Annotated in this window: 59 protein-coding genes and 2 pseudogenes (1 of these 61 only partly in view); 24 read left to right on the top strand and 37 right to left on the bottom strand. The window is 60.6% G+C overall.

Annotated features, from left to right (window positions below):
- Window positions 1–174, bottom strand: the 5' end (the start) of a protein-coding gene (locus NBG89_RS18290; protein ID WP_431321103.1) for an N-acetyltransferase family protein. 270 nt of this gene lie to the left of the window's left edge; only the first 174 of its 444 coding nucleotides appear in the window; the start codon lies at window positions 172–174; its stop codon lies off the left edge, out of view.
- A gap of 13 nt (window positions 175–187) precedes the next feature.
- Window positions 188–1,135: an aldo/keto reductase gene (locus NBG89_RS18295; protein ID WP_431321104.1), complete on the bottom strand. Its 948-nt coding sequence runs from the start codon at window positions 1,133–1,135 to the stop codon at window positions 188–190.
- Window positions 1,136–1,314: 179 nt separating this feature from the next.
- Between NBG89_RS18295 and NBG89_RS18300 the strand changes: the two genes are divergently transcribed.
- Window positions 1,315–2,301 carry a Gfo/Idh/MocA family protein gene (locus NBG89_RS18300; protein ID WP_431321105.1) on the top strand — a complete coding sequence of 329 codons (987 nt, stop codon included), beginning with the start codon at window positions 1,315–1,317 and terminating at the stop codon, window positions 2,299–2,301.
- Window positions 2,302–2,304: 3 nt separating this feature from the next.
- Here the strand turns inward: NBG89_RS18300 and NBG89_RS18305 are convergent, their stop codons facing one another.
- Both NBG89_RS18305 and NBG89_RS18310 read right to left on the bottom strand, forming a co-directional pair.
- Window positions 2,305–2,682: a GtrA family protein gene (locus tag NBG89_RS18305; RefSeq protein ID WP_431321106.1), complete on the bottom strand. Its 378-nt coding sequence runs from the start codon at window positions 2,680–2,682 to the stop codon at window positions 2,305–2,307.
- Complete coding sequence (locus NBG89_RS18310; RefSeq protein WP_431321107.1) at window positions 2,679–3,692, bottom strand: glycosyltransferase; 1,014 nt, start codon at window positions 3,690–3,692, stop codon at window positions 2,679–2,681. Before NBG89_RS18310 ends, NBG89_RS18305 begins: the two co-directional genes overlap by 4 nt.
- A 154-nt stretch (window positions 3,693–3,846) precedes the next feature.
- Here NBG89_RS18310 and NBG89_RS18315 point away from each other — a divergent pair, with 154 nt between their 5' ends.
- Window positions 3,847–5,688 carry a hypothetical protein gene (locus tag NBG89_RS18315; RefSeq protein WP_431321108.1) on the top strand — a complete coding sequence of 614 codons (1,842 nt, stop codon included), beginning with the start codon at window positions 3,847–3,849 and terminating at the stop codon, window positions 5,686–5,688.
- Window positions 5,689–5,690: 2 nt separating this feature from the next.
- Here NBG89_RS18315 and NBG89_RS18320 read toward each other — a convergent pair whose 3' ends face one another.
- Together NBG89_RS18320 and NBG89_RS18325 are read right to left on the bottom strand one after the other, a co-directional pair.
- Window positions 5,691–5,927 (bottom strand): hypothetical protein, encoded by a 237-nt coding sequence (locus NBG89_RS18320; protein ID WP_431321109.1) that lies wholly within the window; start codon window positions 5,925–5,927, stop codon window positions 5,691–5,693.
- A gap of 125 nt (window positions 5,928–6,052) precedes the next feature.
- Window positions 6,053–6,316 (bottom strand): spike base protein, RCAP_Rcc01079 family, encoded by a 264-nt coding sequence (locus tag NBG89_RS18325; protein ID WP_431321110.1) that lies wholly within the window; start codon window positions 6,314–6,316, stop codon window positions 6,053–6,055.
- A 215-nt stretch (window positions 6,317–6,531) separates the two neighbouring features.
- Between NBG89_RS18325 and xseA the strand changes: the two genes are divergently transcribed.
- Both xseA and NBG89_RS18335 read left to right on the top strand, forming a co-directional pair.
- Window positions 6,532–8,121 carry an exodeoxyribonuclease VII large subunit gene (xseA, locus tag NBG89_RS18330; RefSeq protein WP_431321111.1) on the top strand — a complete coding sequence of 530 codons (1,590 nt, stop codon included), beginning with the start codon at window positions 6,532–6,534 and terminating at the stop codon, window positions 8,119–8,121.
- 87 nt (window positions 8,122–8,208) lie between these two features.
- Window positions 8,209–9,318 carry an endonuclease/exonuclease/phosphatase family protein gene (locus NBG89_RS18335; RefSeq protein ID WP_431321112.1) on the top strand — a complete coding sequence of 370 codons (1,110 nt, stop codon included), beginning with the start codon at window positions 8,209–8,211 and terminating at the stop codon, window positions 9,316–9,318.
- 65 nt (window positions 9,319–9,383) lie between these two features.
- On the opposite strand, the gene NBG89_RS18340 is transcribed toward NBG89_RS18335, so the two are convergent.
- The gene (locus NBG89_RS18340) at window positions 9,384–9,866 is read right to left on the bottom strand and encodes a MarR family winged helix-turn-helix transcriptional regulator (protein ID WP_431321113.1); all 483 of its coding nucleotides are present in this window, start codon (window positions 9,864–9,866) and stop codon (window positions 9,384–9,386) included.
- Between the two features lie 100 nt (window positions 9,867–9,966).
- Here NBG89_RS18340 and NBG89_RS18345 point away from each other — a divergent pair.
- Window positions 9,967–10,852, top strand: a pseudogene (locus NBG89_RS18345) (EamA family transporter).
- Here NBG89_RS18345 and NBG89_RS18350 read toward each other — a convergent pair.
- Both NBG89_RS18350 and NBG89_RS18355 read right to left on the bottom strand, forming a co-directional pair.
- Window positions 10,800–12,053 (bottom strand): aminopeptidase, encoded by a 1,254-nt coding sequence (locus NBG89_RS18350; RefSeq protein ID WP_431321114.1) that lies wholly within the window; start codon window positions 12,051–12,053, stop codon window positions 10,800–10,802. The pseudogene NBG89_RS18345 and the gene NBG89_RS18350 overlap by 53 nt on opposite strands.
- A 119-nt stretch (window positions 12,054–12,172) precedes the next feature.
- Window positions 12,173–12,889 carry a glutathione S-transferase family protein gene (locus tag NBG89_RS18355; protein WP_431321115.1) on the bottom strand — a complete coding sequence of 239 codons (717 nt, stop codon included), beginning with the start codon at window positions 12,887–12,889 and terminating at the stop codon, window positions 12,173–12,175.
- 20 nt (window positions 12,890–12,909) lie between these two features.
- On the opposite strand from NBG89_RS18355, the gene NBG89_RS18360 reads away from it, so the two are divergent.
- Window positions 12,910–13,416: a MarR family winged helix-turn-helix transcriptional regulator gene (locus NBG89_RS18360; RefSeq protein WP_431321116.1), complete on the top strand. Its 507-nt coding sequence runs from the start codon at window positions 12,910–12,912 to the stop codon at window positions 13,414–13,416.
- 2 nt (window positions 13,417–13,418) lie between these two features.
- Here NBG89_RS18360 and ybaK read toward each other — a convergent pair whose 3' ends face one another.
- The 4 genes from ybaK to NBG89_RS18380 form a co-directional block, all read right to left on the bottom strand.
- On the bottom strand, window positions 13,419–13,892 hold the full coding sequence (gene ybaK / locus NBG89_RS18365; protein ID WP_431321117.1) for a Cys-tRNA(Pro) deacylase: 474 nt from the start codon (window positions 13,890–13,892) through the stop codon (window positions 13,419–13,421).
- 3 nt (window positions 13,893–13,895) lie between these two features.
- Entirely contained in the window at window positions 13,896–14,246 is a 351-nt protein-coding gene (locus NBG89_RS18370; RefSeq protein ID WP_431321118.1) for an ArsC family reductase, read from the bottom strand.
- Window positions 14,247–15,302: a M14 family zinc carboxypeptidase gene (locus NBG89_RS18375; protein ID WP_431321119.1), complete on the bottom strand. Its 1,056-nt coding sequence runs from the start codon at window positions 15,300–15,302 to the stop codon at window positions 14,247–14,249. It lies immediately after the preceding gene.
- 66 nt (window positions 15,303–15,368) lie between these two features.
- Window positions 15,369–15,983 carry a 2'-5' RNA ligase family protein gene (locus NBG89_RS18380; RefSeq protein ID WP_431321120.1) on the bottom strand — a complete coding sequence of 205 codons (615 nt, stop codon included), beginning with the start codon at window positions 15,981–15,983 and terminating at the stop codon, window positions 15,369–15,371.
- Window positions 15,984–16,182: 199 nt separating this feature from the next.
- Here NBG89_RS18380 and NBG89_RS18385 point away from each other — a divergent pair, with 199 nt between their 5' ends.
- Entirely contained in the window at window positions 16,183–16,743 is a 561-nt protein-coding gene (locus tag NBG89_RS18385; RefSeq protein WP_431321121.1) for a methylated-DNA--[protein]-cysteine S-methyltransferase, read from the top strand.
- A 38-nt stretch (window positions 16,744–16,781) separates the two neighbouring features.
- Here the strand turns inward: NBG89_RS18385 and NBG89_RS18390 are convergent, their stop codons facing one another.
- Entirely contained in the window at window positions 16,782–17,693 is a 912-nt protein-coding gene (locus tag NBG89_RS18390; RefSeq protein ID WP_431321122.1) for a LysR family transcriptional regulator, read from the bottom strand.
- Window positions 17,694–17,812: 119 nt separating this feature from the next.
- Here NBG89_RS18390 and NBG89_RS18395 point away from each other — a divergent pair, with 119 nt between their 5' ends.
- The 3 genes from NBG89_RS18395 to NBG89_RS18405 all read left to right on the top strand — a co-directional run bounded on the left by NBG89_RS18395 (window position 17,813) and on the right by NBG89_RS18405 (window position 19,602).
- Window positions 17,813–18,361, top strand: a complete 549-nt coding sequence (locus NBG89_RS18395; protein ID WP_431321123.1) for a hypothetical protein — start codon at window positions 17,813–17,815, stop codon at window positions 18,359–18,361.
- A gap of 36 nt (window positions 18,362–18,397) precedes the next feature.
- The gene (locus NBG89_RS18400) at window positions 18,398–18,976 is read left to right on the top strand and encodes a TetR/AcrR family transcriptional regulator (RefSeq protein ID WP_431321124.1); all 579 of its coding nucleotides are present in this window, start codon (window positions 18,398–18,400) and stop codon (window positions 18,974–18,976) included.
- 137 nt (window positions 18,977–19,113) lie between these two features.
- Window positions 19,114–19,602, top strand: coding sequence for a hypothetical protein (locus tag NBG89_RS18405; RefSeq protein WP_431321125.1), 489 nt, complete (start codon window positions 19,114–19,116; stop codon window positions 19,600–19,602).
- A 158-nt stretch (window positions 19,603–19,760) separates the two neighbouring features.
- Here the strand turns inward: NBG89_RS18405 and NBG89_RS18410 are convergent, their stop codons facing one another.
- Window positions 19,761–20,426, bottom strand: a complete 666-nt coding sequence (locus tag NBG89_RS18410) for a glutathione S-transferase family protein (RefSeq protein ID WP_431321126.1) — start codon at window positions 20,424–20,426, stop codon at window positions 19,761–19,763.
- A gap of 724 nt (window positions 20,427–21,150) precedes the next feature.
- Here NBG89_RS18410 and NBG89_RS18415 point away from each other — a divergent pair.
- Window positions 21,151–21,240, top strand: a complete 90-nt coding sequence (locus tag NBG89_RS18415; protein ID WP_431322735.1) for a hypothetical protein — start codon at window positions 21,151–21,153, stop codon at window positions 21,238–21,240.
- Window positions 21,241–21,363: 123 nt separating this feature from the next.
- Here the strand turns inward: NBG89_RS18415 and guaA are convergent, their stop codons facing one another.
- From guaA to NBG89_RS18430, 3 genes are all read right to left on the bottom strand, one after another.
- Window positions 21,364–22,926 (bottom strand): glutamine-hydrolyzing GMP synthase, encoded by a 1,563-nt coding sequence (guaA, locus tag NBG89_RS18420; protein ID WP_431321127.1) that lies wholly within the window; start codon window positions 22,924–22,926, stop codon window positions 21,364–21,366.
- Between the two features lie 93 nt (window positions 22,927–23,019).
- A complete protein-coding gene (locus NBG89_RS18425) occupies window positions 23,020–23,658 on the bottom strand; it encodes a 5'-methylthioadenosine/S-adenosylhomocysteine nucleosidase (RefSeq protein ID WP_431321128.1) in 639 nt (212 codons plus the stop codon).
- Entirely contained in the window at window positions 23,655–24,104 is a 450-nt protein-coding gene (locus NBG89_RS18430; protein WP_088691069.1) for a PaaI family thioesterase, read from the bottom strand. The genes NBG89_RS18425 and NBG89_RS18430 overlap by 4 nt, the downstream gene beginning before the upstream one ends.
- A gap of 246 nt (window positions 24,105–24,350) precedes the next feature.
- Between NBG89_RS18430 and NBG89_RS18435 the strand changes: the two genes are divergently transcribed.
- Window positions 24,351–25,412: a GH25 family lysozyme gene (locus NBG89_RS18435; protein WP_431321129.1), complete on the top strand. Its 1,062-nt coding sequence runs from the start codon at window positions 24,351–24,353 to the stop codon at window positions 25,410–25,412.
- A gap of 44 nt (window positions 25,413–25,456) precedes the next feature.
- A complete protein-coding gene (locus tag NBG89_RS18440; RefSeq protein ID WP_431321130.1) occupies window positions 25,457–26,032 on the top strand; it encodes a dienelactone hydrolase family protein in 576 nt (191 codons plus the stop codon).
- Between the two features lie 32 nt (window positions 26,033–26,064).
- Here the strand turns inward: NBG89_RS18440 and NBG89_RS18445 are convergent, their stop codons facing one another.
- From NBG89_RS18445 to NBG89_RS18475, 7 genes are all read right to left on the bottom strand, one after another.
- Entirely contained in the window at window positions 26,065–26,517 is a 453-nt protein-coding gene (locus NBG89_RS18445; protein WP_431321131.1) for a TspO/MBR family protein, read from the bottom strand.
- A gap of 61 nt (window positions 26,518–26,578) precedes the next feature.
- Entirely contained in the window at window positions 26,579–27,667 is a 1,089-nt protein-coding gene (locus NBG89_RS18450) for a DUF1513 domain-containing protein (RefSeq protein ID WP_431321132.1), read from the bottom strand.
- Between the two features lie 4 nt (window positions 27,668–27,671).
- On the bottom strand, window positions 27,672–28,766 hold the full coding sequence (locus NBG89_RS18455) for an imelysin family protein (RefSeq protein WP_431321133.1): 1,095 nt from the start codon (window positions 28,764–28,766) through the stop codon (window positions 27,672–27,674).
- The gene (locus NBG89_RS18460; RefSeq protein WP_431321134.1) at window positions 28,766–30,304 is read right to left on the bottom strand and encodes a di-heme oxidoredictase family protein; all 1,539 of its coding nucleotides are present in this window, start codon (window positions 30,302–30,304) and stop codon (window positions 28,766–28,768) included. The genes NBG89_RS18455 and NBG89_RS18460 overlap by 1 nt, the downstream gene beginning before the upstream one ends.
- Window positions 30,305–30,350: 46 nt before the next feature.
- Complete coding sequence (locus NBG89_RS18465) at window positions 30,351–31,631, bottom strand: imelysin family protein (RefSeq protein ID WP_431321135.1); 1,281 nt, start codon at window positions 31,629–31,631, stop codon at window positions 30,351–30,353.
- A gap of 128 nt (window positions 31,632–31,759) precedes the next feature.
- Window positions 31,760–33,049 (bottom strand): RsmB/NOP family class I SAM-dependent RNA methyltransferase, encoded by a 1,290-nt coding sequence (locus tag NBG89_RS18470; RefSeq protein WP_431321136.1) that lies wholly within the window; start codon window positions 33,047–33,049, stop codon window positions 31,760–31,762.
- 153 nt (window positions 33,050–33,202) lie between these two features.
- The gene (locus NBG89_RS18475) at window positions 33,203–33,565 is read right to left on the bottom strand and encodes a septal ring lytic transglycosylase RlpA family protein (RefSeq protein ID WP_431321137.1); all 363 of its coding nucleotides are present in this window, start codon (window positions 33,563–33,565) and stop codon (window positions 33,203–33,205) included.
- Between the two features lie 602 nt (window positions 33,566–34,167).
- On the opposite strand from NBG89_RS18475, the gene NBG89_RS18480 reads away from it, so the two are divergent.
- Complete coding sequence (locus NBG89_RS18480; protein ID WP_431321138.1) at window positions 34,168–35,382, top strand: MFS transporter; 1,215 nt, start codon at window positions 34,168–34,170, stop codon at window positions 35,380–35,382.
- A 7-nt stretch (window positions 35,383–35,389) separates the two neighbouring features.
- Here NBG89_RS18480 and NBG89_RS18485 read toward each other — a convergent pair whose 3' ends face one another.
- From NBG89_RS18485 to NBG89_RS18495, 3 genes are read right to left on the bottom strand one after another with little or no spacing between them, the layout of a single operon-like run.
- Window positions 35,390–36,262: an SDR family oxidoreductase gene (locus NBG89_RS18485; RefSeq protein WP_431321139.1), complete on the bottom strand. Its 873-nt coding sequence runs from the start codon at window positions 36,260–36,262 to the stop codon at window positions 35,390–35,392.
- Window positions 36,262–37,410 (bottom strand): tRNA epoxyqueuosine(34) reductase QueG, encoded by a 1,149-nt coding sequence (queG, locus tag NBG89_RS18490; RefSeq protein ID WP_431321140.1) that lies wholly within the window; start codon window positions 37,408–37,410, stop codon window positions 36,262–36,264. Before queG ends, NBG89_RS18485 begins: the two co-directional genes overlap by 1 nt.
- A gap of 12 nt (window positions 37,411–37,422) precedes the next feature.
- The gene (locus NBG89_RS18495) at window positions 37,423–38,115 is read right to left on the bottom strand and encodes a glutathione S-transferase family protein (RefSeq protein ID WP_088691082.1); all 693 of its coding nucleotides are present in this window, start codon (window positions 38,113–38,115) and stop codon (window positions 37,423–37,425) included.
- A 250-nt stretch (window positions 38,116–38,365) separates the two neighbouring features.
- Between NBG89_RS18495 and NBG89_RS18500 the strand changes: the two genes are divergently transcribed.
- The gene (locus tag NBG89_RS18500; RefSeq protein WP_088691083.1) at window positions 38,366–39,163 is read left to right on the top strand and encodes an undecaprenyl-diphosphate phosphatase; all 798 of its coding nucleotides are present in this window, start codon (window positions 38,366–38,368) and stop codon (window positions 39,161–39,163) included.
- Window positions 39,164–39,270: 107 nt separating this feature from the next.
- On the opposite strand, the gene NBG89_RS18505 is transcribed toward NBG89_RS18500, so the two are convergent.
- The 7 genes from NBG89_RS18505 to dnaN all read right to left on the bottom strand — a co-directional run bounded on the left by NBG89_RS18505 (window position 39,271) and on the right by dnaN (window position 44,237).
- Window positions 39,271–39,423 (bottom strand): hypothetical protein, encoded by a 153-nt coding sequence (locus tag NBG89_RS18505; RefSeq protein ID WP_016552420.1) that lies wholly within the window; start codon window positions 39,421–39,423, stop codon window positions 39,271–39,273.
- Between the two features lie 284 nt (window positions 39,424–39,707).
- On the bottom strand, window positions 39,708–40,688 hold the full coding sequence (locus tag NBG89_RS18510; protein ID WP_431321141.1) for a complex I NDUFA9 subunit family protein: 981 nt from the start codon (window positions 40,686–40,688) through the stop codon (window positions 39,708–39,710).
- A 112-nt stretch (window positions 40,689–40,800) separates the two neighbouring features.
- Window positions 40,801–41,088 carry a DUF1330 domain-containing protein gene (locus tag NBG89_RS18515; RefSeq protein WP_088691085.1) on the bottom strand — a complete coding sequence of 96 codons (288 nt, stop codon included), beginning with the start codon at window positions 41,086–41,088 and terminating at the stop codon, window positions 40,801–40,803.
- A 24-nt stretch (window positions 41,089–41,112) separates the two neighbouring features.
- Window positions 41,113–41,808 carry an orotidine-5'-phosphate decarboxylase gene (gene pyrF, locus NBG89_RS18520; RefSeq protein WP_431321142.1) on the bottom strand — a complete coding sequence of 232 codons (696 nt, stop codon included), beginning with the start codon at window positions 41,806–41,808 and terminating at the stop codon, window positions 41,113–41,115.
- Window position 41,809: 1 nt separating this feature from the next.
- On the bottom strand, window positions 41,810–42,397 hold the full coding sequence (locus tag NBG89_RS18525; protein ID WP_431321143.1) for a histidine phosphatase family protein: 588 nt from the start codon (window positions 42,395–42,397) through the stop codon (window positions 41,810–41,812).
- 5 nt (window positions 42,398–42,402) lie between these two features.
- A complete protein-coding gene (pmtA, locus tag NBG89_RS18530) occupies window positions 42,403–42,996 on the bottom strand; it encodes a phospholipid N-methyltransferase PmtA (RefSeq protein WP_431321144.1) in 594 nt (197 codons plus the stop codon).
- A 122-nt stretch (window positions 42,997–43,118) separates the two neighbouring features.
- The gene (dnaN, locus tag NBG89_RS18535) at window positions 43,119–44,237 is read right to left on the bottom strand and encodes a DNA polymerase III subunit beta (RefSeq protein ID WP_431321145.1); all 1,119 of its coding nucleotides are present in this window, start codon (window positions 44,235–44,237) and stop codon (window positions 43,119–43,121) included.
- 270 nt (window positions 44,238–44,507) lie between these two features.
- Here dnaN and rsmI point away from each other — a divergent pair, with 270 nt between their 5' ends.
- The 9 genes and pseudogenes from rsmI to NBG89_RS18580 form a co-directional block, all read left to right on the top strand.
- On the top strand, window positions 44,508–45,410 hold the full coding sequence (rsmI, locus tag NBG89_RS18540) for a 16S rRNA (cytidine(1402)-2'-O)-methyltransferase (protein WP_431322736.1): 903 nt from the start codon (window positions 44,508–44,510) through the stop codon (window positions 45,408–45,410).
- A complete protein-coding gene (locus tag NBG89_RS18545) occupies window positions 45,400–45,768 on the top strand; it encodes a YraN family protein (RefSeq protein WP_431321146.1) in 369 nt (122 codons plus the stop codon). Before rsmI ends, NBG89_RS18545 begins: the two co-directional genes overlap by 11 nt.
- A gap of 124 nt (window positions 45,769–45,892) precedes the next feature.
- Window positions 45,893–47,191 carry an extracellular solute-binding protein gene (locus NBG89_RS18550; RefSeq protein ID WP_431321147.1) on the top strand — a complete coding sequence of 433 codons (1,299 nt, stop codon included), beginning with the start codon at window positions 45,893–45,895 and terminating at the stop codon, window positions 47,189–47,191.
- A 74-nt stretch (window positions 47,192–47,265) separates the two neighbouring features.
- Window positions 47,266–48,147 (top strand): ABC transporter permease subunit, encoded by an 882-nt coding sequence (locus NBG89_RS18555; protein WP_431321148.1) that lies wholly within the window; start codon window positions 47,266–47,268, stop codon window positions 48,145–48,147.
- 10 nt (window positions 48,148–48,157) lie between these two features.
- On the top strand, window positions 48,158–49,000 hold the full coding sequence (gene ugpE, locus NBG89_RS18560) for a sn-glycerol-3-phosphate ABC transporter permease UgpE (protein WP_431321149.1): 843 nt from the start codon (window positions 48,158–48,160) through the stop codon (window positions 48,998–49,000).
- An 11-nt stretch (window positions 49,001–49,011) separates the two neighbouring features.
- Window positions 49,012–50,109 carry an ABC transporter ATP-binding protein gene (locus tag NBG89_RS18565; RefSeq protein ID WP_431321150.1) on the top strand — a complete coding sequence of 366 codons (1,098 nt, stop codon included), beginning with the start codon at window positions 49,012–49,014 and terminating at the stop codon, window positions 50,107–50,109.
- Between the two features lie 103 nt (window positions 50,110–50,212).
- On the top strand, window positions 50,213–50,722 hold the full coding sequence (locus tag NBG89_RS18570) for a cupin domain-containing protein (RefSeq protein WP_431321151.1): 510 nt from the start codon (window positions 50,213–50,215) through the stop codon (window positions 50,720–50,722).
- Window positions 50,723–50,818: 96 nt separating this feature from the next.
- Complete coding sequence (gene gshB / locus NBG89_RS18575; protein WP_431321152.1) at window positions 50,819–51,763, top strand: glutathione synthase; 945 nt, start codon at window positions 50,819–50,821, stop codon at window positions 51,761–51,763.
- Between the two features lie 176 nt (window positions 51,764–51,939).
- Window positions 51,940–52,346: pseudogene (locus tag NBG89_RS18580) on the top strand (YifB family Mg chelatase-like AAA ATPase); the annotation flags it as partial.
- A gap of 53 nt (window positions 52,347–52,399) precedes the next feature.
- On the opposite strand, the gene cysK reads toward NBG89_RS18580, so the two are convergent.
- Window positions 52,400–53,362 (bottom strand): cysteine synthase A, encoded by a 963-nt coding sequence (cysK, locus tag NBG89_RS18585; protein WP_088704065.1) that lies wholly within the window; start codon window positions 53,360–53,362, stop codon window positions 52,400–52,402.
- Between the two features lie 132 nt (window positions 53,363–53,494).
- Entirely contained in the window at window positions 53,495–54,112 is a 618-nt protein-coding gene (locus NBG89_RS18590) for a LysE family translocator (protein WP_431321153.1), read from the bottom strand.
- Between the last annotated feature and the right edge of the window lie 174 nt (window positions 54,113–54,286).

The following is a 54,286-nucleotide window of genomic DNA, read 5'->3' on the forward strand; positions in this document are numbered from 1 at the left end:
ATCCACCTCGGCGACGCGCATGAAAATCGCCGACGCCGGATCGAAGACCCGGCGCCACGTCGCATCGGTGATGTCAGCGTCGACCGTGACTTCGTAGAAGGCGAGATAGTCGGCCCAAAGCTCACGCCAGCGCGCTTCGTCCTCGGGCTTCGCGTCGCGGATTGTCACGGTCATTGCCTCTCCCCCGTCAGGCGCCGGCCTTGTCGAGTAGCGCCATCGCGTCGTCGGACAGCAAAAGCGTCGCGGACTTGGTCAGGCTCTCAAGTTGGGACAGGCTGGTAGCACTGGCGATTGGCGCCGTCACGCCCTTCTTTCTGAGCAGCCAGGCCAGCGCGATCTCTGCCGGCTTGGCGCCGGTTTCCGCAGCAACCTTGTCGAGTGCAGTGAGGATGCGCAACCCCTTGTCATCGAGATATTGTGCCACCCGGCCCTCGCGGGCGCGGCCCTCCGTATCGGCCTTCGTGCGGTACTTTCCGGAGAGAAAGCCGGCAGCAAGGCTGAAATAGGTGATCACGCCGATATCTTCCTTGAGGCAGAGATCGGCCAACGGTCCCTCGAAGCTTGCACGCTCATAGAGATTGTATTCCGGCTGGATCACATCGTAGCGCGGCACGCCGGCCTTTTCGGCGGCATCGAAGGAGGCCTGGAGTTGCGTGGCGTCGAGATTGGAGCAGCCGATCGCGCGAATCTTGCCCTGCTGCTTCAGCTTGGCAAAAGCGCCGAGCGTTTCCTCGTAGGGCGTGTTCTCGTCGGGCCAATGCGAGAGGTAGAGATCGATATAGTCGGTCTGCAGCCGGCGCAGCGAATCCTCGACCGCCTTCAGGATATAGGTCTCCTTCAGCGTCTTGCCCTGGCCCATGTCGGAGCCGACCTTGGTGATGACGACAGCCTTGTCGCGGGAGACCTTGCCGCGCTTCAGCCACTTGCCGATGATCTCTTCGGAATCGCCGCCCTTGTTGCCCGGCGCCCAAGCCGAATAGACGTCGGCCGTGTCGATCGTGTTGAAGCCTGCGTCAAAGAAGGCATCGAGAATGTCAAAGGAGGTCTTCTCGTCGGCGGTCCAGCCGAAGACGTTGCCGCCGAAGACGATCGGGGCGATCGAAAGGCCAGTTTTTCCAAGACGGCGCATGTCCATGGCGCTCTCCTAAAGTGCTGAATTGATTGAAATCGCTGACGCGGCAGAACGTCGCCGGGAGTTAACCTAGCGCGGCCGACACCCGATGGAAACCTGCTCCTTGAATTGTGATCGCGCCATTGCGCCGCCGTCGCCGCCTTACTAAGGTGCGCAAAAATCGAACCAGGAGGACCCAGGCTATGCTGCGTTTTGGTATTCTTTCGACCGCGAAGATCGGCCGCGAACTCGTTGTCCCCGCCATCCAGGACGCGGAAAACTGCGTCGTGACGGCGATTGCCAGCCGCGATCTGGCGAGAGCCCGGGAGATGGCGGATCGCTTTTCCGTTCCGCACGCCTTCGGTTCCTATGAGGAGATGCTGGCCTCCGACAAGATCGATGCCGTCTATATCCCGCTGCCGACCTCGCAGCACGTCGAGTGGACGATCAAAGCCGCCGATGCCGGCAAGCATGTGCTCTGCGAAAAGCCGATTGCGCTGAAGGCCGATGAGATCGACAGCCTGATTGCTGCCCGCGATCGCAACAAGGTTCTCGTCACCGAGGCCTACATGGTCACCTTTGCGCCGGTCTGGCGGAAGGTTCGCTCGCTGATAGCGGATGGCGCGATCGGCACGCTCCTGCATGTCCAGGGCGCATTCACCTATTTCAACCGCGACCCCGGCAACATGCGCAATATTCCGGAGCTTGGCGGCGGCGCGCTTCCCGATATCGGCGTCTATCCGACGATCAGCACACGCTTCTCCACCGGCAAGGAGCCGCTGCGCGTCCAGGCCGTCACTCGCCGCGACCCGGAGTTCGGCACCGACATCTATTCGAGCGTCAAGGCCGATTTTGGCGATTTCGAACTGACTTTCTATGTCGCCACACAGATGGCGAACCGCCAGGTCATGGTCTTCCACGGCACCGATGGCTTCATCGAAGTGAAGTCACCGTTCAACGCCGACCGCTGGGGCGCCGAGGAGATCGAGCTCACCAATCGCAACCACAATGAATCGACCGTCTTCCGCTTCCCCGACAGCCGCCAGTACAAGCGCGAAGCCGAAGCCTTTGCGCGCGCCGCCAAGGGTGAGAATGAAGAGGTTGTGACGCTGGAAAGCTCGAAGCTCAGCCAGAAATTCATCGACGCGATCTATCGCGCCAGCGAAAAGGACGGCTGGGAGCCTGTCTGAGGACTATTCGGCGCGGAAGACGAAGCGAGAATAGCCGAAGAAACTGAGAACGATCGATGCGGCGGTGGCGAGGACCATCGCCGCGATCGGCTGCACATCCGGCAGCGTCAGCAGCACCGCTGAATAGAGTCCGTAGTTGACGAGAGCCACCGTCACACCCACGGAGCCATAGCGAAACCCCTCCACGGCAAGCGAATGTTCAGAACGATCGAACGTGAAAGTTCTGTTGAAGATCCACGTGGTCGCCATTGCCAAAGCGATTGCGATCAGGCGCGCCAGGAATGGACCTAGCGGCGTGATGCGCAGCAAGAGCGCAAGTACGCCGGCATCTATAAGAAAGCCAAGGCCGCCTGCGATGCCAAAGCGGAGCAGTTTTTTCATCTGATGCCAGCCTTGGTCGGCAGCTGTCGGGGGGCGTCGAGAGCATCCACCAGCAGAAGCGTCTGCTCGCGCGGGCGAGGGGACGCCAGGCCCATATAGTGGATGCGAAGCTGCTCCGCGCGGGCGCGCGAAACAGAATCGAGGATCACGCCGGCGGTAAACATCATGAACGACACCATCATCAGTGCCATGGACAGGACCCATGTCGGCATCCGGCTGACAAGACCCGTTTCGAAATATTCGACGAGAACGGGCGTCATGAATCCGAGACTCGCTGACATAAAAATCGCGCTGATGATGCTGAAAAATACGAAGGGTCGCGTCTCCTTCATCAGCATCGCAAACATCCAGAGGATCTTCGCGCCGTCCTTGAAGGAGGAAAGCTTCGAGTGAGAACCCTCCGGTCGGCGGCCGTAATCCAGTTCCAGCTCGCTGACGGGCAGTTTCAGGCGCGACGCATGCACGGACATTTCCGTCTCGATCTCGAAGCCTGCAGAGACCGCGGGAAAGCTCTTGACGAAACGGCGCGAGAACACGCGGTAGCCCGAGAAGATGTCGGTGAAGTCAGTGCCGAAGATCGTTCGGTACAGCATGTTGAAGATCTTGTTGCCGAAGGCGTGACCCTGTCTGCCGGCATCCGCATGCACGCCGCGCCGCGTGCCCACGACCATGTCGGCGCGCTCGGTCAGCAGCGTGCGGATCAGTTCCTCGGCATCGTCAGGCGAGTATGTCCCGTCGCCATCCGCCATGATATAGATGTCGGCATCGATGTCGGCGAACATGCGCCGGACAACGTGACCTTTGCCCTGCCGCCGTTCGCGCACGACATGGGCGCCGGCAAGCATCGCGTGGAGCGCGGTGCCATCCGTGGAATTGTTGTCGTAAACATAAATAGGAGCGCCCGGGAGCGCGGACTTGAAGCCCCGAACAACGGCGCCGATCGTCGCGGCCTCGTTGTAGCAGGGCAAGAGCACGGCAATATTCAGATTGTCGATACGCGATCCAGTCATGATCACACCCGTGGCGAGAAATCCACACGAGAATAGATGGCGGCCGTTAACAAGTAGCTATGAAATCCGCGAAAACCGGCTGTCAGCAGGGCTTTTACGGTTTCTTGAGGGGAGAGGGGTAGGATCTCTGCACTCAAACGGTGAGATCCGCTTCATGACGAATGTTGCCCAGATGGTTGATGCTCCCGCATCGGTATCGTCGGCTGCCAAACTGCGCACCATGATGACCGGGCTATGGCCATCGGTGCTGCTCTACAGCACCCTTCTTGTTGCTGCGATCCTCGCATTGAAACTGCCCGGCGCAACGGACTATGTCGGCGCCGACAACGATGACGGAATGCGGCTGGTCGAAGTGCGCGACTTCCTGAACGGGCAGGGCTGGTTCGACCTGATGCAGTATCGCATGGGGCTCGGCGCGGGCACGCTGATGCACTGGTCCCGGCTCATCGATCTTCCAATCGCGACGCTGATCAGGTTCTTCGGTTTGTTTCTGTCGCCGGAGCGCGCAGAAGTGCTTGCACTCGCCGTCTGGCCGCTTTCGCTGACCATCCCCAGCCTGTGGGCCATGGGCCTTGCAGGCCGCCGCATCGGCGGCACGTTCGGAATGCACATCGCGTTGGGCCTGACCGCATTTCTCTTGGTTCCGAGCAACCGCTTTCTGCCGGGCGCAATCGACCACCACAACGCACAGTTCGCGTTGGTCGCCATCATGACCGCGATGTTGCTCGACGAAAACTATCGGCCGCTGAACTATGCCATAGCCGGTTTGGCGGCCGCGACTGCAATTGCAATCGGGGCTGAAACGACGCCTTTCGTAGCAGCGGTATGCGTTGTTGTCTCGGTTTCGTGGGCCTGGGAAGGCGAGCCGTTTGCGCGTGCAGCCAAGGCTTTCGGGCTCGCATTGGCTCTGTCGATCAGCCTGCTTTTCTTCGGCACCGTTCCGCCGCGTCTCTATTCGGCAGTCACCTGCGATAATCTGTCGCTCGGCTATTACAGCCTCGCTGCGATCGGTGGCGGGCTGTTGCTCTTTGCCGCCACTTTTGCAAGCAAGGCAAATCGGTTGTTACGATTCACTGCTCTGGGCGGGATCGGCGCGGTCGTGCTTGCCTCCGCCATCACGATCGCTCCCCAATGCCTCCGCAATCCGCTGGCTGATCTCGATCCGCTTCTTGTCAAGCTCTGGCTGGACCGCGTCCAAGAGGCACAGTCGATCCTTGCACTCAATAGGCAGGAGCCCTTTACGCTAGGCTTCTACTATTCGACCGGTGTCTTCGCACTCACCGTCTGTGTCTTCCGCCTCGTTTGCGGGGATCGGGTGCGGGTCCATCTGGTCTTGCTTTTTCTCCTCGGCGTGAGTTTGGCAATCGCCGCCGTTCAGGTACGCGGCACGATGTTTTCCAATCTTCTCGCAATCCTGCCGCTGACATTGCTGATCATCGACCTGCGCCGGATGTCGGCCGGCGATAGCGAAAATGTTGCAGCCGCCTTCTGCTATCTTTCCACGGTTCTCATGAGCGTGGCGGCGGTTTGGGGGCTCGTCGGAGGGCTTATCGGCATGCAGGTGGAGAATGGCGAAAGCGTCCTCCAGCCAGCATCCACAAAACCGTCCTGCACATCGAAGTCGTCTCTGGCGCCGTTGACTGAAGGGCCCGCGGGCCTTGTGGCTGCGCCGTCCGACGTAGGCGTCGCGATTCTCCGCTTTACGGATAATCGGATACTGGCCGCGCCCTACCATCGAAACCAGGGGGGCATGCTGACGGAACTGCATATCGGCTTGGCGGAGCCACGGGAAGCGGAGGCGTTCCTGAAAGGCGCGGGCGTCACCGTCCTCGCCTTTTGCGCCGACAATCCGCAGACAAAGGAGCTTGCCAAGCTGAAGCCGGATGGCCTCTACGCGCAACTGGAGAAAGGCGTCGTCCCGGCTTATCTGAAACCCATGCCGACGCCTGATGGCGCACCAATTCGGTTCTTCCGTTATGTGCCTGTTGGCTCGTAGATTTAGACGAAGCGCCGACGATCGCGCATGCGGTCGAGAGTGTAGAGACCGAGAAGGCAGATCAGAAGGCCGCTGTCGTAGCAGCCAATAGCCGCTGCGAGATCAAGAATGGATGTGGTCGAGACCCAGGCTGCGCAGGCATAGACCGCGCACACAAGGAAGCCGACCAACACCATCGAAAATATCGAGCGCATTGGTGCGGTAACGAAACCTAGTGTGGTGGCCGTCAGAGCGATCATCAGCATCTCCTCGTTCGCGCACTATAGCTCGGTCTGTCTTTTCGAACAATTAATCGAGCCGCTTGTTACCGCTTTCCCCAGTGTTTGCAATCGACACAGTCGCAATGTGCGGCACAACGGACGACCTAAGTCAGCCCGAGAATGCTTTCTGCTGTGGTACCGGTCGCATGGACCCGAGAAATTCGCAGCGGCAGCATCGAACCGTCGGACACCGAGGCAAAGGTAAGGGTCTGCCCGGATGCCATGGTGACGACCAGCTCTCCTCCAATGCCGACATAAAGTGCCCTCGTGATTTCGACGAGGTCGAGATTGTCATTGGGGAGGACGGCGAAGCCGGCGCTCGCAGGGCCGGTGAGCGAGGGCGCATGGGAGGCGAAGCGATCAGACATGGTAACTCCTCTTGTCGTTTGCCCGATCATCGCATTGCAGGGATTACCGGGGAAAACTGAGAGGTAGTCGATCGTCGACTTTCCTGATCGTCATGCCTAAGTCTTTATCGTGTATGAGAAAATGGCTGCGCCATCCCTTCTCTTTGCCGGAGCGCAAGAAAAATCGTCCCCTTTTGGAGGCTGCTCTTTGTCGCCTCATCGGCTAAAACAGTACTATGAGCAATGTCTTCGAGAATGATTCGCCGAGCAATCTTACCGAGTACTCGGTCTCGGAACTTTCCGGCTCGATCAAACGCACCGTCGAGACTGCCTTCGACCAGGTGCGCGTGCGCGGCGAAATTTCCGGATACAGGGGCCCCCACTCTTCGGGTCATGCCTATTTTTCTTTGAAGGATGATCGCGCGCGTATTGATGCCGTCGTCTGGAAGGGCACGTTCTCGAGGCTGAAATTCCGTCCCGAGGAAGGGATGGAGGTGATCGCCACTGGCAAGGTGACCACGTTCCCAGGCTCATCGAAGTATCAGATCGTCATCGAAACGCTCGAGCCGGCCGGCGCTGGCGCGCTGATGGCGCTGATCGAAGAGCGCAAGCGCAGGCTTGGCGCCGAAGGCCTGTTCGACCCGTCCCGCAAGCGGCGGCTGCCGTTCATGCCGAGGGTGATCGGTGTGGTGACCTCGCCGACCGGCGCTGTCATTCGCGATATTCTCCACCGCATTTCCGATCGTTTCCCGGTTCACGTCATTGTCTGGCCGGTAAAAGTGCAGGGCGACGGCTCCGGTGAGGAAGTCGCGAATGCGATCCGTGGCTTCAACAGCTTCGATGTGCGTGGGGACATGCCGCGCCCGGATGTCCTGATCGTCGCGCGTGGTGGCGGCAGCCTCGAGGATCTCTGGAGCTTCAACGACGAAATCGTTGTGCGCGCCGCGGCCGAGAGCCAGATTCCGTTGATCTCGGCAGTCGGTCACGAAACCGACTGGACCCTGATCGACTACGCTGCCGATGTCCGTGCGCCGACGCCGACCGGTGCGGCCGAGATGGCGGTTCCCGTGAAGGCCGAACTGGAGGCCCAGACGGCGGCGCTTGCCGCGCGTCTGCAGGGCTGCATGAGCCGCCGCATGGATCATCATCGCCAGTCCGTACGGGCCTTGATCCGCGCCCTGCCGTCGCTGGATCAGTTGCTGGCTCTGCCGCGCCGCCGCTTCGACGAGGCGGCCGCCGGTCTTGGTCGCGGCCTTGAACTCAACACGATCAACAAGCGCCGTAGCTTCGAGCGCACCGCCGCGCACTTGCGTCCCGATGTCCTGTCGAACCGCATCACCGAGCGTCGCCAGTTTCTGAACGAACGGATGACCCGCGCCGAGCGGACGATCGAGCGCCTTATCGATCGATCGAGAGCACGGGTTGGCCGCGCCGACGCTACCTTTGCGGCACTCCCGGCACGCCTGAAAACGCAGACCGCTCGCCTGCGCGACCACCTCGCCAATCTGTCGCGTCACGCCGATACGGCGGTAAGGCACCAATTGACGCGCGCGCGCGGCGAACTCACGGCTCAGGATCGCGTGCTACAGTCTCTGTCTTACAAGAATGTGTTGAAGCGTGGCTACGCGGTCATTCGCGACGACGAAAACAAGCCGGTATCACAAGCGGCGATGTTGTCGTCGGGCATGGGCATTTCCATCGAGTTTGCGGATGGTCATGTGGGCGCGGTGACGACCGAAGGCGGGGCTGCGCCGTCCACGCCCAGGAAGCGAGCCATCAAGCCGCAAGATGAGCAAGCCCCGCCGAAACAAGGAAGCCTATTTTAGGTAGGCACCGGCGGCTTCATTCCAGCAGCGGCATCATTGAAATGCAACATATACGTGTCAATCTGTTCCTAAACGGGAGGGAGAGACATGAGGCTTGCATCGTTCAATGTCGAAAATCTGTTCGACCGCGCAAAGGCGATGAACCTGGAAACCTGGGCCGACGGCCGGGCTGTTCTCGACCGCTTTGCCGAGTTGGAGAAGTTGCTGGGTCAGGTCGCCTACAGCGAGGTCGACAAGGCGCGCATGGCGACGCTGATTGTCGAGCTCGGCATGGAGAAGAGCGATACTGGCCCCTTTGTCATCCTTCGCCGCAACAGGGGCAATCTTCTGAAGCGGCCAACGGCCGGCGGCGTGGTTATCACCGCCAATGGCCGCATTGATTGGGTGGGATCATTGGAATTGCGTGACGAGCCGATCAACGAGATCGCCATGCAAAACACCGCGCGTGTCATGGGCGATCTGGAGGCCGATATTCTTGGCATCGTCGAAGTGGAGAGCCGGCCGGTCCTGACGGCCTTCAACACGCAGGTACTGCCGGCCGTTGGTGGCAACCCCTTCACGCAGGTCATGGTGATCGACGGCAATGACGAGCGCGGTATCGATGTCGGGCTGATGACGCGAAAAGGCTTCGCGCTCGACATTATGCGCAGCCACGTCGACGATAGGGGCGCGGCAGGCAATCCGATCTTCTCGCGCGATTGCCCCGAATACTACGTGACAACGCCCGAGGGAACGACGCTGCTTGTCATGGTCAACCATTTCAAGAGCAAGGGTTTCGGCAGCGCCCAGTCGTCCGATGCTCGCCGGCATGCGCAAGCGCAACGGGCGCGAGAGATCTATGAGAAGCGTATTGCCGAAGGATTGGAGCACATCGCCCTGATCGGCGACCTGAACGACACGCCGGACAGCGCTCCTCTTGCGCCGCTGAAGGACAGCACGCTCCGGGATGCCTTTGCGCATCCGACGTTCGACGATGGCGGCTTTCCCGGTACTTTCGGGCTTGGCAACGCCGGAAACAAGATCGACTACCTTTTCCTGTCGCCGAAGCTTTTCGAGAAGGTTGAGCGCGGCGGCGTTTTCCGCAAAGGCGCCTGGCCTGGAAGTCGACCAAAACGCTGGGAGACCTATCCGGAACTGACCGAGCCGAAACACGCCGCATCGGATCATGCGGCCATCTGGGTCGACCTGAACATCTGAGGCCAAAGACCGGAAGGCGTTGTCTTCCGCGCCCCCGACGCCGGTGATGGGCGCGATAGGCCCGGCTACTCGAATGTCGCCAGGAACTTGCGCAGCAGGGTGTCGAGCTGCGCCTTCTCCTCCGCGCTGAAGCTCTGCGTCAACCGTTGCTGATTGGCGACGTGGGCTCCGACGGCATTTTCCACGGCGGCAAGTCCCGCTTCGGTCAGGGCGATGAGGACGCTTCGCCGATCGTCGGGATTGAGAACGCGCTCGACCAACCCGGCTTTCTCCAACTGATCGATCCGGTTGGTCATGGTGCCGGAACTGACCATCGTCATTGAGAGCAGATCGCCGGGTGAGAGCCGATACGGCGCGCCGGAACGCCTGAGGGTTGCCAGCACATCGAAGGACGAGGAGGAAAGCCCCTGCTGCTGCAGCACCTGGTCCACCTCGCGGGAGAGGTGGGTGGTCAGCCGTTTCAGCCGGCCCATGATGCCCATCGCCTCGGTATCGAGGTCGGGGCGTTCTCTGCTCCATTGCGCAAGTATCTTGTCGACGCGATCCATCGGCTAGTCCGTTCTTTTGAGGAGACTGTTATCACCGCATATCTTGACGTCAAGATAAATGGCGCTAGGATATATTTATCTTGATATAGAGATTCTTGAAATGAAGAAAACTGGAACGCCTCTTTCAGATGTGCTGATCACGGCGTTGGCGCCGACGATCTGGGGCAGCACCTATTTCGTCACGACATCCTTTCTTCCGCACGGATATCCGCTGACGGTCGCCTTCCTGCGCGCTTTGCCGGCCGGGCTTCTGCTGCTTGCGATCGTCCGGCAGCTGCCGCGGGGGATGTGGTGGCTCCGCGCCTTCGTGCTCGGCGGCCTCAATTTTTCGTTCTTCTGGGCAATGCTGTTCGTGTCGGCCTATCGTCTGCCGGGTGGTGTTGCCGCGACCGTCGGGGCCATTCAGCCGCTCATCGTCATCCTGCTGTCGCGCATCTTCCTCGGCAGGCCGATCCACGCTCTTGCCGTCGGAGCCGGTGTGGTCGGGATGACAGGTGTGGCACGCCGATCGGGTCGAGCGCCGCATTGGGCGTGAGCACGAGAAGTGCTCGATGGCATTCGGCACGGTGCTGACGCGACGTTGGGTTCCGCCGGTGTCGAATCTGGCCTTTACCGCATGGCAGCTCACGGCCGGCGGCATCCTGCTCGCACCCGTCGCCTTCTTCTTCGAACCCGCGCTGCCGATGCCGACTACAGCCAATGTCCTGGGCATGGCCTATCTTGGCCTGATCGGCGCGGCCTTCACCTATCTGCTGTGGTTCCGAGGGCTCGCGCGCATCGAGCCCTCCGCTGCGGCCTCATTGGGCTTCCTGAGTCCGGTCACGGCCACCCTTCTCGGTTGGCTGGCTCTTGGACAAAGCCTGACGCCCGCGCAGCTCTTTGGCTTTGCGATGGTGCTCGCGAGCGTCTGGCTCAGTCAGCGTACGATGTCGGTCAGGCCCACTCGCCCTGACGCATCAGCGGAACGCGCGAGCCGCCCGGCCTGATCCCGTCGATATCGACCTGACCCGAGCCGATCATCCAGTCGATGTGGATCAGGCTCGAGTTGCCGCCCTGCGCCTTGATCTGCTCCTGCGTCAGGCTCGCGCCATTCACGAAGCACTTCGAATAGCACTGGCCGAGCGCGATGTGGCAGGAAGCGTTCTCGTCGAACAGCGTATTGTAGAAGAGAATACCGCTGGCCGAGATCGGCGAGGAATGCGGCACGAGCGCCACTTCGCCGAGCCGCCGCGCCCCGTCGTCGGTATCCAGCACCTTGTTCAGAACTTCTTCGCCACGCGAGGCCTTCGCCTCGACGATCCGGCCACCTTCGAAGCGAACCCGGATGTTGTCGATCAGCGTGCCCTGATGGGACAGCGGTTTGGTGCTCGAAACGTGGCCCTCGACCCTGAGCGCGTGCGGCGTCGTGAAGACCTCCTCGGTTGGAATGTTGGGATTGCAGGTGACGCCGTTCTTGGCGGTCGAAGAGCCGCCATGCCACTCGTGTCCATCGGCGAGCCCGACCGTCAGATCGGTGCCGGGTCCGCTGAAGTGTAGGGATGAGAAGCGCTCGCCATTCAGCCAGCTCGAGCGTTTGGCAAGGTTGGCATTGTGCTCGGCCCAGGCGGCGATCGGGTCTTCGACATCGACGCGTGATGCCGCAAAGATCGCCTTGGCGAGCTTGGCAACCGCGATGGCTTCCGGATCATCAGGAAAAACGAGCGCCGCCCATGAGGGGTTGGGGTAGGAGACGATGTTCCAGTTGATGTCGAAATTCGAGATCTTCTCCAGTGCCGGCTTGTAGGCGGTAGAGTTCGCCCGGTTGGCACGACCGACCTTTGCCGGATCCTGCTCCGAAAGCAGCATCGGATTGTCGCCTGAGACGGCAAGGCGGGCGGTGCCCTTGGCGTAAGCCTTGGCCATGCCGTCATAGAGCCAGTCGGAGGCCCTATCGAAGCTCTGATCGTTGCCATATCTGTAGCGCGCGAGCGTCGACTCCTCGTCGGAATAGAATGCCGTCACTAGTCCGGCACCCGCCATATAGGCATGCTTGGTAATCAGGCGCACGAGGGGCAGGGCGACGACCGGGGCCGTGATCACGAGGTCCTGGCCCGTTTGCAACTGCAGCCCGACCTTGACGGCCACCTCCGCCAGCTTTTCAAGCTTTACGGGATCGACTGAGGTCTGGCTTTGCGGCATGAAATTCATGATCGGTCACTCCTCGAACGAAACGGATTGGCCGGTAGACTTAGACCCCTTTGCGGCGAAATTGAAGCTCGCTTGTCGACCGATGGCAGCTCTTTGCCGCCATCGGCCCATACCCGGGATTAGGCAGCCGAGGCGGACGGTTGCTGCAACAGAACCGCGTCGTGACGTTTCAGGAAGGCCATCAGTCGGTCGGCATAGTCAGCTCCGACCGCGGCCTTTACGCTCGGCCTTTCGGACAACGCTTTCCGCCAGGCCCGGACGCGGGGAAGGCCGGCGAAGATGCCGCTGTCACCGAAGGTGTCGAAGACGTCGAAGTAGCGAAAGACCGGCGCAAACACGGCATCGACCAGGCTGAAGTCCGCCCCCGCGAAGTAGGGACCACCCTTCAATTCCGCTTCGATGGTCGCGAACTTTGATGCGAGCACTTGCCGTTTCGCCTCCAGTTGCGCGCGATCCTGTGTCGTCTCGTAGACCCAGAGATCGGAAAGGATCGAAGAGCCGAACTCCATCCAGCCGCGGTGGCGGGCGCGCGTCAGCGGGTCGGCCGGATGAAGGCGGCGGCCGTCCTGCGTCTCCTCCAGGTACTCGCAGATTACGCTGCTTTCGAAGAGCACGTCCTGACTGCCGTCGCTGCGACGGATGCAAAGCAGAGGCACCTTGCCGAGCGGCGATATCTCCAGGAACCAGCGTGGTTTGTCCGCGAGATCGATATTCACGCGCTCGAACGGCACTCCTTTTTCCGCAAGCGCGATCGCGGCGCGCTGCACGTAGGGGCAAAGGTGGTGGCTGACGAGCAGCAGAGCCGAACCCGATGCTTGAGGTGGCAAATGATCCATCGTGGCAATCTCCATTGTAGATGCAAGTGCATGTAATAGCTGTTGCGTCAGGATTCAAGGTAGATGTAAATGCATGTATGAGCGAAAAGACGAATAGAGCGACGCCATCCGATGCGGCGATCGATGCCTGGATCGGGCTGATGCGCGCGCAGCAGCGACTGCTCGGTCAGATCGAAGCGGATCTCAAGTCGGCCGGGCTCCCGCCGCTTGGTTGGTACGACGTGCTTTGGGAACTGGTGCGGTCGCCGCAGGGCAGGTTGCGGCCGTTCGAGATCGAAGAACGCACGCTGCTAGCCCAATACAATCTTTCGCGACTGATCGACCGCCTTGAGAAGGCGGGGCTGGTGCAGCGCCAGACCTTCGATCAGGACGGGCGCGGACGGTGGGTGGTCGTTACCGAGGAGGGGCGGGCGTTGCAGAAGCGCATGTGGACGGTCTATGCCAAGGCCATCGAGAACAACTTCGGCGCCAAGCTGAGCGAGGCCGATGCCGCGACGCTTGGCTCTCTGCTGGCACGCGTCAGCTGACTTCAGGCAATCAGGGGCGCCGCTGCGGCCTTCAGCGTCTTCAACGCGTCTTTCGGGTCAAGCCGAACCTGCAGGCCGCGTTGCCCGCCATTGATGTAGACCTGCGCCTCCGTCAGCGCAGCCTCCTCGATTGCCGTCGGGACGAGCTTCTTTTGTCCGAATGGGCTGATGCCGCCGACGTGGTAGCCGGTCAGGCGTTCGGCATCGGCGGGTTTCATCATGTTGGCGGACTTTCCGCCGAAGGCGCTTGCGAGCTTCTTCATGCTGACTTCACGATCGGAGGGAACGACGACGCAGACTGCCTTGCCGTCGACCTCCGCCATCAGCGTCTTCAACACGCGATGCGGCTCCTCCCCAAGCGCTTCCGCAGCCTGCAGGCCGACGCGCTCCGCATTTGGATCGTAGTCGTAGGTATGGACCGTGAAGGCAATCCCGGCCTTGCTGAGAACCTGCGTGGCGCGCGTGGTTTTGGACATTGATCAGGCCTTGAAGAAGCTGCCGTAGATCTCGGGCTTGAAGCCGATGAGCAACTTGCCGTTTGCCTCGACAACCGGCCGCTTGATCATCGATGGCTGCTCCAGCATCAGCGCGATCGCCTTGCCCTCGTCGAGATTTTCGCGCTCGGCCTCGGGCAGCTTGCGAAAGGTCGTGCCGGCCCGGTTGAGCACGGTTTCCCAACCGGCTTCCTTCGTCCATGCCTGCAGGTGGGCGCGATCGATTCCGACGGCCTTGTAGTCATGGAACTGGTAGGCGACGTCATGCTCTTCCAGCCAGGTTCTGGCCTTCTTCATGGTGTCGCAGTTCTTGATGCCGTAAATGGTGACGGTCACTTAGTCCTCCAGCGTTCCGGGTTTGCGCATCGCCTTGCTGGCGGTCTTGCAAGCAATCTTCATAAGGTCGGCGCGGCGGCGAACCAGTCGCTCGGAGTTGCGCGTCACGATCAGGCCGGCCTGCGGCGCGCGAATCTCGATGCTGCCGTCAGCCATGCCGGGGCGGGTGATCAACGTGGCAAGCACATCGCCTTCGCCAATCCATTCGCCGATATTGCGATGGAAGAGGACCGTGCCGGCCTCCGGCGCACGGACCATCTCGATATTGTCGAGCGGCACGGCGGGACCATCGAAGGCGGGCAGCGAGATGGCGGCGTCGATCGCGCCCCGGCTCGCCAGAAATTTCCACAATCCCTCCGCATCTTTCATCGCGATGTCGGGATAGACATCGCGCCGGCCGCGAAGCTCGACTGTTACGGACAGCTTGCCGGGCAGCCGCGATTGCTTCTCCGGCGTCTCGTATTTCCAGGCAAAGCCGACGGCCTCCTCGAAGGCGGAACTCTCGCCATCGGACAGAAGTACGGCTTCCATCCCCATCGCTGATGCAAGATCGGCCGCCTCCGGCCAGAACGCCTCGTCGATATAGGCATATTGGAGCGATTCATCATCGCAATGCAGATCGATCACCAGATCGCAGCCGAGCGCCATATGCAGCAGCTGGCGCTTCAGTTTGTCGACGGCCGAGCGGCGCTCGATGTCCTCAAGCAACCCGTCGCGATCCTTCACCGAGATCAGCGGAAACTCCCTGTTGAAATTGGTGCGCGATCCAAGATCGAAACGGCCCTGAAGCTCGCCGAAATGCGACTGGGCCGCGCCGATCGGATTGGCATGCGGGACGACGATGATGTCGCTCTTGATCTGGCTGGCACTTTCCGACTGCCGCAGTTTCTCGCACAGGAAATGGACCAATGCCGTACCCGGCAGCTCGTTGGCGTGCAGGGCCGCCTGAATGTAGACTTTCGGCGCCTTCGGGTCGCTGCCCTTGAAACGAAGAACCGGCAAACGCCACTCGATACCCGCCGTGTCGCCGGCAATAATGATCTCGGACGTGTTCATGTCGTTCTCCGCTTTCATGCCTTGTCGCAGGAGCTTTAAGCGAGTTCGATAGGCTGAGGCAAGGTGCTATCGGCGCGCATGAAGCGGCCAGCGCCCCAGTTCTTGGTAGCCCGCTTGGCCCCGGCGATTGTGGAGCAGAACGAATTCGCGTGCAGCCATCACGACTGGCTTCTGCAAGGCGATCCGCGGCACCACGTCCCTGTCATAGAGCAGTGTGGCGTGCGGCTGAAAGTTCGGGTTCAGATTGGCGTCTACACCCAATCGGTGCATCTCGATCGCGATCTGCACATGCAGCTGCCGCAGCAGTTCCCGCCCGCCATTGCCGGCAAGCACGATCGCGTTGTTCTGCGGCAGCAGGAAGGTGATGACATGATCGAAGACCAACTCGAATTGACAGGCTTCGATGGCCGCTCCGGTCCGGCGTGCCGCCGCAATCATCGTCGCGGGAATGCGGGAGCTCTTGCCGACACAATAGAGCGAGACCTGGACGACCGCCGGCGGCCGTAGCGATGCGAGGGGAAGGTAATCCTGCTGCAGCCACTGCTGGATCGCCACGCATTCGTCGAGCGATTGCGCGTCTGGCAATATCGCAAAGAAAAGACTCTCCCTGTCGAAGCGCGATGGCTGTTGGCGCGTCTTCGGCGAAGCGAAATTCAAAGATGCCTGCAAGCTCTCGTGCATGATCGGCTCCTGGGCAACGGCCCGTTCCTCATTCGTCACGGAAGACAGGGATACTAACTTAGACCTTGAATGATGAGAACAAAAAGAGAACATACATGCAAATGGTTGACGCCTGAAACCTCGGCTGGGCAAGAAACGGGTTGAATTCAGGCTGTCGCGGCACGATCTTCGGAGTGACCCAGCAGGGAGGCAATGACCCATGCAACAGGCCATGCACTATCTGATTTTCAAAACGGCTGGCGGCTTCTGCGGTATCGCCTGGAATGATGTTGGCATCACGCGGTTTCAGCTGCCGACGTCGAGTGCAGAGGCAACCGAACGGCTGCTCCTGCGCCGCATTCCCGGTGCTGAGCCGGCGACGCCGCCGTCTGCCGTCGCCGAGGCAGTCGCGGCCGTGAAGCGCTATTTCAGCGGAGAGCCCACGGATTTCTCAACCGTGAAGGTTGATCTTGCTGGTCAGGATGCGTTCTTCAAGCAAGTCTATGACGCCGCACGCCAGATCGGCTGGGGTAAAACGACCACCTATGGTGCTCTTGCGAAGCAGCTTGGCGCAGGTCCCGAGGCCGCCCGCGACGTCGGCCAGGCGATGGCGAAAAATCCCGTTGCGCTGATTATCCCCTGCCATCGTGTTCTGGCCGCCGGAAACAAGATCGGCGGTTTCTCCGCTCCAGGCGGATCATCGTCCAAGCAGAGGATGCTTGAACTCGAAGGGGTGAGCCTAGCACCGCCGAAGCCCACCCAGCAGTCGCTCGATTTCTGATCGAAATTGCCGGACGGTCTTGATCTCGAACGGGGCCATCATTCTCTCTCCAGAGCGCCGCAGGCCTCAAAGAGGATCGATCGCACCCAGCGGTGGCCCGGATCACGATGCGTGCGCTCGTGCCACACCGCGAGCTTGGTGAAGCCGGGGATATCGACTGGAGGTTCAAACGTAACGAGGCCGTCGCCGTCCGACACCAGCCGGCGGGGAACGACGGCAATCAGATCGGTTCTACGCAGCACCTCGGCGAGCGCCATGAAACTGTTGACTGAAAGCACGACGCGGCGCGCTCTTCCGACCTTCGTCAGAGCGTCGTCGGTCGCGCCCCGAAATTGCTGACCACTGTAAGAGACGAGCGCATGATCGAGTTCGCAGAAGCGATCGAGTGTTAGAGGCGCGCTCCGTACGTCGGGATGATCGGTCCGCAGCGCGCAAACGTAGCGCTCGTCGAATAAACCCCGGGCGTGAAGGTCAGGCGGCGCCTCCTCTGGCGTAATCAACGCCAGATCAACATCCCCGCTTTCGAATTGAGCTTGGATGCGATCGTTGTCGGCTGAACGTATGGCAACGCGAATACCGGGCGCTCTCAGCCGCAACTGCGCCAGAAATGGGACCACGACAGCGACGAGCGCGTAGTCACTGGCCGCGACCGCCACGGTAAAATCCGCCAACGACGGCTCAAAGACGGAGGGTTGGAACAGCCTTTCGACATCGGCGAGAATCTGTTTAAGCGGTCCCATGAGTTGCGTTGCCCGCAAAGTCGGTACGATGCCACGCTGCGCACGCACGAACAGGGGGTCTTCAAAGCTCTCGCGGAGCCGCGTCAGCATGCCGCTCACGGCCGGCTGCGTGAGGCCAAGTCGCTGCGCGGCCTTGGTCACGCTGCGCTCGTCGAGCAGCGCATCGAGGGTCCTTAGTAAGTTCAGATCTAGCGTTCTGATATCTTTCATTCTTATGGCTGTGATCAGAAATATCGATTTGCCTTATGTCTGCACAGCGGCGATCTAAACGCAAGAACCAATGTGTGCAAAGTCGCCCGCAGCGGCACACCATAAGCAAAGGATATACGATGAATGAGATCATCTGGCCCGAGGGTTACATGCCCGGCTTCAGTAGCAATTTCGCGTCCAATGAAGTTATCGTAGCGGGATTGAGTGCGGCTGAGGTGTGGCCGCTCCTGAGCAACGCTCCTCTATGGCCGACCTATTATGCCAACTCAGCTAACATCCGCTTCCATCGTGGCAACGGCCCTGAGTTGGTAAACGGTGTCCGCTTTTATTTCGAGACTTTTGGCTTCCCGGTGGAAGCGGAGGTGGTCGAGTATGAGCTGCCCGCTGCCGGTCGTCCGGGGCGAGTTGCCTGGCACGGTTGGGCAGGCGAAGGCGATACGCGCCTTGACGTGCATCACGCCTGGCTGATCGAGGATCTGTCCGGCGGCCGGGTACGCATTCTCACCCAGGAAACCCAGAACGGAAAACCGGCTGAGGATCTCGCGAAAACAAGGCCTAATCCGATGATCAATGGTCATCAGGATTGGCTGGACGGCTTGGTAGATGCCGCCCGCCAGAAGGCCCGGAAGGGCGCGGACCGCACCGCGGTAGCGGCAAGATCGCCTTGAGTTGACGTCCTTCCTACTAGTTGGTAGGAATCAATCATGAGAAACCCACAAACCAAGGCTGATGACATTCTTCGCTGTGCGCGCTCCCTGATTATCAGGGGCGGCTACAACAGTTTTAGCTACGCCGATATTTCCAGTGTGGTGGGCATTCGCAATGCGAGCATTCACCACCATTTTCCCAGCAAATCAGATCTGGTCCGCAAACTGGTTGCACAGTATCGGGAGGAGGCTGAAGCCGGGATCGCCGAACTGGAACGAAATGTCTCCGATCCGCTTGAACTACTTCGCGCCTACGTCGGCTATTGGGAGAGGTGTATCGCTGACGCGTCTCACCCCTTCTGTGTCTGCGCCTTGCTCGCCAGCGAGATCCCTGTTCTTCCCGAAGCAGTCGTTCTTGAAGTGCGCGCGTATTTTCGGACGCTCTCGGACTGGCTCACCTCCGTCTTGGAGCGCGGCGCCGCACAAGGCCGCCTCGCGCTGACCGGGACCGCCAGGGCCAACGCTGAAATGTTCATGGCCACCGTGCATGGCGCGATGCTTTCGGCGCGCACGTACGGCGATGCCGGGACTTTTGGCGCAATAACTCGTCCCCTACTGGAGCGCATCGCGGCCTAAAGATTGGAACTTCGCCACGGAGGCAGACGCATGACCTAGGTGCCTACCAACTAGTAGATAGACAACACTGCGCTCCCATTTGTTGGCGGCAGTCTGCCCGCCCACGCCGTCCTCTTGGATGAGAAAGGCAATCTCTTATGTTCGGAATTTCTCCGCTTGGCTGGATCCATACACTCGGAAGCCTGCCAGCCATTCCTGTGGCCTTTTACATGTTTGCCCGTCATGGTCGAATTGTTCCCCGATCCATGGTGGGCGCCGTCTATTTTGTTTCGATGCTTATCGGCGCCGCAACGGTCTTCCTCGTGGCACGTCAGCCGGTCAGCTACGGCATCGGTACCCTGACCATCCTGCTCCTGGTTGCAGGCTACGGGATCGAACTTATTCTGGGTTCGGCGCGCATAGCCAGATACATCGAAACCATCTGCCTGAGCCTCAGCGCGTTTCTTCTGATCGTGCCGACCGTTAGCGAGACCCTGCGCCGTGTTCCGGACGGCCACCCCTTGGTTACCGACTTGAAATCGCCGCTGCTTCTCGGCGCTCAGGGAGGCCTGTTGGCTGTTCTCGTAGTCGGCTTGACCGCCCAAATCATCTACCTGGTAAGGCAGCCCAAGACCGCCGCGAACTAGTCGCAGCCATATCGCCCGCGGCAGCAGCTCTCTCTAGCAGTTACCACGGGCGAACAGCCGAACGCGCACCACCGTGAGTGACGTATCCTTGTCGTATCGAGTAGAAACTTCGCTCACTTGGTCACGGCAGGATATTTCGAGGCGTGAGGCAGACACACCTAGGCAGCGGCTGCCGTTTCGCTCTTTGCGGCAGCCCTTCGGAAGCCGTCCCGCTGTGTGATTCTGCCGAGATATTCCAGGAACGCGTGGTGCTTCGGGAGTGTCTCTAGCCCAAGGCCCCAGCCGATATGCGATCCGATGTAGACGTCGGCTGCCGTGAACCGATTTCCGGCGATGAAGGGCTTCGAGCGCACCGCGCGCTCGAGTTCGTTGACGGTGCGTTCATAGCTGCCGTACCCGAAAAAGAACTCCTGTTCTGGCGCGGGAGCGAAGCCAGCCCGATGATTGGTCACAGCCTGTTCCAGCGGTCCTGCCGCAAAAAACATCCACCGGTAATAGTCTGCCCGCTCGTCCGAGGTCGGAGCCAATCCCGCGTTCGGGAAGGTCTCGGCGAGGTACGCGACGATAGCGGCGCTCTCGGTGACGACCCGGCCGCCGTGGACGATCGCGGGTACCTTGCCTATCGGATTCACTTCGGTGAAGAAGCGGCCGCGTTGGCTGGAAGCGTCGTCCGGGCGCGCAAGCGCCGCGCCGCCCCATCGGTCCGCCGCGCTGGAGCGCTCGTAGTCGAGGAGAACGGTGTCGTAAGCGCACCCTACCTCTTCGAGCATCCATTGAACGATACGGCCGCGGGAATTGGGATTGGTGTAAAATGTCAGTGGCATCGTGCATCTCCTGAAAATTGGATTTTCCGCTTGCTTGCCGCGGCTGGGTATTCGGCGGGCTCGCAAGCTCATGGAGTGGAAAATAAAGATCTGGCCGCGCGACCGCATCAGCACGGAGTGCCAAATTACTTGCAAAATGTGCCAAAGTGCCTGAGTGTCGCTTCGGCGGACGCCCTCCCTTACATCCTTGGTCGGCACGTCTGTCCCGTATCACGGCAGCGGCCGAGTCCCTCTCGTTCATCGGTATACGAGGCAGGATTGACTATTGGGCTCCTGAGGAAGACAATCGAAGGTTGCTCTTGTTGAATGGGGTAATGATGATAAGTTGTTCGTGCGGATCGTTGCACGCTATCCCAAGCGTTCTGGCGCGCCGTTGAGCTTCAAGGCCTGCGTCCGACGGCCGTGCTGAGGCAATTACGCCTTCCCGTGACACTTCATCACGATTCCGCGGCGACCATCACCACGGCGCAGATTTCGCGATTTGGCGAGCCATCGAAGCGCTGTCCGGAGATGCGGGCGTTGGCATCAAAATGGTTCGAGAGACCAGCGCTGCAACCCACAAGCTCGCATTCCTCGCTGCTTCGTATGCGGAGAGCTATCGCGAGCCCGGCTCGTGCGGTTCAAACTGCTTTGCAGTCCAGATGAACTGCACTCCGACGAGGGGAACGGCCGCGCTGTTTTCACGATAGAGTGGCCGCCTGGCACGCTCCTGGGATATCGAGATGTGAATTCCTTCTATCGTGCTTTCAAGGAATGGACCGGTACAACACCGATGCGATGGCGGCAGATGGGAGTTCCAAGGCTAAGCATTTAACGCATGTCGTACAAAAGTGTGCAGCGGTTTTGCGATCACGCATGCTTTAGGATCCGGACCTGGATGCCGAACAAAGTGTGTTAAACAGCCGTCGAAACTGCTCTATTGCCGCTGTTTGTACCCTCATTCCCACTCGATGGTGCCGGGCGGTTTCGAGGTGACGTCGTAGACGACACGATTGATGCCGCGCACCTCGTTGATGATGCGGGTCGCGGCGCGGCCGAGGAACTCCATGTCGTAGTGGTAGAAATCGGCGGTCATGCCGTCGACCGAGGTCACGGCGCGGAGCGCACAGACGAACTCGTAGGTGCGCCCGTCGCCCATGACACCGACGGTCTGGACCGGCAGCAGCACGGCGAATGCCTGCCAGATCGCGTCGTAGAGACCGGCCTTGCGTATTTCGTCGAGATAGATGGCGTCGGCTTCGCGGAGAATCTCCAGCTTTTCGCGGGTGATGCCACCCGGGCAGCGGATCGCGAGACCCGGGCCGGGGAAGGGGTGGCGGCCGATGAAACTGTCGGGTAGGCCAAGTTCCTTGCCGAGCACGCGCACTTCGTCCTTGAAGAGCTCGCGCAGCGGCTCGACGAGTTGCATGTTCATGCGCTCCGGCAGGCCGCCGACATTGTGGTGCGACTTGATCGTCACCGACGGGCCGCCCGTGAAGGAAACGCTTTCGATCACGTCGGGATAGAGCGTGCCCTGGCCAAGGAAGTCGGCGCCGCCAAGCTTCTTGGCTTCTTCCTCAAAGGTCTCGATGAACAGGCGGCCGATGATCTTGCGCTTCGTTTCGGGATCGGAAACACCTTCGAGCTCGCCGATGAACTTGTCCGAAGCGTCGACGTGGATCAGGTGCAGATTGTAGTGTTCGCGGAACATGGCGACGACGCTGGCCGCCTCGTCCTTGCGCATCAGGCCGTGATCGACAAGCACGCAGGTCAGCCTGTCGCCGATGGCTTCGTGGATCAGCAGCGCTGCAACGGAGCTGTCGACGCCACCCGAAAGGGCGCAGAGCACGCGCTTGTCGCCGACCTGCTCACGGATCGCTTCGACCGCCTTCTGGCGATAAGCCGACATCGACCAGTCGCCCTTGATGCCGGCGATGTTGTGAATGAAGTTGGCAATCAGCTTGGCACCGTCAGGCGTGTGAACGACTTCCGGGTGGAACTGCACGCCGTAATATTTGCGCTTCTCGTCGGCGATGAAGGCATAGGGTGCGTTCGGCGAGGTCGCGACGACCTCGAAACCTTCGGGGAGCGCTGTCACGCGGTCGCCGTGGCTCATCCAGACCTGATGGCGCGAGCCCTTCGACCACAGGCCTTCGAACAACGCGCTGTCTTCGTCGACTTCGAGGAAGGCGCGGCCAAATTCGCGGTGATGGCCACTCTCGACCTTGCCGCCGAGCTGCATGCACATCGTCTGCTGGCCGTAGCAGATGCCGAAAACGGGCAGGCCGCTGTCGAAGATGATCTGGGGTGCGCGGGGCGAGCCTTCATCGACCGTGGAGGCTGGGCTGCCGGACAGGATCACTGCCTTGGGTTGCAGGCGCTTGAAGCCGTCTTCGGCGGACTGGAAGGGAACGATCTCGCAATAGACACCCGTTTCGCGCACGCGGCGTGCGATCAGCTGGGTTACCTGGCTGCCGAAATCGACGATGAGGACGCTGTCTGGATGTGCTGTCTGGGTCATGGCGAGCCTTTAATGAAAAGCACCCGGTCTTGCAATGCGCGAAATCCTCGGCTGGAGGATTTTATTGTGCTGATTGTCCCTGTTTCTCAAGGCTTAGAACCAGAATACGCCGTCCTCCAGCGCCGTAAACAGGCTGTCGACGGCATAAGACAGCTTGCGGTCGATGACGTGCAGGTATTCCGTCCAACCGGAAATGTGCTGCAGTTCCTCCGCGCCGTCGGAGATCCCGCGTAGGCCGATCAGCGGCAGCTTGTAGGCCTGGCAGGTGCGCAATATTGCGAAGGTCTCCATATCGACCATGTCGGCGGCAATGCCGTTATAGGCCTGCCCGGACACGACATTACCGCCGGTGGACAGGCTCGCCTCCGGAATGCCGGGGATTCTGAGCGGCAGATCGACGATGGCCGGCAGGTCAAGGAACGGCGTGCGTCCCTTCTCGAAGCCCAGTGGCGATGCATCCATGTCGCGATAGGATACCGACGTGGCCTGATAGACTTCGGTCTGTTCGAGCTTTGCCGAGCCGGCCGAGCCGAGCGACACGACGAGATCAGGCAACTCGCCGGCCTGCTCCAATCGCGCCAGCGCCCGCGTGAGAACGATGGCCGCCTCGACCGGACCGACGCCTGTCATCAGCGGCTCGAAGCGAGAGCGCAGGAACGGGCCATACTCGGCCTCCGCCGCCATCACGAAGAGAATGGACTTGCCGGCGACCGACTTCAGCTCAAACTTCATCCCGAAATGCCCTCTCTGCCACGGATGATCATCATGGTGCTTGTCATGGAAGCAATCAGTTTCGCCGGTCCGTCGCCGATCGCATAGCCGCGCCCGTCCGCGACGATGATGTTCGATCCCGGCTTGGTGATCTCGCCTCGAAAGAGGAAGCGGTCGCCACGGCCCGGCGACAGCAGATTGACCTTGAATTCGATCGTCAGAATGGATGCCTCGGCGTCAATGACGCTATAGGCGGCAAAACCGCAGGCAGAATCGAGGGCGGCGGAAATCACGCCGGCATGCAGAATTCCGTGCTGCTGGGTGAGCTTGACGTCGAACGGCAGTTCGATCTCGACCATCGCCCGCTCGACGCGGGTCAATTCGGCCCCCAGGGTATGCAGCGCCGCCTGGCGGGCGAAATTCTGGCGGATTCGCTCGTGGAAATCGCCGCTGTCATTGTCAGTCATCGTCGCGCCTTTCTTGCGAGCGCGAAAGTGGCATGGTGCGCCGCGTCAGACAAGCGGTTCGCGGAAATCAGTTGAAAGAGCGCTCTCGCGTCGTCGCTACTGGCTGTCGTTTGCGGGCCCGTGCCAGCGCCGGGCGTAAAGATTGGATTCAGTCTTTTTTGGTAAATCTCCGTTAGCCATTGCTTTTCGATGGGTCCCCGGCGGCAGCGAATCTGTCGTCGATAGTTGTTTTGCGTGCGGGTTCTTATGCGTCTATCGGCTACGCCAGCTTTCTTCCTTGCCTGCCTCGCGTTGTCGGGCTGCACGTCCAGTTTGGGACCGGACAGCCTCGTTGCAGGAGTGCCATCGCGGGAGACGACCAGCTCGGTAGCGCGCCCAAGCGCGCCCGTGCCGGCAACGGCTGTGCCGTCGGCTGATGTCGCAGAGACGCCAGCGCCAGCCCCGCCGCGACAGGCGGAATTGGCCTGGGCCGGCCCGGTACCTCAGCCGCAAGCCTTTACGCCGCAGGCGGGCGTTGCCGCTGCGCCGATGCCTTTGGAAAGGCCGGCTGCTTCAGTGACGCCGGCCGTATTGGCGCCAGCAGAACCTGAAATTGACGAGGAGCCGCCGACCCGTTCGCGGATCTACAATCATCGCTTCCGCGACGTCAAACCGATCAATTTCGGCTCTTCGTCGCCCAGAAAGCTCGCCGTCCATGGCGTCGATGTTTCGCGCTGGCAGGGCGACATCGACTGGCAGAAGCTGAGAACGCAGGGCGCGAACTTCGTCTACATCAAGGCGACCGACGGCGGCGATCACCTCGATCCGATGTTCCGGAAGAACTGGCGGGACGCCAAGCAGGCCGGGATAAAGCGCGGCGCCTATCACTTTTTCTATTGGTGCCGCACGGCGGGCGAACAGGCGGACTGGTTCATCCGCAACGTTCCCCGGGAAGCCGGGGCCTTGCCACCGGTCATCGACGTCGAATGGAACGGCGAGTCCAGCTGCAAGCGGCGAGTCTCCCCCGAGAAGGTTCGCGAGAAGATGCAGGTCTTCATGGACAAGCTTGAGCAGCACTATGGTCAGCGACCGATCATTTACACGGCGCCTGACTTCTACCGTGACAACCTCAAGGGCGCCTTCCTGAACTATCCTTTCTGGCTGCGTTCGGTTGCGGCGCACCCGTCGAAGGTTTATCCCGGACGCCGGTGGGTATTCTGGCAGTATTCGGGCTCCGGCATCTCGCATGGCGTCGATGGACGGATCGACCTGAATGTCTTCCACGGCAGCGAAGACGACTGGCACGACTGGGTCGCCAGATCAAACTGAGACGCTGCCGGTCCCGCCCGCGAGAGACAATCGGGAGGTCCGCCATGGCAGAAGTTGTGCTGTTTCACCACGCGCTTGGATTGACGCAAGGCGTTATCGCCCTTGCAGAAGACCTGCGGGCCGCAGGGCACGTCGTCCATGCACCTGACTTGTTTGTCGGCCGGGTGTTCGACACTTTGGACCAGGGCGTGCAGCATGCTCAGGAGATTGGGTTTGGCGAGATTATCCAACGCGGAGCCCGCGCCGTGGATGGGCTTGCGAGTGAGCTCGTTTACGTCGGTCTTTCGCTGGGAGTCCTCCCGGCACAATATTTGGCTCAGGCACGCGCCGGCGCGCGGGGCGCGGTCTTTCTTCACGCCTGTTTGCCGCGTTCGGAGTTCGGCTCGGCCTGGCCGAAGGACCTGCCTGCCCAGATCCATGCAATGGACGCTGACCCGTTCTTCGTTGGAGACGGTGATATCGCGGCGGCGAAGGCGCTGGTTGCCGAGTCGGCTGACGTCCGGCTTTTCCTCTATCCCGGCGATGCGCACCTCTTTTCCGACCGGTCGCTCGCGGCTTTTGATCCTGCCGCGGCAGCCGTTCTTGAACGGCGATTGCTCGACTTTCTCGCCAGTAGATAGCGGTTCGACCCTGTCGCGGTTTAGGCTGCGCCTCAGTTCAAATAGACGATCGAGGCATTGAGCAAGGTCGCGAAGCCGACCCAGCCTGCATAAGGTACGAAAAGCAGTGCGGCGGTGCGATCCGAATTCCAGCGGTTTGCAGCAAAGGCGAGGATCAGTGCCAGCAACAGGACGATGACGACCAGCGAGGCCGACAACATCCGCAAGCCGAAGAAGAACGGTGACCATAAAAAATTGAACACCATCTGCCAGGCCCAGATGAGCATGCCGACCGAGAGGTGCCCACGCAACCACGTTCGCGCGCCCGCGATACCAATCAAAACGTAGAGGGCGAGCCAGACAGGTCCGAATATCCAATCAGGCGGATTGAACGGCGGCTTGGCGAGAGATTGGTACCATTCCGTCGGTAGATTGTTGACGCCGATGGCGAGCCCCCCGCCCAGCGTGACGGCGATGAAGACGACGTAGGTCAGGGCTTTGCTCATCCGCTGGAGATAGGGCGGCGGCCCCCTCCAACCAGATCGCTAGCGATCTTTTGCGCACAATTCAGATGGCCGCAATGCGGACGATATGCTGGTCCCAGGCAACGTCGCTCCGCGTCGACAAAAACTCGCCTTCATAGGACGACACGGCAAAGTCGGACTTGGCTGCAGCAATCCCCGCAGCGTCAGGCACGATCTCTTCGCGGAGCACTCGGCCGGTCCTCGCGTCGATCGTCACGGAGGCTCCGCCCTTGGGCGAGGTGACGCCGACCAATCCTTCGGCCCGCTTGATCGCGATCGCGCCGACATAGTTGGCAAGCCGACGCGTCGTCTCTTCGGGCAGATCGACGAAGCGCAGGTCTTCTCCTTTCGCAAAGGAGCCGACGAGAGGCGGCAGATCGTTGCGGTGCCCCTCATATTGGCAGGCAAACCAGATGCGGCCGCTCGCATCGACATCGACGTGTCGGGTGGAGAGCTGCGCCCACTGCGATGGCAGAGAGTGCTTTTCGATCAGACTTCCCGTGGCCGCATCGATCAGCGTCAACGACGGCTGCATATTGGATAGATTGAGCTTCGTGCGGCCGAAATCCGGATGTGTTTCAATGCCGCCATTGGCAACGATCAGCATGCGCCCATTGTCGGATACCGTCATGTCATGCGGACCCACACCGTAGGTCTCGAACTCTCCGATCCGCTCAAAGCGGCTCGTCGCGTCGTAAAGGCCGATCACGCCGCGATTGGCGTCGAAGGCGTTCTCGCTGGCATAGAGGAGGCGGCCGTCCGGCGAAAAGGCGCCATGGCCATAGAAGTGGCGTCCCTCGGTGGCGGCAATGGCGATGGGCTCCCTCTTGCCGCGAGGGTCGAAGATCATTGCATAGGTGCCGGGGCGACGAGCAAATGCGACCGTTCTTCCGGTCTTTTGACTGAAGGCCATGCCATGCGCTCGTGCCGGAAGCGCGACTTGGTCGATGATTTCGCCGCGCTCCGAGACTGTGGCAATGGCATAGGTTCCGTTTGCCGTTCGCATACCAGATGCATAGACAGCATCCGCCCGCTCCAATGCCATAAGCGCTCGCGGCTGAAGCGTGGCCAGGAAGGTCAGCCCGGCGGCCTTCACGAAACTGCGCCGGTCGATCGCCGAACTATTCCACATGGCTTCAATCGCCGTCGGAGAAGGAGAAGCCGGCCGACAGGCCGATCGCCGAGCCGTAGTCATCGCTGATCTTCGTGATCAGTTCGCGCGTGCCGACGAGAAGCGCATCGAGCTTTTCTTTCTCGGCGGCGCTTGTCGCGGCGTCGATATCCGGGTTGAGCTTCGGCACCGTTTCCAGCAGCGACTTGAAGCTGCCATCGATCGCGTCGGCGACCGGCTTCTTGTCGGCAGGCAGGAGTTCAGCCATGCCGGCTTTTTGCCAGAGTGTCCGCAATCCCTCCAGGTTCGCCGCCATCGACTTCCAGGTGTTCTTCGAGCGCCAGTAAATCGCCATGTGCGGACGCGGCGGGGTGTCCTTGCCCTTGTAGAACTGCTCGAGCCGCTGATCGCGGACGGTCTCGGCGCCGTGGACGAGGATCCCAAGCAGCGCTGTCACCGCCTCCTTGTTGTCCATAAAGTCGGCGCTCTGCGGGCCCGGGTGTTTCCAGCTTGCCTGCACGCCGTCAGGCTTTTCCCAAGCCGCGACGACCTCGCCGGCCTCGCGCTGGATATTGCCCGCGACCGCCGCGCCATAGAGGCACCGGAAGCTGTTCTTCTGCGTGGTCAGATCTTCGGCATCGGTGCCATAGAGCACGTATTCAAGCGCGGTTAGCCCCTGCAGCGCCACGCTCTTTCCGGCAATCGCGTCGACCGTCGTGTCCTTGGGATCGGCCTTGGCGATCAAGGCCTGAACCTGCTTCAGACCGACACCCTTGCGATCGGGATAAAACAGGATGTGCTCGAAAAGATTGTCCTGGATAACCGGCCCTGTCTGAACGATTTCGATGACCGACCAATAGCGGACCGTGTCATCGAAAGCCGACCTCGCCTTGTCGAGCTTCTGCTGGGTCGCGTCGTCGCAGAGGTCCTTCATCGCCGTCGTCAGGCGCGCGGCCGATTGCTGGGCATTGCGATAGCCGGGGCGGATCACCTCATCGACTGCCCGCTGCATCACCGCTGATACCGCCTCCTCGTTCAAGCCGGCTTGCGGTGCAGGGGTCTGTGCGGCAGCGGAGGTGGCAAGGGCAAGGGAAAGAAGAAGAGGTTGCCAAAGGCGCATCAAAGGGACTCCAGGAATGTAATCAGTGCCTGCCGGTCATCCTTCGGCAGGGATGCGAAAGCGTCACGCGCCTTTTGGGCCTCGCCGCCATGCCAGAGAATCGCTTCGGTGAGATTTCTGGCGCGGCCGTCGTGGAGGAAAAAGCTGTGCCCGCTGACAGTCTGGGTCAGACCTATACCCCATAGCGGCGGCGTGCGCCATTCACCTCCGTTCGCGCTGCCGACTTGTTGTCCATCCGCAAGACCGTCGCCCATGTCGTGCAGCAGGAAGTCGGAATAGGGCCAGATCAGCTGGAAGGATTGGGCCTTGTCGGCGCTGTCGCGGCGCGTGACGAACTTCGGCACGTGGCAGGAAATGCAGCCGCTTTCATAGAAGATCTTCTTGCCCTGCAGGGTCTCCGGGAAACTTGCCTTTCGCCGGGCAGGGACGGCGAGGTTGGCGGAATAGAAGGTAACGAGGTCGAGGATCGGCCCGGGCGCCTCCTCCTTGCCAAGCCGTTTCTGCACACCCGTCGGCATCTCCCGGCACTTGGCTTCGGCCTTTGTGCAATCGCCGTAGGGGTCGGGTCGGTCCGGCGTCGAAATAGCGATATCGCTGGAGAAGGCATCCGCGCTCTGGTCGCGCACGCTTGCATTCTGCGCCTTCCAGCCGAAGCGACCGAGCGCAATCTTGCCGGTGCGGTGGTCGCGCACGATCGCGGCCTTGCCGTGGATGCCGTCCCCGTTCGTATCTTCCGGATCGGCGTGAGCCAGGATGTCCGCCTCGGGAATGGCCTCGATCAGGCCGAGCCCGATCATCGCGGGCGCAACACGCGGCGAGATCGTTGTTGCCGGGTCGAGCGGCCCATAGCCGAGGTCGGTCACCTCGTATGTCGGGCGGCGCAGCGAGACCGTCTCGCCGTCGCCAAACGTCACAGGCTCCTCGGTGTAGCGGATCGCCATCTTGCCTTCGGAGGGAAGGCCCGGAACCGCAAGATCCTGCAACTGGTGGCCATAGACCGGGTCTGGGAAGTTGATGATCTCAGCGTTGGCGATCGCACGCTTCTCGTCAGGCGTTGTCGCCCGGCGCGCGAGGCGCAGGAACATCGAGGTGGCACTGACGCCGCCTTCCGGCGGCTTCCCGCGACCGTCGTTCAAGTGGCAGCTCATGCAGGAGCGGGCATTGAAGAGCGGCCCCAGGCCGTCCGAGGCCTGTGTCGAGGACGGAGCGGAGACCCAAAGCTTCTTGAAGAGCGCATTTCCGAGCCGGAACGGCTGCTCTTCCTCAAACGGGATCGTCGCCGAGATATGCGAAAAGGAGTCTTCGGTGACCGGATCGATGGACGTCGCACCACCGGCCTGCATCGCTTCGTATTGCTCGGCCTTGGAAAAATCGGTGGTCGGTCGCGTCACATCGGCGACGCGTCTCATATCCGCGTCGGAAAGGTCGGTTCGCCGTGTCGGAAGATCGAAACCGGAGGCCAGAGCGACAGAAAATCCGGCAATCGCGGCGCAGAATGTTGCGCTACTGAGAAGACGACGAACCGGTCTGGGAGGCATGCTGGATTCGGGCCGCTCCGTTGAACGAAGCGGCCCGCCTTTTCACTTATTGGAAGACCGCGCTAGGATTATCCAAGCTGTCGGAACCTTCAAGCTTCACCGTGCCGAGATCGAGTGCGGCAATAACACGCTGCACGGTCTTGGTCTGGTCGATGAGGCCATCGATGGCAGCCTGAACGACGGCGTTGCCCTTCTTGTTGCCTTCGCCGATCATCTGGTCGTACTTCTCGACGTTCTGACCGCGCTTCGCCATGACTTGCATGGCGTCGAGCGTCTTCTTCAGCTTCGCCTGCATTTCCTTGTCGAGCTTCTTGTCCTTGGCTGCGACGAGATCATGCAGCGACGGACCCGTCATCTTCGTGCCGTCGACGCGGGTGTAGTCTCCGGTATAAGCGGCAGCGATGCCGATCGCGTCGTTGAGGTGCGAGTTGTAGGTGTTGTCGGAGAAGCAATCATGCTCTTCTTCCGGATCGTGCAGCAGCAGGCCGAGCTTCATGCGTTCGCCGGCCAGTTCGCCGTAAGAGAGCGAGCCCATGCCGGTCAGGATGGCAACGAGACCGGTCTTCGAATCGGCTTGGACGTGCTTGGTGGCTTCGCCGTCCGGAGCCCAGTTGTTGGTCATTTCCTGAAGGTCGGACACCAGCAGCGTCGAAGCGGACTTCAGATACTCCGCACGGCGATCGCAATTGCCGTGCGTGCAATTCTTGAGATCGTAGTCGGTGGCGGGACGGTTGCCGGCACCGGGACCGGTACCGTTCAGATCCTGGCCCCAGAGCAGGAATTCGATGGCATGGTAGCCCGTCGCGACGTTGGCTTCGACACCGCCGGCTTCGGCCAGCGTACCGGACAGGAATTCGGGCGTCAGCTTGGATGCGTCAACATCCTTGCCGTCGATCTTGATCGTCTTGTTGGCGATGACATTGGCGACGTAGAGCGAGTTTTCGTCGCTCTCGGTGCCGTAGGACGGATCGACGTAATCGATCAGGCCTTCGTCGAGCGGCCATGCGTTGACCTTGCCTTCCCAGTCGTCGACGATCGGGTTGCCGAAGCGGTAAACTTCCGTCTGCTGGTAAGGCACGCGTGCCTTGATCCAGGCAGCGCGAGCAGCTTTCAGCGTTTCATCGGTCGGGTTCTTGAGCAGGGCGTCGATGGCTGCGTCGAGAGCCTTGGCCGTCGTCAGCGAGTCTTCGTACTTGGCATGCGCAACGTCGGTGTAATGCTTGACGACTGCAGCAGCGTCCGGTGCCGCGTAGGCGGGAATGGCGAGCAGAGCGGTTGGGGCCACCGCCAGCGCCACGGCTGCGCAGACATTCTTGTTGAGTTTCATGATCCTCTCCTGTGCGGAGCTCCGTCTGAGGTCCGGCGAAAATCTCTTCGCGCAAAAGTAAACTGGTGTCAAACGCTCTAGTTTGGAATGATTTTAAGAGTACTCGCCGCCGTTACCTGTGCGAATACTCAGCCCTTCCTCTGCATACGACAGAAGAAGAAACCGTCCGTGTCGGTGGAGGCGGGTGTCAGCGTGATCGTCTTGCCGTCGGAGGAACGCGGGCGTGGGCTGTCCTTTCCGAAGAGACCATCCCAGGCAGGCAAGGCGCTGACGATCTCGTAATCGCCGTTCTCGGTGGTGAAGCGCCGGACCTGCTCCTCGTTTTCCTGCGGCAGCACCGAGCAGGTGACATAGATCAGCTCCCCGCCCGGCCGTACAAAGGCGCTCGCCTGCTTGAGGGCATCCTGCTGCTGGGCGGTGCGCTCGTCGAGGTTCTTTGCGGTCAGTCGCCATTTGGTGTCGGGCCGCCGCCGCCAGGTTCCGGTTCCCGTGCAAGGCGCGTCGACGAGCACCTTGTCACAGCGGTCGCTGAGGCCCTTCAACGCCTTGGCGTCGTCATGGACCTGCACATTGCGGGTTCCGGCACGCTTCAAGCGTTCGATGATCGGCGCGAGACGTTTGCGATCCGCGTCGTAGGCGTGGACCTGGCCTTTGTTGTGCATGGCCGCGGACATGGCGAGCGTCTTGCCGCCCCCGCCGGCGCAGTAGTCGAGAACCTGTTCGCCGTCTTTAGGCAGCACGAGATCGGCAACGATCTGCGATCCCTCGTCCTGCACTTCGAACCAGCCTTTTTGGAACGAAAGCTCGGCTGTCACGTTTGGGAGCCGCGAGGCTCCTTCGCCGGCGGGAATCCGGATCCCGTATCGCGCGATCGCAGCCTCTTGTGCGCCGGCTCTTTCAAGCGCCTTGACCGTCTTGTCGCGGGTGGCCTTGAGGATGTTGGCGCGCAGATCGAGCGTCGGACGCCCTGCGAGAGCCTGTGCCTCGGCAAGCCAGCTGTCGCCGAAGGCACTTTCGAAGGAGGATTGGACCCATTCAGGGATATCGCCCTGAATATGAGCTGGAGCGTCGGTCAAGCGACGGCTGTTGAAAGCGGAGAGTTGCGCTTCTGAAAGTGAGGTAGGTGCGAACTTGTCGTCCGCAAGCTCCGCCGCAAGCGTTTCCGGTGTGAAGCCCCACTGCCGGAACATGACGGCGTAAGCGATGGAGGAGGCACTGTCGTCGTCCATCAGCCAGGCGTGGGACAGGCGCATGCGAAGTGCATCGTAGACGATGTTGCCGATCGCGGCGCGGTCGCCGGATCCGGCAAACCGATGGGCGAGGCCCCAGTCCTTCAATGCATCGGCGACAGGCCGTCTGCGGGCATCGATATCTGCAAGAACCGAAATCGCCCCTTCGAGCCGTCCGCCCAACCGCATTCAAACAGCTCCTATCGCCTGGATCAAAATACCGGGCTTGTGAACGATCCGCAGGAAGCGCGACAGACGCAGCGGATGGTACACAAGTCTAGACCGCGTCGTAAACGCGATTGGCGACAAGAGCAAGCGACCCATTCGAGTACGGGAGAACGCTTAGCCTATGACTTCGTAGCAGACCTTTGCCGTGCCGGTGCTGACCATGCCAATGTTCTGGGCGGCAGCGCGGGAGAGATCGAGCACGCGACCGCGAATGAACGGGCCACGATCGTTGACGCGAACGACGACACTACGGCCGTTGTTGCGGTTGGTAACTTTCAGCTTCGTGCCAAATGCCAGTGAACGATGTGCTGCAGTATTGATGGCGGGGTTCATGCGTTCCCCGGAAGCGGTTTTGGAGCGAAGTGCGTACCATGAAGCACCACCACAACCATTTGCAGCAAATCCTTCAACGGGAAGGATGGTAGAACAGGCTGCAATAGTTGTTGCGGCGATAATAGAACGGCAGATTTTCTTCAAAACGGATTGTCCCTCAACTGTTGAACTCGCGCCTTGTGGGCGGTGGGAGGGTTGAATCCGGCCAAGTGTGGCGAAAAAGTGCCCCCAATTATCACGGAATATTACAGAGCGTAACATTTGTGATGGCTAGATGCGCGGCAGGGCGCCGTTGAAAATCAAGGAAATGGGAAAAAAGATAATGAAATCAAGTAAAATTCGAACGTTTTTTGCAAGGCCATATCCACGCAACTCAAGATCACAAAATTAACGAAAATAATTTTGCGTGATTGCCATAATTACTGCCCCATTTGAGCAAATTCAGGGGCCGTTAACCATAAACCGGTGCTGGATTTTGTGCGGCAAGCGAGCGAGGTAGAATTTTTCTGCCTTTTACCGATTTGCCCATGACGGGATTTAGCAACCGAAGGACGCAAATTTTGCAACCTGCTCCCGCTTGGCAAGCCGCGCTCCGATGCGCAAAGTGATGCCGACCGCCCCTACATCAGATAAAAATCCGCGGGCCCTGTCGAAAACGACAGACCTCAGGCGTCTTTACCTTGCAAGGCCGCAACGCGCTAGCTGCGATGCGCCTCGTTTAATTTTGGCAGGGAGGCTGCGAAGTTATGAGCATACCCTATCGTTGGATTATTGTTGCCGCCGGCGCATTGATGACCTGCGTTGCGCTTGGCGCGATGTTCTCGCTGGCGATTTTCCAGGAGCCCATCGCAATCGAAACCGGTTGGTCGCACGCGGGCATCGCGAGTGCGATGACACTGAATTTTATTGTCATGGGGATTGGTGGTTTCCTTTGGGGCACCGCAAGCGATCGCTTCGGTCCGCGCATTGTCGTTTTGATCGGCGCTGGCGGCCTTGGCCTGGCGCTTGTCTTGGCAAGCCGGGCGGAGTCGCTCCTGCAATTTCAGTTGACTTACGGCATTCTGGTCGGACTTGCTGCCAGCACCTTTTTTGCACCGATGATTGCGACGACGACCGGCTGGTTCGAGGAGAACCGCAGCCTTGCCGTCTCGCTGGTGTCGGCCGGCATGGGTGTCGCGCCGATGACGATCTCGCCCTTCGCACGCTGGCTGATTTCCGCCTATGATTGGCGAACCGCGATGCTGCTGATTGGCGTCACCGCCTGGGTGCTGCTGATACCGGCAGCCTTGCTCGTTCGCCGTCCGCCGGCGGAAGCAGGCGCCGCCGCCGCCCTCATATCGAACGGCGAGCAACCCAAGCTCTCGCAGGTGTTCCGTTCACCGCAATTCATTGTGCTCGGGCTGACATTCGCCGCCTGTTGTGCGGCGCATTCAGGCCCGATCTTTCACATGGTCAGCTATGCCACTATCTGCGGCATCGCACCGATGGCTGCCGTCAGCATCTACAGCGTCGAGGGGCTCGCGGGGCTGGGCGGACGGCTACTCTATGGCGGGCTTGCAGACAGGATCGGCGTGAAGCCCGTGCTTGTGGCCGGCCTGCTTGTCCAGGCGATTGCGCTGGCAACGTACCTCTTCGTCAGCCGGCTCGGTGAATTTTATGTTCTGGCAATCATCTTCGGGAGCGCCTATGGCGGCGTCATGCCGCTCTATGCTGTGCTTGCGCGGGAATATTTCGGCCCTCGCATCATCGGTACAGTGTTCGGCGCTGCGACCATGCTCTCCAGCCTTGGCATGGCATTCGGTCCGCTGATCGGCGGCTGGATCTTCGACACGTTCCACAACTACTCGTGGCTCTTCATCGGATCCGCGCTGGTTGGGCTCGGAGCGGCGGCGATCGCGCTGGCGTTCCCACCGCTCTCACGGGCAAAGACGACCGAACCGGCTCTCAGCGCCTCGGCCTGAGGCGCCGCTATCCTCGCCAGCTGTTGCTCTGCATCAGCTGTGCGAGGGAGGCGGGATAATTCGGGAAGGCGAATGTGAAGCCCGCCGCCTTGAGCTTGGCGTTCGAGACCCGCTTGTTCTCGCCGTAGAAGGACCGCGCCATCGGCGTAAGTTCGGCAGTCTCGAAAGGCTGCTCCGGCGGGGGCTCGACGCCTAGAAGGCGCGCGGCCTCGACAATGACGTCCTGTGGTGGGCCGGGCAGGTCGTCCGTCACGTTGTAGATGCCGCCGAGCCCGTGCGCGGCGAGAAACTGCGTCGCTGCGCCGATATCCTCGACCCGGATCCGATTGAAAACCTGATCCTTCTTGATCAGCCGTCGCGCGGTGCCACGTTCCAGATTGCAAAGGGCATTGCGGCCCGGGCCGTAGATACCGGAGAGTCGGAGAACCGCCACCGGGATACCGACCTCGGTGCCGATGACCATCCACCCATCTTCCGCTTCCAGCCGCTCCTTCGACCGGCCGGAAACCGGCGTGCAGGGCGTGTCCTCGGTGACCCAGTTTCCCTTGTGATCGCCATAGACGCCGACAGTCGAAAGGTAGCCGATCCACCGAAGCTTGGGCATCATCTCGCGCAACCGATCGCGCGTCAGCCCGATCAATGGATCGCCGCTTTCCCGCGGGGCAATGGATTGAACGAGATGCGTCGTATCGCGCATTGCCGCGCGCAAGTCGTTCCCCAGGGTTTCGCCATCGAAAAGGAACGCGTTAATGCCTTGGGCGCGCAGGGCAGCTGCCTTGTCGTCCGTCCGTGTGGTCCCGGATACGCGCATTCCATCAGCTATGAAGGCCTTGGCGATTGCCTTGCCCGAATAGCCGCAGCCGAAAATCATCACATCCATCACACCACTCCTGCTAGCCGCCATTCGTTCAGGACATCGCTGTCCGACTCATCTGGCCTTTGTGCCGCAAAGGCAGAAAATTCACCAGCCTCGAGAAGGCGCGAAAGCGCCCACACCGCCATGCCCCGCACGGTGGGCGAGGGGTCCTGCGACAGTGCCTGACATCGCTCGACAAATCGGCGCTCACCCGAATTGCCGGCGGCGATGAGTACATTACGGATGAACCGATCGCGCCCAATACGCTTGACGGGTGAGCCGCTGAAGAACGTGCGAAAGATGGGATCATCGAGGCTGAGCAGATACTCGATCGATGGCGCCTTCAGATCCTCGCGAGCCTGCAACTTCATTTCGGATGCCTCGTGGGCAAACTTGTTCCACGGGCAGGCGGCGAGGCAGTCATCGCAGCCGTAGATTCGATTGCCGATCAGGGGACGCAAAGCTGGATCGATCGGGCCCTTGTGCTCGATGGTCAGGTAAGAGATGCAGCGCCGCGCATCGATCTGGTAGGGGGCCGGAAAGGCATTGGTCGGGCAGATGTCGAGACAGGCGCGGCAGGAGCCGCAGTGGTCGACTTCGGGACTATCGATGTTCAGATCCGCGGTCGTGAACATCGAGCCGAGGAAGAGCCAGGAACCAAGCTCACGGCTGACGAGGTTGGTATGTTTGCCCTGCCAGCCGAGGCCGGCGGCTGCTGCCAGCGGTTTCTCCATCACCGGAGCGGTATCGACGAAGACCTTCACATCAGCCCCGGCACGCGCCGCAAAGCGCGTCGCAATCTCCTTGAGCCGTCCCTTGATGACGTCGTGATAGTCGCGATTGCGCGCATAGACGGAGATCGCGGCCTTGTCGGGCTTTGTCAGAATTTCGCGGGGATCCTCGTCAGGCCCGTAATTGAGGCCGAAGACGACAATCGATCGGACATCGCTCCAAAGCGTGCGCGGATCGCCGCGCCTATCGCGGGTTTCCGCCATCCACTCCATCGTGCCATGCCGCCCCGCGGCGATGAATTCGCCAAGCCGCTCTTTGGCCTCCGGTATGGCATCGGGTCGGGTGATGCGACAGAGGTCGAATCCGAGAGCCTTCGCCTCCGAGCGAACGAAGGCGGTGAGAGTGTCGCGGCGTTTCTGTTCCTTGTTTTCCGTGGCCATCGAAGGCCCTCGTCAGAAATCCAGATCGGCGTAGTGCGAAACCGGTGTCAGACCGCGCACGCGTTCGGTAAGTAACGGCCGGAAGGATGGGCGTGACTTCAAGCGCTGATACCACTCCTTGACAACAGAAGCTTCCGACCAGTCGATCTCACCGAGATAATCGAGAATGGAAACGGCAGACGCCGCAGCCAGATCGGCATAGCTCATGCGGTCACCCGCCAGCCACTGGCGCGAGCCTGCGAGCCATGTGAGGTACTTCATGTGCTGGCGGATATTCGCCCGCGCCGTGCGAAGGATCTTCGAGTCGGGCGCGCCGCCTCCCTGGTCCGCCGTCATCTGCAGTTTGTAGACGCGCTCGCGGGCAAGCGGCTTGGTCACGTCGGTTTCCATCTTCTGCATGAACCACTCCGTCAGGCGGCGGATTTCGGCGCGCTGAAACGGATCTTCGGCAAGCAGGCGGCGATCACGCTTGAGCACGCCATGCGTCTCGTCGAGATACTCGGAGATCACGGCAGCGCCGCACAGCGCCCGCATACTGTCATCGACGTAGACCGGCAATGTTCCAGCCGGGTTCAGCGCGAGGAAGTCCCGGCGCTTCTCCCATGTCTGTTCCTCGATCAGATCTGCCTGATAGCCGTACTCCGTCAGGATCAGCCGAACGAAGCGTGATGCGGATGACATGGGGTGATGATAGAGCGTGGGCATCGATTCTCGGATTTTTGAGGGGTGTGGCACGTTGCAAGAGCGCGATCATTATAGCGCCCTAGTCATGACTCATTCGTTGAAGCTATAGGAGCTTGGCCCTTCCAATACAAGCGAGTCGGGTTGCGGACTGCCCGACAAAGGACGTCGACCTGCCCGGAAACTGTTTTTTGCTTTTTCGCCCTGCCTTCGTCACTTCCAGACGCCATAACCCCACCGAACGCCCCCCGACCAAACTCCACGGAGACAATTCATGGAATATGTGAACTCTATAATTCTAGGCATAATAGAGGGAATTACCGAGTTTCTGCCGATTTCGAGTACCGGACACCTTATCATCGCGGAGCAATGGCTCGGCCACCGCTCGGATATGTTCAACATTGTTATTCAAGCCGGCGCGATCCTCGCCGTCACCATCATCTACTGGCGCCGCCTGCTGGACCTGGTTCTCGGCTGGCGCGATCCGCGCAACCGTTCCTACGCCGCCAAGCTGATTGTCGCATTTCTCATCACCGCGATCCTCGGACTTGTCGTCAAGAAGCTCGGCTTCGAGCTACCCGAGACAGCGACGCCGATTGCCTGGGCACTGATCATCGGCGGTATCTGGATGATCTTCGCCGAATGGGCCGCGGCGCGCCGACCACCCCACAAGGAGATCACCTGGCTCGTCGCCATCCTCGTGGGCATCGCCCAGGTGGTTGCCGGCGTGTTCCCGGGAACATCACGATCGGGTGCGACGATTTTCGTCGCGATGTTGGCTGGTACCGGCAATCGTGCGGCAGCGACCGAGTTCGCGTTTCTGGTCGGTATCCCGACCATGTACGCAGCGAGCGCCTACGAACTGCTGAAGACATTTAAGGATGGTGGAGCGGCAAACGAGGACTGGACGAGCCTCGGGATCGCTTTCGTCGTCTCGACGATCGTTGCTTTCGTCGCTGTAAAATGGCTGCTTTCCTATATCCGCAGCAACCGCTTTACGATGTTTGCCATCTACCGCATCATCCTCGGCGGCATTCTGCTTGGCATGGCGGCGACTGGGGCCATTGCCTGAGACGCTTGCTGATTGCCGCGTTCGCGCAACGACCGTGTGGATACAGCGGGTCTCAGCCTCTAATCGAACCGCGGATAAAAAAGAACCGGCGCGAAAGCGCCGGCTTGTTATCGGCTGATGGAGCCGGTCTCGCAGGGATCGATGCCGTAGGCTGGCGAGCACTCACCCTTCACCGCTGCAACCGAACCGGGTGCAATGAAAGACCCTGCCAGAATAACCAGCGCCGCGCACGCAAACAGAAGCGCGATTGACCTACCCATCGAAGAAAGCCTTTCAAAAGTCGTTAGCGCGCCGTCAAGGCGCTGAGTCCATTGGGAGACGCGCGGGGTGTGTAGTCAGCGCAATGACAAATAGCAATAAATGTTCCTGCTAAATTTGGTGTTAATTCCGCTAATTTTTTCGTGCGGCTTTTATGCAACGAGTGCCTGCCGGACATAGAGAAAAAAGCATCCACAACTTGCGCGATTCCGGAAAACTCTTCCAAGAAAAATGCCGCCCGCGAGTTCGCAAGCGGCACTGCTAATTAGACGATAAGCAGTTGGCCTCAAGCGGCCTTGCCCGATCCGGTATACTGGCCGTGCGGACGGTAGTGCACAAGATACGAGCCGATGACCGAGCTTACCAAGGTTGGCGTGACGCCGATGCCCTTCAAGGTGCGGCCCTCGGCTTCCGCCTCCTTTGAGACAACGTTGTTCTTCTTCAGAAGGCGTACCTGATCTGCGGTGATCGGCGGCGTGATGAACGGAACGAGCGAGGCAACACTGCCGATCAGCGAGGCAATACTGAAAGGAAGCGAGACCAGGCGATTCTTGCGCCAGGTTGCCTTGAGCATCATTTCGAGACATTCGCGGAACGTCAGCACTTCGGGTCCGCCGAGTTCGAAGACTTCGCCTGCGGTCACCTTGCCCTCGACGGCCTTGGCAACGGCCTGGGCGACATCGACGACATAGACTGGCTGGAATTTCGTCTTGCCGCCACCGATCAACGGCAGGAAGGGCGAGATACGGGCAATGTCGGCAAACTTGTTGAAGAAGCTGTCCTCGGGACCGAAAACGACCGACGGGCGGAAGATGATGGCATCCGGTTTGATCGCGTGGATCGCCGCCTCGGCGCGACCCTTGGTACGGGCATATCCCGAATCGGAATGCGCGTGCGCGCCGATCGCCGAGATATGGATCAGTTTCGCGCCAACGCTGCGGGCCGCCTCGGCGACTGCACGTGCACCGAACTCCTGGACTGCTTCGAAGGAATTGCGGCCGGCCTCGTGCAGGATGCCGACGCAGTTGACGACAAAGTCGGCGCCTTCGACAGCGCGGTCGACCGAGTTGCGGTAGCGCAGGTTCGCCTGGACGAAGGATATCTGGCCGACATTGCCGATCGGCTGCAGGAAGCCGGCGAGATCAGGCCGGCGGACGGCAACGCGAATGCGGTAGCCGCGCTTTGCCAACGCGCGCACGATATGCCTGCCGATGAAGCCGGACCCTCCGAACACGGTGACGAGTGGCGGCAGGTTGGCAAGGGTCATAGCAGGCTCCTCGAAAGGCTCAATTGTTTGGTCGATCTGGTTTCGTCTTAGACCAATCGCGGTGCGACGAAAAGGGCTATCGCGCCGCAGTTCTCACCGCTGAGAACGCGTTCTAGACGCCTTCGACGACGACCATCTCGGCGTCGGCGACTTCCTGGCGGATTTTCGCCGCGATCTGGTATTCCGGCGAGTTGTAGCAATCGACGGCGTGCTGCATCGAAGGAAACTCGATCACCACGTTGCGTGCCCGCGCCTTGCCTTCAAGCTCGGTGATCGCGCCGCCACGGGCGAGGAAGTTGGCGCCGTACTTTTCGAAGGCCGGCTTCGCCGCCGCGACATAGTCCTTGTAACGCTCCGCATCGCGAACATCGACGCGCGCAATCCAATATCCCTTTGCCATCTTAGATGCTCCCTGGCCCACTGATTATTGAAGGGCAGCCGACATCTCGGCGAGGATCGCCCGGGTCGCTTCCTTCGGATCGGCTGCCTTGACGATCGGGCGGCCAACGACGAGATGGCTGGAGCCGGCCTGCAGCGCGGCAGCCGGCGTCATCACGCGCTTCTGGTCGCCCTTGTCGGCACCGGCAGGGCGAATGCCCGGCGTGACAAGCGCCATGTCGGGGCCGATGATCTTGCGTACGGCCGAGGACTCCTCGGCGGAACAAACGATGCCGCCCATGCCGGCGAGATGAGCCTGTTCGGCGCGGCGCAGGACCAGCGTATGCGGATCGTATTCGTAGCCGGCGGCAATCAGATCCTGCTCGTCCATCGACGTCAGCACGGTGACACCGAGGAGGCAGAGATCAGAGCCCTTCGCGGCCTCGACCGCGGCCTTCATCGCCTTCGGATAGGCGTGTAGGGTCAGCATCGACATGCCCATCTTGACGATGTTTTCGACGCCTGACGCGACGGTGTTGTCGATGTCGAGCAGCTTCATATCGAGGAAGACCTTCTTGCCGCTCTTGGCAAGGTCGCGCGCGAACTCCAGGCCACCCGCAAAGGCGAGTTGATAGCCGATCTTGTAGAAAACGACGTCGTCGCCAAGCGTATCGACGATCTTTTCCGCTTCGCCAAGCGTTGGAACATCCAGCCCGACGATCAGGCGTTCGCGTGCATCCATCTCACATCCATCCCTGCCACTCTTCGATGGGCGTCCAGTCGCACGATAGCCGCTGATCCGCAAGGCTGAAACAATAGAGATTGCCACCGCCGCCCGGCTGGTCGCCGTCGCGTTGGATGGGGCGACCCTGCAGATGACACTTCAGCAACGTGCCGACGCCCCCATGCCCGACGAAAGCAACAGGCGAGGTGGGATCGTGCGACGCGAGAATATCGGTGACGGCCGAGACAATCCGCCGTTGCGCGTCGATGGCGCGTTCCCAGCCCCTGAAGCTCTCTGCGGGATGCGCAAAGAACCAGTCGGCCGCCTTCTCGAACTCCGGCGGCGGCAGGAAGCCGGTTGCCGAGCGGTCGTTCTCATGCATGCCGTGGACGATCTCGATGGTCAGCCCTGCCGCGGCGGCAAGGATCTCGGCGGTCTCGATCGCCTTCGTCTCGTCGCTGGAAATGATGCGCCGCAACTGCTTTGCCCAGTCGCTTTCGGCCGCTTTATGGGCGCGCGTAGCGCCAATCTCCGACAGCCCCCATTTTGGTACGGGAACAGCCGGATCGATCTTCACCTGCGGATGAGTGATGTAGAGACTGAACACAGGGTTCAGCTGCGCCGGTAAATCCAAAGCTGCGCCGGCGGAATGTTCCGCACGATGAAGTCGAAGTGCTGGATGTGATAGCGATCCGGCCGCGCGATGATTGGCGAGACCGGGCCATAAGAGATCTGGACAACGGGGCGGCCAGCCGGCAGACGGTCGAGCAGGCTTTCGAGAAGCGCGATGCGGGCCTGCATCGGGAAGTTCAGCAGCGGGACGGCAGACACGACGGAATCGAACTTCTGATCCTTCATGGCGCCAAGCGTCTTGTCGAGATTGAACGCATCGCCATTGATGAAGTTCACGCCCGGATAGAGCCGAACCAGGTGCTCGTAGAAATCCGTTGAATACTCGACCGCGACCAGGTTCTCCGGCTTCACGCCCCGTCCGAGAATTGCCTTGGTGATCGCGCCCGTGCCAGGTCCGAGCTCGAGGACTGGCAATCCGGAGTGCAGGTTGACGATGCTCGCCATCTTGCGTGCGGTAATGGAGGAGGTCGGAACAATCGAACCGACAGTCTTCGGCCCCTGCATCATTCCCTTGAAGAAGCGGATCTCTTCGTCAAACTTCTTGCCCAGCCGTTCCTTCAGGCGCAACGCCATTCCACCATCCTCCTAGATATGCAGCAACAAAGCAGCCCGGTCTTTAATTGCAGTTAGTCGGGCCGAAAAACAAGGCCAGACGTCGCAATTGGCAAAGTTTGTACGGCAAATGCGACGCGCGATTAGACGCGCATCGGCATCAGCACGTAGAGAGCGTCGTCGCCGGTCGTGTCGCGAATGAGCGTCGGCGAGCCGGCATCGGCAAGCAGGAAGATCGCTTCCTCGCCGGAAAGCTGTGCCGTAATGTCGAGCAGATATTTCGCATTGAAGCCTATTTCCATCGAGTCGGTATCATAGCCGACCGCGACTTCCTCCGTCGCGCTACCCGAATCCGGATTGTTGACGGTAAGCAGAAGCTGGCCGTCGGAGATGGCGAGCTTGACTGCCCGACCGCGCTCGGAAGAGATCGTCGAGACGCGGTCGACGGCCTGCGCAAACGTCGTGCAATCGACGCGCATTTCCTTGTCGTTGTTGGCCGGAATGACGCGCTGGTAATCCGGGAAGGTGCCGTCGATCAGCTTCGAGGTCATGACGATCGAGCCGATGCTGAGGCGGATCTTGGCGTCGGAAACTTCGACGGTCACGATCGCATCCGGCACATCGACAAGCTTCTGCAGTTCGCCCACGGTCTTGCGCGGGATGATGATGCCGGGCATGCCTTCCGAGCCGGACGGTGCATTCACGTCGGCGCGGGCGAGGCGGTGGCCGTCGGTTGCGACGGCGCGCAGCTTCAGGTCGCCCTTGCTCTCGATGGTGTGGAAGAAAATGCCGTTGAGATAATAACGGGTTTCCTCGGTCGAGATCGCGAACTGCGTGCGATCGATCAGCATCTTGAGGTCGGTCGCCTTCAGCTTGAAGGTGTGGCTGAAGGTACCGGCGGTGAGGTCAGGGAAGTCGGATTCCGGCAGGCACTGCAGCGAGAACTTCGAGCGGCCGGACTGGACCGTCATCGAGCCCCCATCGGTGCTGGTCGCCAGCAGGACTTCGGAACCATCAGGCAGCTTGCGCACGATGTCATAAAGAAGATGGGCGGGAACGGTCGTTGCGCCCGCTTGTTCGACATTGGCTGGTGTCGCTTCGGTCACTTCGAGATCGAGGTCGGTCGCCTTCATGTCGAGGTTCTGGCCCTCGGCGCGCAGCAGGATGTTGGACAGGATCGGGATCGTGTTCCGGCGTTCGACCACGCGATGCACGTGGTTCAGCGACTTCAAAAGGTTGGACCGCTCAATTGTAATACGCATGGGATGCTACCGCTTTCGACCGTTACTGCTTGAGCGCGCATGTTGCGCGCCGCAAGGAATGCTTTTGCCCAAGAGGGACCAGAGAGTGGACAGGCAAAATGGCAGGATTTTGCGACCGATTGCAAGAGGTACCAGCGGAAGCGTCAATGCAATTGCCGTTTTCCCGCGCAATGCTCACAGAAATCGCAGCGGCCTTGCCGAACTGCAAGGCCTCGCCCATAAAGGCGCGAAGTCAAAGAAAGTGAAACTATCTTGAGCAATGACGATGTGATGGCCGAAGGTGGCAGGCAACGCAGCTTTCGCCTGCACAATATGCCCATTCCGGCACGGCCGTTGGAGCCGGCGCTTTACCTCGTTGCGACGCCGATCGGCAATCTCGGCGACATCACGCTGCGTGCATTGGAAACACTTGCCGGCGCCGATGTGCTGGCCTGCGAAGACACCCGCGTCACCCGCGTCCTGCTTGACCGCTATGGCATTCAAAACCGGCCCTACGCCTACCATGAACACAATGCCGACGAGGCTGGGCCACGGCTCTTGCAGGCGCTGGAAGCCGGCAAGTCCGTCGCTCTCGTCTCCGACGCCGGGACGCCGCTGGTCTCGGATCCCGGCTATCGTCTGGCGCAAAACGCCATCGCGGCCGGCTATCGTGTCGTGCCGATTCCCGGGGCTTCGGCACCGCTTGCCGCTTTGGTCGGCTCCGGCCTGCCCAATGACGCCTTTCTCTTTGCAGGGTTTCTGCCGAGCAAGGACAAGGCCCGCCGCGATCGGCTGGCCGAAATCGAGGCCGTTCCCGCAACGCTGATGTTCTTTGAATCGCCGCACCGTATAGCCGCAACGCTGGCCGCCGCCGCCGATGTGCTCGGCGGTGATCGCGCCGCATCCGTCTGCCGTGAATTGACGAAGACCTACGAAGAGTTTCGGCGTGGCACGCTGGCGGAGCTTGCCGGCCATTATGCCGACGTCGACAGCGTCAAAGGCGAGATCGTGCTCGTCATTGGTCCGCCTCCCGAGCGCATTGTCGAAGCCGCGGATGTCGATGCGATCTTGGCAGACCTGGCCACGACTTTACCCACCTCCAAGGCCGCCGCCGAAGCCTCGCGGCTCACAGGCATTTCCAAGAAGGAACTCTACCAGCGGCTCCTCGACATGAAGGGTGGCGATGGGCGATAGGGCTGCCGCCGGCGACCGCCGCAAGGCTCTCCGCCGGGGTCGTATCTCCGAGTATCTTGCCGCGATCTATCTCATGCTGAAGGGCTATCGCATCGTCGCCCTGCGCTACCGTACGAAGCTCGGGGAGATCGACATCATTGCACGCAAGCGCAATCTGGCGATTTTCGTGGAAGTGAAGGCGCGCCGTGACCACATGGGCGCCATCAACGCCGTGTCGCCAACGGCGCAAAACCGCATCAAAGCCGCTAGCGATCTGTGGTTGGCGAGGCAACGCGATTATGCGGTGCTTTCGCAGTGTTACGACATTGTGGCCATCCGGCCTGGCCGCTTGCCGCGCCACTTTCCGAATGCCTTCTGAGCTGCTTGCAATCGCGTGCAAAAAGCCTCCACTGTAACACTCCTGTCATCAAACCATTAAGGAGGCGTCATGGAAGGCCTCTATTGCACTCCTCACCCCAACAACTGGTGGAGAGGGATTAGCCATGTTCAAGAAGATTTCCATGGCCGCAATGGCGGTCAGCTTTTCGGCCTCGTCGTCCTTTGCTGCAACCAACATCACTTGGTGGCACGGCATGGGCGGCCGCAACGGCGAAGTCATCAATGAGGTTGCACAGAAGTTCAACGCCGCGCAGTCGTCCTGCGCTCTGACCCCGGTCAGCAAGGGCACCTACGAAGAAGCGCTTGCTGCCGGCATCGCTGCCTTCCGCTCCGGCGAGCAGCCGAACATCCTGCAGGTCTTCGACGCGGGTGCAGCAACCATCATCAACGCCAAGGGCGCTGTCGTTCCTGCCGAAGATCTGATCAAGGACGCCGGCTACAAGTTCGATCGCAATGCCTTCATTCCGGGCGTTCGTTATTTCTACGCTGCCGCTGACGGCAAGTTCGTCGGCATGCCGTTCAACTCCTCCGCTCCGATCATGTACATCAATCCGGAAGCGTTGAAGAAGGCTGGCGTCGAAGCCCCGAAGACCTGGGAAGAGTTCGAGGCGATTGCGCCGAAGCTCAAGGACGCCGGCTATATCCCGCTCGTCCAGTCTCAGCTGACCTGGGAGTTCACCGAGAACTTCTTCTCGCGCAACAACATCCAGTTCGCCAGCAACAACAACGGCTACGACAGTGTCGTCGACACCAAGCTCAAGGTCACCGACCCGAACCTCATCATGATGTTCGAGAAGCTGAAGGCCTGGTCCGATGAGGGCTACTTCAAGTACTACGGCGCCGGCTGGAGCGACAACCAGAAGCCCTTCGAAGAAGGTAAGGTCGCCCTCTGGGTTGGCTCTTCGGGCTCCTTCGGCGGCCTGAAGAAGACGGCTACGATGCCCTTCTCGGCAACCTTCCTGCCATACTGGGGTTCGATCAAGGGTGCCGGCACCCACAGCTTCATCGGCGGTGCTGCACTCTTTGCGATGTCCGGCAAGTCGGCTGAAGAGAACAAGTGCGTTGCAGACTTCTTCCAGTTCCTGACCTCGCCTGAGATCCAGAAGTTCTACCACCAGGCAACCGGTTACGTCGCCATCACCGAGGCAGCTTACGAGCTCGCCAAGAAGGAAGGCTACTACGACAAGGAGCCGGTCGCTGAAGTCGGTATCAAGCAGCTGAAGCTGCAGGACGGCGAATGGTCGAAGGGCTACCGCCTCGGCTTCTACCCGCAGATCCGCGAAATCATGGAACGCGAATACGGCCGCATCTTCTCGGGCGAAACCTCCGTCAAGGACGCTTTTGACACGATCGAGAAGGAAGGCAACCAGCTCCTCGAGCGTTTCGCCAAGACGGCCGGCTGATCTAGCCGATTGCTGAAACAACGGTTCCGGAGACGCCCGCCGTCTCCGGAACCGCTTTGCAAAAAGGTCCCGCCATGAAGCGCGTGCAGTTTTCGTCGCCAACGCTGCCTTATCTCTTCCTGCTGCCGCAGATGGCGGTCATTTTCATTTTCTTCTATTGGCCGTCCGTCCAGGCGGTCAAATCCTCGTTTTTCCTTGAAGATCCGTTCGGCTTCGGCTCCAGCTTCGTCGGCTTCGACAACTACAAGGGCGTTCTGCAAAGCGCTGAGTACCGCTCGATCGCCGGCTTTACCGCCATTTTCATGGCGCTCGTTACCTTCTTCTCGCTGTCGCTCGGCCTGCTTCTTGCCGTCAAGGCCGATGCCGTCATCCGCGGCAGCTCGACCTACAAGACGCTGCTGATCTCGGTGTATGCGATCGCTCCGCCGGTCGCGGGCCTGATCGGCATGATGTTCTTCGACCAGCACATCGGCCCCTTCGTGCGTTTCGCCGCCTTGTTCGGCTGGGACATGAAGATTGGCCTCAATTATTTCGATACGGCCTTTGCGATGGTGGTCGTCTCCGTCTGGAAGCAGATCCCCTATAATTTCATCTTCTTCCTCTCGGGCCTCCAGGGCATTCCCGTTTCCGTTCGCGAAGCCGCGGCGCTCGACTGCCTCTCTGGCTTCCGCCGGTTCTGGACCGTGATTTTGCCGCTGCTGGCGCCGACCGCCTTCTTCCTCTTCGTCATCAACGTCACCTATTCGCTGTTCGATACCTTCGGCATCGTCGACGTGATGGTGAAGGACAAGGCCGCGAACAACCCGATCACGCTCGTCTACAAGGTCTATATGGATGGCTTCCGCGGCAACGACCTCGGCGGCTCCTCGGCCCAGTCGGTGATCCTGATGATCGTCGTCTTCGTGCTGACCGTCTTCCAGTTCCGCTTCCTTGAGCGGCGCGTTCACTACAATTGAGGAGCGCGGAATGTACCGTCTCAAGATATTCGACCACGTTATTCTGCTGCTCGGCGTCTTCGTGATGATGGCGCCCGTCGTCGTTGCCTTCTTCACCTCAACGCACGATGCGGCCGAAATCCATCGCCAGGGTCTGACCCTCACCTGGGGCAACCATTTCGCCGAGACCTACAGCACCGTGCTCAATCGCGAAGGCGGATTCACCGGACAGGTGACGGGCATGCGCATGCTGATGAACTCGCTGATCCTCGGGATCGGCTTTGCCATCGGCAAGATCATCCTGTCGATGCTCGCGGCCTATGCGATCGTCTACTTCCGTTTCCGGCTCGCAACGCTGTTCTTCTGGATGATCTTCACGACGCTGCTGCTGCCGCTCGAAGTCCGTATTCTTCCCTCGTACGAGGTCATGCACCAGCTGCACCTGATCAACACCTATACCGGCATGATCGTGCCGCTTTTGGCGTCGGCCACAGGCACTTTCTATTTCCGGCAATTCTACAAGTCGATCCCGGACGAATTGCTCGAGGCGGCGCGCATCGATGGCGCCGGTCCGATCAAGTTCTTCTTCGACGTGATCGTGCCGCTCTCGAAGACGATGGTGGCCGCCATCTTCATCATCATGTTCGTCTACGGCTGGAACCAGTATCTCTGGCCGATGCTGATGACCAACGACGAGAGCTTCTACACGCTGGTGCGCGGCATCAAGCAGATTCTCCTGGTCTGGGTCGGTGCGCAGATTCCCGATTACAACGAAGCCTTCGCCATCGCGATCCTCGCGATGCTGCCGCCTGTCATCATCGTCGTGGTGTTCCAGCGCTGGTTCATCAAGGGCCTCACCGAAAGCGACAAGTAAAGGAAACGCCGATGGCCGCCATCGAAATCACTCAGGTCTCCAAGATCTATACCGGGGACGTCCATGCTGTGAAGTCCGTGAACATCGACATCAAGGACGGTGAATTCATCGTCCTTGTCGGTCCCTCCGGCTGCGGGAAGTCGACGCTTTTGCGCATGGTCGCCGGGCTGGAGGAAATCTCCAAGGGTGAGGTCAAGATCGGCAACCGAGTTGTCAACAAGGTCGACCCTGCCGAACGCGACATCGCCATGGTCTTCCAGAACTATGCACTCTATCCACATATGACGGTTTACGAAAACCTCGCCTACGGTCTGCGTAACCGCAAGACGCCGAAAGCGGAGATCGACGCTCGCGTCGCTGAAGCCGCCCGCATGCTGCAGCTCGAAGCCTATCTCGAGCGCAAGCCGCGTGCCCTTTCGGGCGGTCAGCGGCAGCGCGTCGCCATGGGCCGCGCGATCGTGCGGAAGCCGGCCGCCTTCTTGTTCGACGAACCGCTCTCCAACCTTGACGCCAAGCTCCGTGTTTCGATGCGCGGCGAGATCAAGCGGCTGCAGCGCCGTCTCGGCACAACCTCGATTTACGTCACCCACGACCAGCTGGAAGCAATGACCTTGGCCGACCGGCTGGTGGTTTTGAACGGCGGCGAAATCGAGCAGATCGGTGCCCCGCTCGACGTGTACCACACCCCGGCCTCCACCTTTGTCGCGAGCTTCATCGGCTCTCCGGCCATGAACCTGCTCAAGGGTGAGCTGCATGGCGACAAGCTCGCCTTGGGGCCAAGCGTGATCGACCTTGCGGGTCATGCGCCCGCATCCGGGCCCGTGACCGTCGGCATTCGTGCCGAGGACCTGCGCCTTGCCGGTCCTGGCGAACATGCCATGACGGTCGCGATAGACTATGTGGAGGAACTCGGCTCCCAGCGTCTCGTGCACGGAAGTCTTGGCGATCAGCAGCTGACGGCAGTCCTGTCTCCCGAAATAGAGTTGAAGTCCGAACTGCGGCTGATCGTGGCTGCCGAGAGACTGCATTTCTTCAACCATGAGACCGGGAAGCGCATCGGCGAAACGGCGTCTTTGCGGGCCGTCGCGGCGAAAACGGAAATCGCCTGACGTCTTCTGCCGATCGATCGCTCAAATTGTACGGACCGCCTGTACGGTGCCTTTACGACTCTCTGCTATCCCGACGCGGGTTTGATAGCAGCGGGGGTTGCTCATGGGTATTCATATGATGCTGGCAAGCGTGGTCGCGATGGCCGCGCGGGCGGTGCCTTTCCCGAGTCTGCCGCAGCCAGAAGCAAAGACATTCGTAGCGAAGTCCGGGGACAACTTCGTCATGCACGCGACACCGATCAATCCGGACTGGATTGTCAGCGGCGATCCGCAGGCGCGCACCGGTGAACATTCCCGCAGCAACGACGATGCAGCCTATACGGCGATCTGGGACTGCACCGCCGGCGAATTCCGTTGGTACTTTTATTGGGACGAAACGGTGATGATCCTTGAAGGCGGCGTCCATATCGTTGCCGAGGACGGAACGGAGCGCACGCTGAAGGCGGGCGACGTGGCGTTCTTCGCGGCGGGCACCTGGGCAAGCTGGCGCGTGGACAATTATGTCCGCAAGGTCGCGTTCCTTAGAAAGCCGTTTCCGAAGCCGGTTGCGCTTGCCTATCGGCTCCGCAGCCTGTTGCGCTGCGAGGCGCCGAAGAGCGGCATCGCGGCCTGAGGAATTCGCCCATCCGCCGCGCCGGACGTCATTGATTGGCGTTGCTTTCGGGGCCTCTGCAGCCTACATCTGTCCGGCATCAGCTAAGGGACGGAAATGGCCAAGATCAAGAATGTAGCGGTCCAAATGGACCATGTTGCCGGCATCAATATTGCGGGCGATTCCACCTTTGCGATGAGCCTGGAAGCACAGGCTCGTGGCTACAAGCTCTTCCATTACACGCCTGACCGCCTGAGCTTCAGAGATGGCAATCTGTACGCCACCGTCGAGCCGATGGTGCTGCGCGACGTCAAGGGCGATCACTTCGAACTCGGAGCGCCCGAACGCGTCGATCTCTCGACGATGGATGTCATCCTGCTGCGCCAGGACCCGCCGTTCGACATGGCCTATATCACCTCGACGCACCTGCTGGAGCGGATCCACCCGAAGACGCTCGTCGTCAATGACCCGGCTTGGGTTCGGAATTCTCCCGAGAAGATTTTCGTCACCGAATTTGCCGATCTGATGCCGAAGACGCTGATCACCAAGGATGCGGCCGAGATTCGCCGTTTCCGCGACGAGATGGGCGACATCATCTTGAAGCCGCTCTATGGCAACGGTGGCGCCGGCGTCTTCCACTCCACCAGGGACGACCGCAACCTGTCGTCACTGCTCGAAATGTTCGGTCAGCTCTTCCGCGAACCCTTCATCGCGCAGCAGTATCTGCCTGATGTGCGCAAGGGCGACAAACGCATCCTGCTCGTCGACGGCGAACCGGTCGGTGCCATCAATCGCATCCCCGCTGAGCACGACAGCCGTTCCAACATGCATGTCGGCGGACGCGCCGAGGCGACTGAACTGACGGCACGCGAAATCGAAATCTGCAAGCGCATCGGCCCTGCGCTCAGGGAACGCGGCTTCCTCTTTGTCGGCATCGATGTCATCGGCGACTACATGACGGAGATCAACGTCACGTCGCCGACAGGCATTCGTGAGGTCCGCAAATTTGGCGGTGCCGATATTGCCGCCCTGCTGTGGGACGCAATTGAGCGAAAGCGCTAAGCGTCTCCTCGTAACCGCGTGCCGCAACGGGGCGCGGTTTTTCGAGGGCAATCGCCCTTCTACATATTTCCCACTCTGCGCAATCCGGATAAATCGCCCGGTTTGTTCTGCCTCTGCAACCTGTCACAACCTGCCTACATCGCTGGCTTGAATCTGTTCCTTTGTTGTTCTTGTTTCCGCTGATGGACCGCATCGATATCCGCATCGATGTGCCTGCCGTCTCCGCCTTCGATCTTATCAAACCGATGCGGCCGAAAGAAGCGCGGATATCGCCCGCCGCGTCGCCCGTGCCCGCGGCATCCAGCAAGCACGTTTCGAAGCAGCAGGGTCGGGAGGTATCGGCACGAACGCGAAGTGTTCGACCGCCATGATCGAGAAATACGCCGCGCCGGATTCGGCTGGCCTGCAATTGCTACGCGACGCAGCCGAGAAAATGAAGTTCTCGGCGCGAGGCTATCATCGCGTGCTGAAAGTGGCCCGCACCTTGGCTGATCTCGACGGGAACGAAACGGTAGGCCGCATTCATCTTGCCGAGGCAATTTCCTATCGTATCGCAGGGGAACGATTGACGACAGCAGCCTGAAACGCAAAGGGGCGCCAGGAGGCGCCCCAGCTTCGATAGCAACGAGTAGCTTTTTAGCTGCCGAGACCGTCGAACAGGGCGGTCGAGAGATAGCGTTCGGCAAAGGACGGGATGATCACGACGATGTTCTTCCCGGCATTCTCCTCGCGGCTGCCGATTTTAATCGCGGCCGTCAGTGCCGCGCCAGAGGAGATGCCGACCGGCACGCCTTCGAGCTTGGCGACCTCGCGGGCAAGCTCCAGCGCCTCGGGGCTGCTCACCGTGACGATCTCGTCGTAGATATGCGTGTCGAGGATCGCCGGCGCAAAGCCTGCCCCGATACCCTGGATCTTGTGCGGTCCTGGCTGGCCACCGGAAAGAACCGGGGATTCCGCGGGCTCAACGGCCACCACCTTGATGCCGGGCTTCTTCGATTTCAGCACCTGGCCGGCGCCGGTGATGGTGCCGCCGGTGCCGATACCGGAAACCAGGATATCGACCGCACCGTCGGTATCGTTCCAGATCTCCTCGGCTGTCGTGCGGCGGTGGATTTCCGGATTGGCCGGGTTTTCGAATTGCTGGGGGATAATGGCGTCAGGGAGGGTCGCCGCCAGCTCCTCGGCCTTGGCGATCGCCCCCTTCATTCCCTTGGGACCTTCTGTGAGCACGAGTTCGGCGCCGAGCAGTGCCAGCATCTTGCGGCGCTCGATGGACATGGTTTCCGGCATCGTCAGGATCAGTTTGTATCCCTTGGCAGCCGCGGCAAAGGCCAGCGCGATACCGGTATTGCCCGATGTCGGCTCAATCAGCGTCGTCTTGCCGGGTGAAATCTTGCCCTGTGACTCCAGCGACTCGATCATGGCGACGCCGATGCGATCTTTCACGGAAGCGATCGGATTGAAGAACTCCAGCTTGGCGAGGAGGTTGGCCTTGACGCCCTTCGCCTTGGCGAGCTTGTCGAGCCGCACGATCGGCGTGTCACCGATGGTTTCGGTAATCGAGGAATAGATACGGCCGCGGCCCGGTTTCTTCGACATGAGGCTCTCCCTTGGTGAAATGTGCGGAGAGAATAGGGTCAAAGACGGATGGAGGCCAGTGCGGCTTCATCCGCCAGACGCGGTCAGGCGAGAAAAAATCCTTTAGGAACCGGGCTTTGCCGAATGAATTTTTCAGGCCGCACGGGTGGCGATGAAGGCTGCTGTGCCGGCGAGAATACCTGCGGCCGTCTTGTTCAGCGCCGCCAGCGCGCGCGGTTGCTTGAGCATCAGCCGGGCGCGTGAAGCAAGCAGCATATAGGGTATCAGAACCACCAGCAGGACGACGAAGGTGGTCGCCAAAAGGACGCCATATTCGCGAAGCCCGATGCTGTTGATGTCGATCAGCGTCGGCACCAGTGCGACGTAGAAAAGCATGGTTTTGGGATTGCCGAGCGTCACCAGTAGGCCGGACATGAAGCTCATGCCGACATTGCTCGCCTTCTTGGCTGCGATGTGCTGGGGCAGCAGCCCGGCCGTCCAGAGCTTGTACGCGATGTAGCAGAGATAGAGCGCACCGGCGATCTTGATGACAATGAAGACCTCGGTGAACGTTTGTGCCACGAAGGCAAGCCCGAGAATGACGGCGGTGAGATAGGTCATATCGCCAAGTACAAGGCCGAGGCCCATGAAAAACGTCTCGCGAAAACTCGAGCCGAGCGCGCGGGCGACGATCGCCGTGATACCCGGTCCAGGAATTGCCGCCGCAATAAAGAGCGCCGCTGCGTATGCGAAAAGGGCGGTAAACGACATGACATGAGCTCCTGCTTCAGTCGCCTTCTACGCCTCGGCCACATTGGTTTCAAGCATCCGAGTTCTGTCGCCGGGTTGCGCTTGCCGCTCTTGACGCTCGCGATTGTGGTTCTAGTTCCAAGGCGGTGATTACGGCTGGTGGAAGCTGACAATCGAAGGCGATCTCTGCTCCGA

Source organism: Rhizobium sp. YTU87027 (assembly GCF_050644135.1).
Classification (GTDB): Bacteria; Pseudomonadota; Alphaproteobacteria; order Rhizobiales; family Rhizobiaceae; genus Rhizobium.

Bases quoted from the DNA above. Each gene is read 5' to 3' on its own strand.
- NBG89_RS18435 (WP_431321129.1), top strand. From the start codon at position 24,351: ATGCGTCTATCGGCTACGCCAGCTTTCTTCCTTGCCTGCCTCGCGTTG.
- NBG89_RS18380 (WP_431321120.1), bottom strand. From the start codon at position 15,983: ATGCACGAGAGCTTGCAGGCATCTTTGAATTTCGCTTCGCCGAAGACG.
- NBG89_RS18300 (WP_431321105.1), top strand. From the start codon at position 1,315: ATGCTGCGTTTTGGTATTCTTTCGACCGCGAAGATCGGCCGCGAACTC.
- NBG89_RS18350 (WP_431321114.1), bottom strand. From the start codon at position 12,053: ATGAATTTCATGCCGCAAAGCCAGACCTCAGTCGATCCCGTAAAGCTT.
- dnaN (WP_431321145.1), bottom strand. From the start codon at position 44,237: ATGCGTATTACAATTGAGCGGTCCAACCTTTTGAAGTCGCTGAACCAC.
- NBG89_RS18505 (WP_016552420.1), bottom strand. From the start codon at position 39,423: ATGGGTAGGTCAATCGCGCTTCTGTTTGCGTGCGCGGCGCTGGTTATT.
- NBG89_RS18405 (WP_431321125.1), top strand. From the start codon at position 19,114: ATGTTCGGAATTTCTCCGCTTGGCTGGATCCATACACTCGGAAGCCTG.
- NBG89_RS18320 (WP_431321109.1), bottom strand. From the start codon at position 5,927: ATGATCGCTCTGACGGCCACCACACTAGGTTTCGTTACCGCACCAATG.
- NBG89_RS18445 (WP_431321131.1), bottom strand. From the start codon at position 26,517: ATGAGCAAAGCCCTGACCTACGTCGTCTTCATCGCCGTCACGCTGGGC.
- NBG89_RS18315 (WP_431321108.1), top strand. From the start codon at position 3,847: ATGACGAATGTTGCCCAGATGGTTGATGCTCCCGCATCGGTATCGTCG.
- NBG89_RS18360 (WP_431321116.1), top strand. From the start codon at position 12,910: ATGCAAGTGCATGTAATAGCTGTTGCGTCAGGATTCAAGGTAGATGTA.
- NBG89_RS18470 (WP_431321136.1), bottom strand. From the start codon at position 33,049: ATGCGGTTGGGCGGACGGCTCGAAGGGGCGATTTCGGTTCTTGCAGAT.
- NBG89_RS18375 (WP_431321119.1), bottom strand. From the start codon at position 15,302: ATGAACACGTCCGAGATCATTATTGCCGGCGACACGGCGGGTATCGAG.
- pyrF (WP_431321142.1), bottom strand. From the start codon at position 41,808: ATGGATGCACGCGAACGCCTGATCGTCGGGCTGGATGTTCCAACGCTT.
- NBG89_RS18485 (WP_431321139.1), bottom strand. From the start codon at position 36,262: ATGGATGTGATGATTTTCGGCTGCGGCTATTCGGGCAAGGCAATCGCC.
- NBG89_RS18460 (WP_431321134.1), bottom strand. From the start codon at position 30,304: ATGCCTCCCAGACCGGTTCGTCGTCTTCTCAGTAGCGCAACATTCTGC.
- xseA (WP_431321111.1), top strand. From the start codon at position 6,532: ATGAGCAATGTCTTCGAGAATGATTCGCCGAGCAATCTTACCGAGTAC.
- NBG89_RS18510 (WP_431321141.1), bottom strand. From the start codon at position 40,688: ATGACCCTTGCCAACCTGCCGCCACTCGTCACCGTGTTCGGAGGGTCC.
- NBG89_RS18425 (WP_431321128.1), bottom strand. From the start codon at position 23,658: ATGAAGTTTGAGCTGAAGTCGGTCGCCGGCAAGTCCATTCTCTTCGTG.
- NBG89_RS18430 (WP_088691069.1), bottom strand. From the start codon at position 24,104: ATGACTGACAATGACAGCGGCGATTTCCACGAGCGAATCCGCCAGAAT.
- NBG89_RS18310 (WP_431321107.1), bottom strand. From the start codon at position 3,692: ATGACTGGATCGCGTATCGACAATCTGAATATTGCCGTGCTCTTGCCC.
- pmtA (WP_431321144.1), bottom strand. From the start codon at position 42,996: ATGGCGTTGCGCCTGAAGGAACGGCTGGGCAAGAAGTTTGACGAAGAG.
- NBG89_RS18555 (WP_431321148.1), top strand. From the start codon at position 47,266: ATGAAGCGCGTGCAGTTTTCGTCGCCAACGCTGCCTTATCTCTTCCTG.
- NBG89_RS18325 (WP_431321110.1), bottom strand. From the start codon at position 6,316: ATGTCTGATCGCTTCGCCTCCCATGCGCCCTCGCTCACCGGCCCTGCG.
- NBG89_RS18340 (WP_431321113.1), bottom strand. From the start codon at position 9,866: ATGGATCGCGTCGACAAGATACTTGCGCAATGGAGCAGAGAACGCCCC.
- NBG89_RS18440 (WP_431321130.1), top strand. From the start codon at position 25,457: ATGGCAGAAGTTGTGCTGTTTCACCACGCGCTTGGATTGACGCAAGGC.
- queG (WP_431321140.1), bottom strand. From the start codon at position 37,410: ATGGCCACGGAAAACAAGGAACAGAAACGCCGCGACACTCTCACCGCC.
- NBG89_RS18550 (WP_431321147.1), top strand. From the start codon at position 45,893: ATGTTCAAGAAGATTTCCATGGCCGCAATGGCGGTCAGCTTTTCGGCC.
- NBG89_RS18295 (WP_431321104.1), bottom strand. From the start codon at position 1,135: ATGGACATGCGCCGTCTTGGAAAAACTGGCCTTTCGATCGCCCCGATC.
- NBG89_RS18335 (WP_431321112.1), top strand. From the start codon at position 8,209: ATGAGGCTTGCATCGTTCAATGTCGAAAATCTGTTCGACCGCGCAAAG.
- NBG89_RS18590 (WP_431321153.1), bottom strand. From the start codon at position 54,112: ATGTCGTTTACCGCCCTTTTCGCATACGCAGCGGCGCTCTTTATTGCG.
- guaA (WP_431321127.1), bottom strand. From the start codon at position 22,926: ATGACCCAGACAGCACATCCAGACAGCGTCCTCATCGTCGATTTCGGC.
- NBG89_RS18565 (WP_431321150.1), top strand. From the start codon at position 49,012: ATGGCCGCCATCGAAATCACTCAGGTCTCCAAGATCTATACCGGGGAC.
- NBG89_RS18395 (WP_431321123.1), top strand. From the start codon at position 17,813: ATGAATGAGATCATCTGGCCCGAGGGTTACATGCCCGGCTTCAGTAGC.
- gshB (WP_431321152.1), top strand. From the start codon at position 50,819: ATGGCCAAGATCAAGAATGTAGCGGTCCAAATGGACCATGTTGCCGGC.
- NBG89_RS18465 (WP_431321135.1), bottom strand. From the start codon at position 31,631: ATGAAACTCAACAAGAATGTCTGCGCAGCCGTGGCGCTGGCGGTGGCC.
- NBG89_RS18450 (WP_431321132.1), bottom strand. From the start codon at position 27,667: ATGTGGAATAGTTCGGCGATCGACCGGCGCAGTTTCGTGAAGGCCGCC.
- NBG89_RS18495 (WP_088691082.1), bottom strand. From the start codon at position 38,115: ATGCCCACGCTCTATCATCACCCCATGTCATCCGCATCACGCTTCGTT.
- NBG89_RS18410 (WP_431321126.1), bottom strand. From the start codon at position 20,426: ATGCCACTGACATTTTACACCAATCCCAATTCCCGCGGCCGTATCGTT.
- cysK (WP_088704065.1), bottom strand. From the start codon at position 53,362: ATGTCGAAGAAACCGGGCCGCGGCCGTATCTATTCCTCGATTACCGAA.
- NBG89_RS18385 (WP_431321121.1), top strand. From the start codon at position 16,183: ATGCAACAGGCCATGCACTATCTGATTTTCAAAACGGCTGGCGGCTTC.
- NBG89_RS18390 (WP_431321122.1), bottom strand. From the start codon at position 17,693: ATGAAAGATATCAGAACGCTAGATCTGAACTTACTAAGGACCCTCGAT.
- NBG89_RS18515 (WP_088691085.1), bottom strand. From the start codon at position 41,088: ATGGCAAAGGGATATTGGATTGCGCGCGTCGATGTTCGCGATGCGGAG.
- NBG89_RS18400 (WP_431321124.1), top strand. From the start codon at position 18,398: ATGAGAAACCCACAAACCAAGGCTGATGACATTCTTCGCTGTGCGCGC.
- rsmI (WP_431322736.1), top strand. From the start codon at position 44,508: ATGGCCGAAGGTGGCAGGCAACGCAGCTTTCGCCTGCACAATATGCCC.
- NBG89_RS18355 (WP_431321115.1), bottom strand. From the start codon at position 12,889: ATGGATCATTTGCCACCTCAAGCATCGGGTTCGGCTCTGCTGCTCGTC.
- NBG89_RS18455 (WP_431321133.1), bottom strand. From the start codon at position 28,766: ATGCGCCTTTGGCAACCTCTTCTTCTTTCCCTTGCCCTTGCCACCTCC.
- NBG89_RS18305 (WP_431321106.1), bottom strand. From the start codon at position 2,682: ATGAAAAAACTGCTCCGCTTTGGCATCGCAGGCGGCCTTGGCTTTCTT.
- ugpE (WP_431321149.1), top strand. From the start codon at position 48,158: ATGTACCGTCTCAAGATATTCGACCACGTTATTCTGCTGCTCGGCGTC.
- ybaK (WP_431321117.1), bottom strand. From the start codon at position 13,892: ATGTCCAAAACCACGCGCGCCACGCAGGTTCTCAGCAAGGCCGGGATT.
- NBG89_RS18500 (WP_088691083.1), top strand. From the start codon at position 38,366: ATGGAATATGTGAACTCTATAATTCTAGGCATAATAGAGGGAATTACC.
- NBG89_RS18545 (WP_431321146.1), top strand. From the start codon at position 45,400: ATGGGCGATAGGGCTGCCGCCGGCGACCGCCGCAAGGCTCTCCGCCGG.
- NBG89_RS18480 (WP_431321138.1), top strand. From the start codon at position 34,168: ATGAGCATACCCTATCGTTGGATTATTGTTGCCGCCGGCGCATTGATG.
- NBG89_RS18570 (WP_431321151.1), top strand. From the start codon at position 50,213: ATGGGTATTCATATGATGCTGGCAAGCGTGGTCGCGATGGCCGCGCGG.